49 protein-coding genes and 1 pseudogene (1 of these 50 running past the window's edge) are annotated in these 56000 nt (G+C 68.2%); 28 read left to right on the top strand and 22 right to left on the bottom strand.

Going from position 1 to position 56000, the window contains the following annotated elements:
• The 5 genes in view from ACCC97_RS13180 to ACCC97_RS13160 are tightly spaced (at most 46 nt apart) and all read right to left on the bottom strand, a layout consistent with a single transcriptional unit that may run on beyond the window.
• Positions 1 to 208, bottom strand: the start of a protein-coding gene (locus ACCC97_RS13180; protein WP_413316247.1) for a histidine phosphatase family protein. The gene continues 437 nt to the left of window position 1, outside the view; the window shows 208 of its 645 coding nt (coding positions 1-208); its start codon is at positions 206 to 208; the stop codon falls past the left edge of the window.
• A gap of 20 nt (positions 209 to 228) precedes the next feature.
• Complete coding sequence (locus ACCC97_RS13175) at positions 229 to 852, bottom strand: DUF4136 domain-containing protein (RefSeq protein ID WP_413316249.1); 624 nt, start codon at positions 850 to 852, stop codon at positions 229 to 231.
• A gap of 46 nt (positions 853 to 898) precedes the next feature.
• Positions 899 to 1831 (bottom strand): tRNA 2-thiocytidine(32) synthetase TtcA, encoded by a 933-nt coding sequence (ttcA, locus tag ACCC97_RS13170; RefSeq protein WP_413333227.1) that lies wholly within the window; start codon positions 1829 to 1831, stop codon positions 899 to 901.
• 43 nt (positions 1832 to 1874) lie between these two features.
• On the bottom strand, positions 1875 to 2255 hold the full coding sequence (locus ACCC97_RS13165; RefSeq protein ID WP_007831468.1) for a dihydroneopterin aldolase: 381 nt from the start codon (positions 2253 to 2255) through the stop codon (positions 1875 to 1877).
• Between the two features lie 8 nt (positions 2256 to 2263).
• A complete protein-coding gene (locus tag ACCC97_RS13160; RefSeq protein WP_413333225.1) occupies positions 2264 to 3046 on the bottom strand; it encodes an SDR family oxidoreductase in 783 nt (260 codons plus the stop codon).
• Between ACCC97_RS13160 and ACCC97_RS13155 the strand changes: the two genes are divergently transcribed.
• The 5 genes from ACCC97_RS13155 to ACCC97_RS13135 all read left to right on the top strand — a co-directional run bounded on the left by ACCC97_RS13155 (position 3045) and on the right by ACCC97_RS13135 (position 8038).
• Positions 3045 to 4184, top strand: a complete 1140-nt coding sequence (locus tag ACCC97_RS13155) for a class I SAM-dependent methyltransferase (RefSeq protein WP_413333223.1) — start codon at positions 3045 to 3047, stop codon at positions 4182 to 4184. The two genes, ACCC97_RS13160 and ACCC97_RS13155, sit on opposite strands and share 2 nt — an antisense overlap.
• A gap of 213 nt (positions 4185 to 4397) precedes the next feature.
• Positions 4398 to 5288: a TauD/TfdA dioxygenase family protein gene (locus tag ACCC97_RS13150; RefSeq protein WP_413315340.1), complete on the top strand. Its 891-nt coding sequence runs from the start codon at positions 4398 to 4400 to the stop codon at positions 5286 to 5288.
• A 25-nt stretch (positions 5289 to 5313) separates the two neighbouring features.
• Positions 5314 to 6324 (top strand): ABC transporter substrate-binding protein, encoded by a 1011-nt coding sequence (locus tag ACCC97_RS13145; RefSeq protein ID WP_413315339.1) that lies wholly within the window; start codon positions 5314 to 5316, stop codon positions 6322 to 6324.
• Positions 6324 to 7172 carry an ABC transporter ATP-binding protein gene (locus ACCC97_RS13140; protein WP_413333221.1) on the top strand — a complete coding sequence of 283 codons (849 nt, stop codon included), beginning with the start codon at positions 6324 to 6326 and terminating at the stop codon, positions 7170 to 7172. Before ACCC97_RS13145 ends, ACCC97_RS13140 begins: the two co-directional genes overlap by 1 nt.
• The gene (locus tag ACCC97_RS13135; protein WP_413333219.1) at positions 7169 to 8038 is read left to right on the top strand and encodes an ABC transporter permease; all 870 of its coding nucleotides are present in this window, start codon (positions 7169 to 7171) and stop codon (positions 8036 to 8038) included. Before ACCC97_RS13140 ends, ACCC97_RS13135 begins: the two co-directional genes overlap by 4 nt.
• An 18-nt stretch (positions 8039 to 8056) precedes the next feature.
• Here ACCC97_RS13135 and ACCC97_RS13130 read toward each other — a convergent pair whose 3' ends face one another.
• A complete protein-coding gene (locus tag ACCC97_RS13130) occupies positions 8057 to 8449 on the bottom strand; it encodes a DUF5329 family protein (protein ID WP_413333217.1) in 393 nt (130 codons plus the stop codon).
• A 113-nt stretch (positions 8450 to 8562) separates the two neighbouring features.
• Here ACCC97_RS13130 and hisN point away from each other — a divergent pair, with 113 nt between their 5' ends.
• Genes hisN through ACCC97_RS13105 form a run of 5 tightly spaced genes read left to right on the top strand, consistent with a single transcriptional unit; the run spans position 8563 to position 12494 of the window.
• Positions 8563 to 9351, top strand: coding sequence for a histidinol-phosphatase (hisN, locus tag ACCC97_RS13125; protein ID WP_007831476.1), 789 nt, complete (start codon positions 8563 to 8565; stop codon positions 9349 to 9351).
• A gap of 12 nt (positions 9352 to 9363) precedes the next feature.
• Complete coding sequence (locus tag ACCC97_RS13120) at positions 9364 to 9558, top strand: DUF2905 domain-containing protein (protein WP_007831478.1); 195 nt, start codon at positions 9364 to 9366, stop codon at positions 9556 to 9558.
• A gap of 17 nt (positions 9559 to 9575) precedes the next feature.
• A complete protein-coding gene (locus ACCC97_RS13115; RefSeq protein ID WP_413333215.1) occupies positions 9576 to 10502 on the top strand; it encodes an ROK family protein in 927 nt (308 codons plus the stop codon).
• Between the two features lie 25 nt (positions 10503 to 10527).
• Positions 10528 to 12051 carry a tetratricopeptide repeat protein gene (locus ACCC97_RS13110; RefSeq protein ID WP_413333213.1) on the top strand — a complete coding sequence of 508 codons (1524 nt, stop codon included), beginning with the start codon at positions 10528 to 10530 and terminating at the stop codon, positions 12049 to 12051.
• Positions 12048 to 12494: a DUF1877 family protein gene (locus tag ACCC97_RS13105; protein WP_413333211.1), complete on the top strand. Its 447-nt coding sequence runs from the start codon at positions 12048 to 12050 to the stop codon at positions 12492 to 12494. Before ACCC97_RS13110 ends, ACCC97_RS13105 begins: the two co-directional genes overlap by 4 nt.
• Before the next feature lie 7 nt (positions 12495 to 12501).
• Here ACCC97_RS13105 and ACCC97_RS13100 read toward each other — a convergent pair whose 3' ends face one another.
• Entirely contained in the window at positions 12502 to 13947 is a 1446-nt protein-coding gene (locus ACCC97_RS13100) for a PLP-dependent aminotransferase family protein (RefSeq protein WP_042673126.1), read from the bottom strand.
• 179 nt (positions 13948 to 14126) lie between these two features.
• Here ACCC97_RS13100 and ACCC97_RS13095 point away from each other — a divergent pair, with 179 nt between their 5' ends.
• Entirely contained in the window at positions 14127 to 14459 is a 333-nt protein-coding gene (locus ACCC97_RS13095) for a hypothetical protein (RefSeq protein WP_413333208.1), read from the top strand.
• Between the two features lie 103 nt (positions 14460 to 14562).
• Here ACCC97_RS13095 and otsA read toward each other — a convergent pair whose 3' ends face one another.
• From otsA to ACCC97_RS13075, 4 genes are all read right to left on the bottom strand, one after another.
• Entirely contained in the window at positions 14563 to 15948 is a 1386-nt protein-coding gene (otsA, locus tag ACCC97_RS13090) for an alpha,alpha-trehalose-phosphate synthase (UDP-forming) (protein WP_007831489.1), read from the bottom strand.
• Positions 15945 to 17867 carry a glycoside hydrolase family 15 protein gene (locus tag ACCC97_RS13085; protein WP_413333206.1) on the bottom strand — a complete coding sequence of 641 codons (1923 nt, stop codon included), beginning with the start codon at positions 17865 to 17867 and terminating at the stop codon, positions 15945 to 15947. Before ACCC97_RS13085 ends, otsA begins: the two co-directional genes overlap by 4 nt.
• Entirely contained in the window at positions 17864 to 18655 is a 792-nt protein-coding gene (gene otsB, locus ACCC97_RS13080; RefSeq protein ID WP_413333204.1) for a trehalose-phosphatase, read from the bottom strand. The genes ACCC97_RS13085 and otsB overlap by 4 nt, the downstream gene beginning before the upstream one ends.
• Before the next feature lie 81 nt (positions 18656 to 18736).
• Positions 18737 to 19900, bottom strand: coding sequence for a multifunctional CCA addition/repair protein (locus ACCC97_RS13075; RefSeq protein WP_413333202.1), 1164 nt, complete (start codon positions 19898 to 19900; stop codon positions 18737 to 18739).
• 163 nt (positions 19901 to 20063) lie between these two features.
• Here ACCC97_RS13075 and ACCC97_RS13070 point away from each other — a divergent pair, with 163 nt between their 5' ends.
• Positions 20064 to 20789 carry an OmpW/AlkL family protein gene (locus ACCC97_RS13070; RefSeq protein ID WP_413315323.1) on the top strand — a complete coding sequence of 242 codons (726 nt, stop codon included), beginning with the start codon at positions 20064 to 20066 and terminating at the stop codon, positions 20787 to 20789.
• A gap of 22 nt (positions 20790 to 20811) precedes the next feature.
• Here ACCC97_RS13070 and ACCC97_RS13065 read toward each other — a convergent pair whose 3' ends face one another.
• The gene (locus ACCC97_RS13065; protein ID WP_007831497.1) at positions 20812 to 21498 is read right to left on the bottom strand and encodes a glutathione S-transferase family protein; all 687 of its coding nucleotides are present in this window, start codon (positions 21496 to 21498) and stop codon (positions 20812 to 20814) included.
• A gap of 114 nt (positions 21499 to 21612) precedes the next feature.
• The gene (locus tag ACCC97_RS13060; RefSeq protein ID WP_413333200.1) at positions 21613 to 23646 is read right to left on the bottom strand and encodes a transglycosylase SLT domain-containing protein; all 2034 of its coding nucleotides are present in this window, start codon (positions 23644 to 23646) and stop codon (positions 21613 to 21615) included.
• A gap of 9 nt (positions 23647 to 23655) precedes the next feature.
• Between ACCC97_RS13060 and ACCC97_RS13055 the strand changes: the two genes are divergently transcribed.
• Positions 23656 to 24273: a 5-formyltetrahydrofolate cyclo-ligase gene (locus ACCC97_RS13055; protein WP_007831500.1), complete on the top strand. Its 618-nt coding sequence runs from the start codon at positions 23656 to 23658 to the stop codon at positions 24271 to 24273.
• A 9-nt stretch (positions 24274 to 24282) separates the two neighbouring features.
• Here ACCC97_RS13055 and ACCC97_RS13050 read toward each other — a convergent pair whose 3' ends face one another.
• Positions 24283 to 25266 (bottom strand): LysR substrate-binding domain-containing protein, encoded by a 984-nt coding sequence (locus ACCC97_RS13050; protein ID WP_007831501.1) that lies wholly within the window; start codon positions 25264 to 25266, stop codon positions 24283 to 24285.
• Between the two features lie 173 nt (positions 25267 to 25439).
• Here ACCC97_RS13050 and ACCC97_RS13045 point away from each other — a divergent pair, with 173 nt between their 5' ends.
• Complete coding sequence (locus tag ACCC97_RS13045; protein WP_413333198.1) at positions 25440 to 25757, top strand: DUF2917 domain-containing protein; 318 nt, start codon at positions 25440 to 25442, stop codon at positions 25755 to 25757.
• 76 nt (positions 25758 to 25833) lie between these two features.
• Here the strand turns inward: ACCC97_RS13045 and ACCC97_RS13040 are convergent, their stop codons facing one another.
• Positions 25834 to 26250, bottom strand: coding sequence for a BLUF domain-containing protein (locus tag ACCC97_RS13040; RefSeq protein WP_007831506.1), 417 nt, complete (start codon positions 26248 to 26250; stop codon positions 25834 to 25836).
• Positions 26251 to 26341: 91 nt separating this feature from the next.
• Between ACCC97_RS13040 and ACCC97_RS13035 the strand changes: the two genes are divergently transcribed.
• Positions 26342 to 27112, top strand: a complete 771-nt coding sequence (locus ACCC97_RS13035) for a Crp/Fnr family transcriptional regulator (protein ID WP_413333196.1) — start codon at positions 26342 to 26344, stop codon at positions 27110 to 27112.
• Positions 27113 to 27125: 13 nt separating this feature from the next.
• Here the strand turns inward: ACCC97_RS13035 and ACCC97_RS13030 are convergent, their stop codons facing one another.
• A complete protein-coding gene (locus ACCC97_RS13030) occupies positions 27126 to 28013 on the bottom strand; it encodes a DUF6279 family lipoprotein (protein ID WP_413333194.1) in 888 nt (295 codons plus the stop codon).
• On the opposite strand from ACCC97_RS13030, the gene glmU reads away from it, so the two are divergent.
• The gene (gene glmU / locus ACCC97_RS13025) at positions 28012 to 29439 is read left to right on the top strand and encodes a bifunctional UDP-N-acetylglucosamine diphosphorylase/glucosamine-1-phosphate N-acetyltransferase GlmU (RefSeq protein WP_413333192.1); all 1428 of its coding nucleotides are present in this window, start codon (positions 28012 to 28014) and stop codon (positions 29437 to 29439) included. The genes ACCC97_RS13030 and glmU overlap by 2 nt on opposite strands.
• Before the next feature lie 12 nt (positions 29440 to 29451).
• Here glmU and ACCC97_RS13020 read toward each other — a convergent pair whose 3' ends face one another.
• A complete protein-coding gene (locus ACCC97_RS13020) occupies positions 29452 to 29943 on the bottom strand; it encodes an Lrp/AsnC family transcriptional regulator (RefSeq protein ID WP_007831511.1) in 492 nt (163 codons plus the stop codon).
• A gap of 139 nt (positions 29944 to 30082) precedes the next feature.
• On the opposite strand from ACCC97_RS13020, the gene glmS reads away from it, so the two are divergent.
• From glmS to ACCC97_RS12995, 5 genes are all read left to right on the top strand, one after another.
• A complete protein-coding gene (glmS, locus tag ACCC97_RS13015; RefSeq protein ID WP_413333189.1) occupies positions 30083 to 31963 on the top strand; it encodes a glutamine--fructose-6-phosphate transaminase (isomerizing) in 1881 nt (626 codons plus the stop codon).
• 244 nt (positions 31964 to 32207) lie between these two features.
• On the top strand, positions 32208 to 33359 hold the full coding sequence (locus tag ACCC97_RS13010; RefSeq protein ID WP_413333187.1) for a serine hydrolase domain-containing protein: 1152 nt from the start codon (positions 32208 to 32210) through the stop codon (positions 33357 to 33359).
• Positions 33360 to 33672: 313 nt separating this feature from the next.
• Positions 33673 to 34164 (top strand): hemerythrin domain-containing protein, encoded by a 492-nt coding sequence (locus ACCC97_RS13005; protein ID WP_413315344.1) that lies wholly within the window; start codon positions 33673 to 33675, stop codon positions 34162 to 34164.
• Positions 34165 to 34312: 148 nt separating this feature from the next.
• The gene (gene katG, locus ACCC97_RS13000; protein ID WP_413333185.1) at positions 34313 to 36511 is read left to right on the top strand and encodes a catalase/peroxidase HPI; all 2199 of its coding nucleotides are present in this window, start codon (positions 34313 to 34315) and stop codon (positions 36509 to 36511) included.
• A 120-nt stretch (positions 36512 to 36631) separates the two neighbouring features.
• The gene (locus ACCC97_RS12995; protein WP_007836531.1) at positions 36632 to 37024 is read left to right on the top strand and encodes a carboxymuconolactone decarboxylase family protein; all 393 of its coding nucleotides are present in this window, start codon (positions 36632 to 36634) and stop codon (positions 37022 to 37024) included.
• Positions 37025 to 37044: 20 nt separating this feature from the next.
• Here the strand turns inward: ACCC97_RS12995 and putA are convergent, their stop codons facing one another.
• A complete protein-coding gene (putA, locus tag ACCC97_RS12990) occupies positions 37045 to 40773 on the bottom strand; it encodes a trifunctional transcriptional regulator/proline dehydrogenase/L-glutamate gamma-semialdehyde dehydrogenase (protein ID WP_413333183.1) in 3729 nt (1242 codons plus the stop codon).
• 173 nt (positions 40774 to 40946) lie between these two features.
• Between putA and ACCC97_RS12985 the strand changes: the two genes are divergently transcribed.
• From ACCC97_RS12985 to ACCC97_RS12975, 3 genes are read left to right on the top strand one after another with little or no spacing between them, the layout of a single operon-like run.
• Complete coding sequence (locus tag ACCC97_RS12985) at positions 40947 to 42047, top strand: hypothetical protein (RefSeq protein ID WP_413333181.1); 1101 nt, start codon at positions 40947 to 40949, stop codon at positions 42045 to 42047.
• Between the two features lie 60 nt (positions 42048 to 42107).
• A complete protein-coding gene (locus ACCC97_RS12980; protein WP_413333179.1) occupies positions 42108 to 42719 on the top strand; it encodes a helix-turn-helix domain-containing protein in 612 nt (203 codons plus the stop codon).
• A complete protein-coding gene (locus tag ACCC97_RS12975; RefSeq protein ID WP_413333177.1) occupies positions 42716 to 43303 on the top strand; it encodes an N-acetyltransferase family protein in 588 nt (195 codons plus the stop codon). The genes ACCC97_RS12980 and ACCC97_RS12975 overlap by 4 nt, the downstream gene beginning before the upstream one ends.
• Here ACCC97_RS12975 and ACCC97_RS12970 read toward each other — a convergent pair.
• Complete coding sequence (locus ACCC97_RS12970) at positions 43273 to 44250, bottom strand: DMT family transporter (protein WP_007836540.1); 978 nt, start codon at positions 44248 to 44250, stop codon at positions 43273 to 43275. The two genes, ACCC97_RS12975 and ACCC97_RS12970, sit on opposite strands and share 31 nt — an antisense overlap.
• Positions 44251 to 44386: 136 nt before the next feature.
• On the opposite strand from ACCC97_RS12970, the gene ACCC97_RS12965 reads away from it, so the two are divergent.
• From ACCC97_RS12965 to ACCC97_RS12950, 4 genes are all read left to right on the top strand, one after another.
• Positions 44387 to 45265, top strand: coding sequence for a LysR family transcriptional regulator (locus ACCC97_RS12965; protein ID WP_413333175.1), 879 nt, complete (start codon positions 44387 to 44389; stop codon positions 45263 to 45265).
• 132 nt (positions 45266 to 45397) lie between these two features.
• Positions 45398 to 50149, top strand: a complete 4752-nt coding sequence (locus ACCC97_RS12960; protein ID WP_413333173.1) for a CapA family protein — start codon at positions 45398 to 45400, stop codon at positions 50147 to 50149.
• Positions 50146 to 51102: an alpha/beta hydrolase family protein gene (locus ACCC97_RS12955; protein WP_413315307.1), complete on the top strand. Its 957-nt coding sequence runs from the start codon at positions 50146 to 50148 to the stop codon at positions 51100 to 51102. The genes ACCC97_RS12960 and ACCC97_RS12955 overlap by 4 nt, the downstream gene beginning before the upstream one ends.
• Positions 51099 to 52178, top strand: coding sequence for an aldose epimerase family protein (locus ACCC97_RS12950; protein ID WP_413315306.1), 1080 nt, complete (start codon positions 51099 to 51101; stop codon positions 52176 to 52178). The genes ACCC97_RS12955 and ACCC97_RS12950 overlap by 4 nt, the downstream gene beginning before the upstream one ends.
• Before the next feature lie 31 nt (positions 52179 to 52209).
• Here ACCC97_RS12950 and ACCC97_RS12945 read toward each other — a convergent pair whose 3' ends face one another.
• From ACCC97_RS12945 to ACCC97_RS12935, 3 genes and pseudogenes are all read right to left on the bottom strand, one after another.
• Complete coding sequence (locus ACCC97_RS12945; RefSeq protein ID WP_413333171.1) at positions 52210 to 53250, bottom strand: tetratricopeptide repeat protein; 1041 nt, start codon at positions 53248 to 53250, stop codon at positions 52210 to 52212.
• Between the two features lie 129 nt (positions 53251 to 53379).
• Positions 53380 to 55455 (bottom strand): phospholipase D-like domain-containing protein, encoded by a 2076-nt coding sequence (locus tag ACCC97_RS12940; protein ID WP_413333169.1) that lies wholly within the window; start codon positions 55453 to 55455, stop codon positions 53380 to 53382.
• Positions 55456 to 55508: 53 nt separating this feature from the next.
• Positions 55509 to 56000 (bottom strand): annotated as a pseudogene (locus tag ACCC97_RS12935) (type VI secretion system tip protein VgrG); the annotation flags it as partial.

Below are 56000 nucleotides of genomic sequence, written 5' to 3'. Positions count from 1 at the left end.
CGATTTCCTCGGCGGTCTGCCAGGCGCGCGAGAGGTCGCTGGCATAGACGACGCCGATGGGCTCGTCGGCCAGCGCACTGCCGGCGCGCTGTGCCTGCCAGATGCCCGTGGCGTTGAGCCCGATGTCGAGCTGGCCCTGGATGCGGGTGTCGACGTTCCAGGCGGTTTCGCCGTGGCGAACGGCGATCAGGCGGGTGGCTTCTTCCATCCGGGGAATTCTAGAAGGCGCTACTTCCGGGCCTGCGCCGTCGGCAGCTCGATGTTGACCCGGCGCTCGCCCTGCGGCGGGTTCGGGAAGCCCTGCAGCGCGGCCTGGAACATCACCGGCAGGATCGCCGTGCTCGAGGTGTAAGGGCCGTCGTTCCGGGCGCGAGTTTCGTACACCACGCGGTTGGAGCCTGCCTCGCGCAGCACGATGCTGACCTCGCGCTCGTACCAGGGGTTGGCCGGCGGCGCGAACATCGGGCCGCCATACCAGCCGCCGCCGTACCAGCGCCGGCCGTAGTTGCCATAGCCGCCGTAACCGTAGCCCCAGGGACCGTTGTAGAGCCACGGATCGGCCCAGGGCGAGAGGCCTGCCGTCACGCGCGCGCCGATCTGCGCGGTGTACTGGGGCCTGGCATCGTCGCGGCGCAGGCCGACCTTGTCGAGCGCGGCGCCGGCCATGGCTTCGAGCGATTCCTGCCGCGCGCCGTCGGCCTGCTGCGAGGGCAGGCGGTCGAAGCGGTAGGTGGCGCCGGGGGCCACGGTGCCGATGGAGGAAAAGCTCTTCACGTCGCTGTCGACCACCCAGGAGGTGGCGCAGCCCGTCAGGCTTGCGGCAAGAAGAAGAGCCGAGAACGCAGATTTCATGAGGGTCTCCGGGCGCTGAAGCCCAAAATTCCCCTGGGTTGCCCGTTCAGCCCTGGACGATGCGCAGGGCGGCAGGTGCCTGGGAGAGCAAATCGAAGGAAGGCGGGTCGAAGGCCTTGTCGCCATCGTCGTTCGCCACGCCCGTTGCCTTCAGACCCTTGAAGTCATGCTGCGTTCCGTCGAGCAGGTGCGAAGGCACCACGTTCTGCAGCGCGGTGAACATGTTCTCCACGCGGCCGGGATACTTCTTGTCCCATTCGCGCAGCATTTCGCCTACCTGCTTGCGCTGCAGGTTTTCCTGGCTGCCGCACAGCGTGCACGGAATGATCGGGAACTCGCGGTGCTGGGCCCAGCGCACCGTGTCCTTCTCGGCCACGTAGGCCAGCGGGCGGATCACGACGTGCTTGCCGTCGTCGCTCACCAGCTTGGGCGGCATGCTCTTGAGCTTGCCGGCGAAGAACATGTTGAGGAAGAAGGTCTGCAGCATGTCGTCGCGGTGGTGGCCCAGCGCGACCTTGGTGGCGCCCAGCTCGTCGGCCACGCGGTACAGGATGCCGCGGCGCAGCCGGCTGCACAGGCCGCAGGTGGTCTTGCCCTCTGGAATGACGCGCTTGACGATGCTGTAGGTGTCCTGGTTCTCGATGTGGAAGTCCACGCCCAGGTCGCTCAAATACCTGGGCAGCACCTCTTCGGGAAAGCCGGGCTGCTTCTGGTCGAGATTGACCGCGACGATGTCGAAGTGAATCGGCGCGCGCGCCTTCAGCTTGAGCAGGATGTCGAGCAGCGCGTAGCTGTCCTTGCCGCCCGAGACGCACACCATGACCTTGTCGCCCTCTTCGATCATGTTGTAGTCGACGATGGCTTGCCCGACCTGGCGGCACAGGCGCTTTTCGAGCTTGTGCGTTTCGCGCTCGATCTTCAGGGAATTGGCAGTGGCGTCGGCGGCGGCGGGCGCCTCGTCGATCCAGACGGCGTTCATGGGCAGCAATGTCTTGGGGGGAAAGGGGGGATTTTGCCCCGGATCACCATTCCCCGGCTTCCATGCGGATCGCCACCTCGCAGTCGTCGAAGATTTCGAGCTTGGCGATCTTCACGCGCACGCCCAGCACGCCGGGCAGTTGCAGCAGGCGCTGCACCAGCTTGCCGATCAGGCTTTCGAGCAGGTTGACGTGCTCGGCGGTGCACTCCTCGATGATGATGCGGCGCACCTTGCGGTAGTCGAGCACGTGGAAGATGTCGTCGTCCTGCGGCAGCAGCGGCTGCGGGCCGAGGCTGAGCTCGGCATCGACCAGGATCGGCTGCGGCGCCGTCTTTTCCTGCTCGAGGATGCCCAGGTTGGCGTCGAAGCGCAGGCCCTGGAGGGTGAGTGTCTGGCGGCCTTGCACGGGCATGGGAATGGACATGGTGGTGCTCACATGAGCGAGAAATCGCGCTCGAATTTCATCAGGTGCTGGCCGCCGTCCACCAGCAGCGTGGTGCCGGTGATCGAGCGGTTCTCCAGCGCGAACCTCACCGTGGCGACCACGTCGTCCGGGGTGGAGGAGCGGCCCAGCGGCGACAGCTTGTGCAGCTGCGCGAACCTGTCGTCGTCCAGCATGTGGCTCGCCAGCGTAAGGCCGGGCGCCACGCCGACCACGCGCACGCGCGGTGCAAGGGCCAGCGCCAGCATCGGCGTGGCGGCTTCGAGCGCGGCCTTGGAAAGTGTGTAGCTCAGGAAGTCGGGGTTCGGGTTCCAGAGCTTCTGGTCGAGCAGATGGACCACCACGCCTTGCGCGTCGCGGGCCGCCAAGTGCTCGTGCAGGGCATGCGCCAGCAGGATTGCCGCGCCGGTGTTGCTGCGCGCATGGCGCTCCATGAGTGCGTAGCTGAAGGTGGCGGCCTCGTCGTGCTCGAACAGCGCGGCGCTGTGCACCACGGCATCGACGCCGCGAAAGCGCGCGACCACGCGCGGCAGCAGGGCGCGCGTGGCCTGTTCGTCCTCGAGGTCGGCCGCGAAGAGCGCCGAATCGCCCGAGAGCGCGGCGCAGTCGGCCACCGTCTGCTCGGCCTCGGTGCGCGAACTGCGGTAGTGCACCGCCACCTGCCAGCCGCCCGCGGCGAGCGCCAGCGCGATCTCGCGGCCCAGCCTGCGGCCCGCGCCGGTGACGAGGACGGTGCGGCGGGAAGCGGAGGAGGGAGGCGCGGCGGGGCTCATGCGAGGAGGGGAGAATGGCGCTGTGACGACAAAGACGACCCCCAGCAGTTTACCCACCGCCCTCGACCACCTCATCGCGCGCGCCGTCGAGCGCGCGGGCGGATGGATCGGGTTCGACCGCTTCATGGCGCTCGCGCTGTACGCGCCGGGCCTGGGCTATTACGCCAACACTTCGGCCAAGTTCGGCCACATGCCCTCGTCGGGCAGCGACTTCGTGACGGGGCCCGAGTTGACGCCGATGTTCGGGCAGACCCTGGCGGCGCAGGTGGCGCAGGCACTGGAGAAGACGGGCACCGACACGGTGTGGGAATTCGGCGCAGGCTCGGGGGCGCTCGCGGTTCAGCTGCTGCATGCGCTCGACGAGATGGGGCGCAGTGATGTGCGCTATCGCATCGTCGACCTGTCGGGCACGCTGCGCGAGCGGCAGCAGCAGGCGCTGGTGCGCTATGCGGACCGCGTTGAATGGCTCAACGAGCTGCCCGATTCGATGGAAGGCGTGGTGGTCGGCAACGAGGTGCTCGATGCGATGCCCGTGCAACTGCTGGCGCGTGTGGGTGGGCAGTGGTTCGAGCGCGGCGTGGTGCGCAACGCGCAAGGCGACGGCTGGGCCTGGGCCGATCGCGTCACCGAACTGCGGCCGCCGGTCGAGGTGCCCGGCGAGCACGACTACCTGACCGAGATCCATCCGCAGGCGCGGGCCTTCATCGCCACGCTGGCCGACCGGCTCGGCAAGGGCGCGGCCTTTCTCATCGACTACGGTTTTCCCGAGGCCGAGTACTACCACCCGCAGCGCCACATGGGCACCGTGATGTGCCACCGCGCGCACCAGGCCGATGGCGACCCGCTGGCCGACGTGGGCTACAAGGACATCACCGCGCACGTCGACTTCACCGGCATTGCGTTGGCGGGGCAGGACGCGGGGCTCGAAGTGCTGGGCTATACGAGCCAGGCGCGGTTTCTGCTGAACTGCGGGTTGCTGGCTCGGATGGAAGCGGGGTCCGTCGCGGAGCGGGCGATGGCGGCGCGGCTGATCCATGAGCACGAGATGGGGGAGTTGTTCAAGGTGATTGGCTTTGCCGTCGGCGAGGCTTGGGATGCGATGGGGTTTGCAGAAGGGGATCGCAGTCATACGCTTTGAGCGGTTGGCTTGGGTTGCTTTCCGGGGCCGGGACTCGCCCCGGCGGGCGACCTACTTTTCTTTGCTCACTTTCTTTTGGCGAAGCAAAAGAAAGTGAGTCGCCCGCCGGGGCGAGTCCCGGCCCCGGAAAGACATCAGCCCCTCAAAACAAAGTCATAAGCTAGCAACAAAGAGTTCGTTGGCGATCCAAACCCCGCCCCCTACATTCCCGGCATGACTGCCGCCCCCACCAGCGAGGTAAATGCCCCTTCGCAGCACTTCGAAGTGCGCCCTTTCGATGCCCCGGTCGGCGCCGAGGTGGTAGGCCTCGACATCTCGAAGCCCATCAACACCGAAGACTTCATCCGCCTTCACAAGGCCCACCTCGACCACCACGTCCTGGTCTTCCGCGACCAGCAGATCACCCCGCAGGAGCACATCGATTTCAGCCGCCGCTTCGGCCCGCTCGAAATCCACGTGCTGCACCAGTTCCAGCTGAAGAACCACCCCGAGATCCTCATCGTCTCCAACATCAAGGAGAACGGCGAGCCCATCGGCCTCGGCGATGCGGGCGTCTACTGGCATTCCGACATTTCGTACAAACCCAACCCCAGCCTGGGCTCCCTGCTGCACGCGCAGGAGCTGCCGAGCGAAGGCGGCGACACGCTGTTCGCCAACCAGCATCTTGCATGGGAATCGCTGAGCCCCGAGCTGCAGCAGCGCATCCTGCCGCTGAAGGCCGAGCACAGCTACCTCGCCAAGTACGAAGAGTTGCGCGCGAAGAATCCGTGGCGGCCCAAGCTCTCGCAGGCGCAGATCGACCAGGTTGCGCCCGCCGTGCAGCCGGTGGTGCGCACGCACCCTGAGACGGGCCGCAAGGCACTGTTCGTCAGCGAGCATTTCACGACGCGCATCGTCGGCCTGCCCGCGCAGGAAAGCGATGCCCTGCTCGCCGAGCTGTTCGCGCACAGCGTGAAGCCCGAGTTCGTGTACCGCCACAAATGGGCGCCGCACGACCTGGTGTTCTGGGACAACCGCTCGCTGATGCATCTCGCGGCGGGTACGCCCGACCACCTGCGCCGCCGCCTCAACCGCACCACGATCGTCGGCGATACCCCTTTCTGATCTTCTCGTTCCCGGACCGACTTCAATGAACCGCTTCACCCGCAAAGCCGCCGCGCTCGTCGCCGGCCTGGGCCTCCTGGCCGGCAGCCTCGCCGCACACGCCGAGGGCCGGATCCGCATCGCCGAGCAGTTCGGCATCGTCTACCTGCTGCTGAACGTGGCGCAGGAGCAGAAGCTCATCGAGAAGCACGCGAAAGCCGCGGGTGTCGATGCCAAGGTCGAATGGGTCAAGCTCTCCGGCGGCTCGGCGGTGAACGACGCGCTGCTCTCGGGCAACATCGAGATCGCGGGCGCCGGCGTGGGGCCGCTGCTCACGCTCTGGGACCGCACCAAGGGCCGGCAGAACGTGAAGGGCGTGGCCTCGCTGGGCAACTTCCCGTACTACCTGGTGAGCAACAACCCGAACGTGAAGACCATCGCCGACTTCACCGACAAGGACCGCATCGCACTTCCTGCCGTGGGTGTCTCGGTGCAGTCGCGCGTGCTGCAGTTCGCCTCGGCCAGGCTCTGGGGCGACAAGGAGTTCGACAGGCTCGACAGGATCAGCGTGGCGGTGCCGCACCCCGATGCTGCAGCGGCCATCATCAAGGGCGGCACGGAGATCACGGGGCACTTCGGCAATCCGCCGTTCCAGGAGCAGGAGCTCGCGGGCAATCCGAATGCGCACATCGTGCTCAACTCGTACCAGGTGCTGGGCGGTCCGTCGTCTGCAACGGTGCTGTACGCAACGGAGAAATTCCGCAGCGAGAACCCGAAGACGTACAAGGCCTTCGTCGATGCGCTCGACGAGGCGGCGAAGTTCGTCACCGCCAACCCTGAGAAGGCGGCCGACATCTACCTGAAGGTGAGCAACGCCAAGCTCGACCGCGATCTGCTGTTGAAGATCATCAGGAACCCCGAGGTGCAGTTCAAGACCACGCCGCAGAACACCTATCCGCTGGCGGAGTTCATGCACCGAGTGGGCGCGATCAGGAACAAGCCGGCTTCGGTGAAGGACTACTTCTTCGACGATGCGCAGAACGTGTCGGGCAACTGATGAGCGGCACGGCGGCGGTCCTTGATTCGCGGGGTGACTCCCTCTCCCGCGAGCGGGAGAGGGGGCAAGACACTGCCGCGGCACCGGCACTGCTGCGGGTCGACAACGTCAGCCTCGAATACCGCACCCCCCAGCGCCTCGTCCGCGCCACGCACCGCGTGAGCTTCGACGTGCATGCCGCCGACCGCTTCGTGCTGCTCGGTCCCTCGGGCTGCGGCAAGTCCACGCTGCTGAAGGCCGTGGCCGGCTTCATTCCCCCGGTCGAAGGTGAGATCCGCATCGACGGCCGGCGCGTGGCGCAGCCTGGTCCCGACCGCATCGTCGTGTTCCAGGAGTTCGACCAGTTGCCGCCGTGGAAGACCGTCAAGCAGAACGTGATGTTCCCGCTGCTCGCTTCGCGCACGCTGGGCCGGAAGGAGGCCGCGGAACGCGCGCTGCACTATCTAGGCAAGGTCGGCCTGGCGAAGTTCGCCGAGGTGCATCCGCACCAGCTTTCCGGCGGCATGAAGCAGCGCGTGGCCATTGCCCGCGCGCTCGCGATGCAGCCGCGCGTGCTGCTGATGGACGAACCCTTCGCCGCGCTCGATGCGCTCACGCGTCGCAGGATGCAGCAGGAACTGCTCGAGCTGTGGGACGAGGTGCGCTTCACGCTGCTGTTCGTCACCCACTCCATCGAGGAGGCGCTGGTGGTGGGCAACCGCATCGCGCTGCTGTCGCCGCACCCGGGGCGCATGCGCGCCGAGGTCAACAGCCATGGCTTCACACTGGCGAGTGTGGGCGGTGCCGAATTCCAGGGCACGGCGCAGCGGATCCACGACATGCTGTTCGAGGAAGAGGCCATCGCATGAGTGCCATCGTCCCGCCGGTCCGGCCCGAGTACGAGCGCACGCTGGAGCCCTTCACCGAAGTACCGGTGGAGCGTTCGCTGCCGATGGGCGAGCGCATCTGGTCGCAGGCATGGCTGCGCAAGGGCCTGATCCTCGCCGTCGTCGCCGTGCTCTGGGAGCTCGCGGCCCGCTGGCAGGACAACGACCTGCTGCTGCCCACCTTCACCGCCACGGCAACGGCGCTGTTCGGAGGCCTCGCGAGCGGTGAGCTGATCGAGAAGGTGCGCATCTCGCTGGCCGTTCTGTTGCAGGGCTACCTCGCCGGCGTGCTGCTGGCCTTCGCGCTCACCACGCTCGCGGTGTCGACGCGCGTCGGCCGCGACCTGCTGGACACGCTCACGTCCATGTTCAACCCGCTGCCCGCCATTGCGCTGCTGCCGCTGGCGCTGCTGTGGTTCGGGCTGGGCCGCGGCAGCCTCGTGTTCGTGCTGATCCATTCGGTGCTGTGGCCGTTGGCGCTCAACACCTATGCCGGCTTCCAGGGCGTGCCCGAGACGCTGCGCATGGCGGGGCGCAACTACGGCCTGAAGGGCCTGCCCTACGTGCTACAGATCCTGGTGCCGGCGGCGCTGCCGTCGATCCTGTCGGGGCTGAAGATCGGCTGGGCCTTTGCATGGCGCACGCTGATCGCGGCGGAGTTGGTGTTCGGTGCCTCGTCGGGCAAGGGCGGGCTGGGCTGGTACATCTTCCAGAACCGCAACGAGCTCTACACCGACCGCGTGTTCGCGGGCCTCGCCCTGGTGGTGCTGATCGGCCTGCTGGTCGAGAGCCTGGGCTTCAAGACGCTGGAGCGCCTGACCGTTCGCCGCTGGGGCCAGCAGCGCTAGGGAGCGCGGACGAGGCCCTCAGCCGCCGGTCTTCTTCGCGGCCTGCCGCAGCGCGCGCAGCTCGCTGTTGAGAAACTCGTTGGCGTCGCGCACCACGCCATCGGTCAGCTTCACCTTGTAGGCCTGCCCCGTCATCTCCGAGCGCGAGGCGCAGCGCTCGATGAAGTCTTCGGCCGTCACCAGTTCCTTTTTGAAGTGGTCGTACTTCGCCTGCATGTGCTTGGCAGCATCCGCGGCGTTGTATTCGCTGCCGTTGCGCATGAAGACCATGGCCGACATCTTCGAGACGCGCTGGATCAGCGTGTCGATCAGCTTTTCCTCCGTGGCGGAAGGGGTGGCGTGAGCCAGCAGGGCCGAAGCGCCGAGCAGGAGGGCGAGCCACGCGCTCCGCAGGAATCTGGATGAAGTCATTTGTCGTGTTCCCTGGCAATTTCCGGGCCATGCTAGGGCTGGCGCCACTGCCGTGTCAAACCCGGCCCGGCTCGGGTCTAATCGCAGTTTTGGCACGTGTACTCCTCTCTCCCATGAGCTCCTCGACCCCCGATCTCCCGTCGATTGCCCAGGCGCTGGCCGATGCCGCGGCCGCGCAGTCGATGCGCTACTTCCGTACGCCGCTGGACATCATCACCAAGGCCGACGAAAGCCCCGTCACGCTGGCCGACCGCGCGGCCGAGACGGCCATGCGCGACATCCTTGGCGCTCGCGTGCCGGCCGACGGCATCTACGGCGAGGAGCATGGCCCCGAGCGGCTCGACGCGGGGCGCATCTGGGTGCTCGACCCCATCGACGGCACGCGCAGCTTCATCACCGGCTCGCCGCTGTGGGGCACGCTGATCGGCGTGCTGGAGGGTGGGCGCGTGGTACTGGGCATGATCGACATGCCGGTGCTCGAGGAACGCTGGATCGGCCACAACCCCAAGGACGGGGGCAAGGGCGCCACGCGCGACGGCCAGCCCGTGCGCGCGAGCGGCTGCACCGACGTGGCCAAGGCCCGCATCGTCACCACCTCGCCCGACATCTTCGCGCCGGCCGACTGGGCCGCCTTCGACAGACTCAGCCGCCAGTGCGCGATGCGCCGCTTCGGTGGCGACTGCTACGGCTACGCCCAGCTGGCGGGCGGCACCATCGACCTCGTGGTCGAAACCGGCCTGCAGCCCTACGACTACCTCGGCCCGGCCGGGCTGATCGAGGCGGCGGGCGGCGTCATCACCGACTGGCAGGGCCAGCCGTTGGGGCTGAAGTCCGACGGGCGGGTGATCGCGGCGGCAACGCCCGAACTCCACCGGCAAGCCATGGCCATTCTCTCGGCCTAGACTGTTGTCCATATGTTCCGCTGGCTGATCGTCGTCGTCCTGGCACTGGTGCTCATGAGCGGGCTGGCCGCCTGGCTGCGCCGCTTCGGCTTCGGACGCCTGCCCGGCGATTTCGAGTTCCGCGCCTTCGGCCGCGAATGGCAACTGCCGATTGCGAGCACGGTGGTGCTCAGCATGATCGCGGCGCTGGTCGCGCGCCTTCTGTAGACAAGAGACAAACAGCAATGAGAGCCTGCGTAGACATCGGCGGCACCAAGGTGGCCGTGAGCCTTTCCGCCTCGAGCGACGCGCCGCTGATCGGCCGCCGCAGCGAGCCCACGGCCAAGACCGGCGACAACGATGCGGTGGCGGTGCAGATCATGCGGATGATCGACGAGGTCTGTGCGCAGCAGGGCATCGATGCGGCGAGCATCGATCGCGTGGGCGTGTCGTCGGCCGGGCCTTTCGAGCTGCGCGACGGCCAGGTCGAACTGGCCACGCCCAACATCTGCGGCGGCATCGCCGGCCCGGCGCGCGGCCTGCCCAACACCTGGATGACCGCGCTGATCGAGGCCCCGCTGGCAAGGCGCTTCGCCCGCGTGCGGGTCGAGAACGACGCCGTGGCCGCGCTGGAGGCGGAGCGCCATTGGGGTGCGCTCCAGGGCGTGGACGATTGCGCCTACGTCACCTGGAGCACCGGCGTCGGCGTCGGCCTGTGCGTGGACGGCCGCGCGTTGCGCGGCAAGAACGGCAACGCCGGCCATGCCGGCCACAGCTTCGTGGTGGACGACGCCAGCGGCGCGCTGTGCGGCTGCGGCAACGTCGGCGACGTCGAAGGGCTGATTGCCGGCAACTCCATCGCGCGGCGCTTCGGCCAGCCTGCGGCCGATCTTTTCAGTTCGGCTGCGGGTGGCGAGCGGCATTCGCTCGAGATCGTCGATGCGCTGTGCCGCGTGATGGGCCGCATGCTCTACAACCTGATCGCCACGCTCGACCTGCAGCGCATCAGCCTGGGCGGCAGCGTGTTCTGGCACCACCGCGACTTTCTGCTGCCGAGGCTGCAGGCGCAGGTCGACGGCAAGCTGCCGCCGCTCACGCACGGCGTGCGCCTCGTGCCTGCCGGCCTGGGCGACAAGGTCGGCGACTACGCGGCGCTGGCGCTGCTCGACTGAACGGCCACGCGCGCCGGCGAAACCAATGACTCAGCTGCCCCGCCGCCGCTCCTATGCCTACCTGCTGTGGCTGGTGGGCGGCTTCATCGGGGCGCATCGCTTCTATTTGGGGAGCTACCTGGGCGGCGCGGCGCAGCTGGCGCTGCTGCTGTACGGAATGGCGGGCCTGCCGGGATCGCGTTTCGGCCTGGTGCTCGTCCTGCCGTGGCTGCTGTTCGACCTCTACTGGATTCACCGGCAGCTGGCGCGGCAGGGTGCGGCCGGGGCCAGGAAGGAAGACGCCGCGGCCCGGCGCAACGTCCGCCGCGCCGCGGCGAGCGACGCCAAGGACTTCGACCTCGCCGCCCTCGCCGAAGCCAGCCGGCTGCAGGAGCGCTTCGTGGCCGCAGCCGAGGCCGATGACTGGGCCGGGGCCGTCGCCATCGGCGAGCAGGTCGTCGCCAGCGCGCGCCGCGTGTTCAAGGGCCCGCACCAGAACCTCGCGATGAGCCTGTGCATGCTGGGGCAGGCCTGCCACCAGCTCGGCGCCCTCGACAAGGCCCGGGCCTGCCTTGAGGAAAGCCTGTCCATCGGCCGCAAGATCGGCATGCCGGCGGAGGACATCGACATCGCCCGCAAGGCACTCGACCTGGCCCTGGCCGACATTGAGGAGCGCAAGGCCCGCGGCGCGGCATCCGACGAGCAGGGCGCATTGCTGAAGCTGCTCGAAGACCGCGAGGCGCGCTACCGCGACGCGCTGGCCCAGGGCGACCTGCCGAGTGCCGAGAAGCTCTGTGCCGAAACCGTCGCCGCCAGCCGCCGGCTGTACGGCGGCCCGCACAAGGCCGTGGTGCTCCACCTGTCCAGCCATGCGGAGCTGTGCCGCCGGCTGCACTGGAACGACGAGGCGCAGGCCGCGGCCGACGAGGCGCTGGCCATGGCCGGGCAGCTCGGCCTCGACGACAGCTGGCGGCGCGGGCCGACCAACACCCTTGCGCTGCTGCACGCCGCGGCCGGGCGCTCCGACGAGGCCGAGACGCTCTACAAGAAGACCATCGCCATGGCGGTTGCCGAGGCCCGGGGCGGCTCCAGCGACGGCGTGGTGCGCGCCTTCAACAACCTCGCGTTCCTTTACGCCGACTCTGGCCAGGACGAGAAGGCGGAGCTCTGCTACGCGCGCGCCCTCGTGCACCTCGACAAGCTCCCGCCGGGCGAAGGCGATGCCGAACTGCATTCCGACATGCTCAACAACTTCGCCGGCCTCTACATGGCGCGGCGCGACTTCGTCCGGGCCCGGGAACTGTTCGAGCGTTCGCTCGACATCCAGCAGCGCGACTGCCGCGGCATCTCCCCGGCAGCCGCCACCGCCCACAACGATCTGGGGCTGATCGCGCAGGAAGAGGGCGACCTGCGCCAGGCGCTGGTGCACTTCAAGCGCACGCTGCTGCTCAACCAGATCTGCTCGCCCGACCACTTCAGGAACATCGACAACGCGCAGCGCAACATCGACAGCGTGAGCATGGCGCTCGCGGCCGTCGCACGCGCCGCACGCATGGAGCCCAGCACTTGAGCATCGGCGCCGCCTTCTACGCCCTCGACCGCTACCGGCTGCGCGCGCTGGTGATCGATCCGTCCACCGTGTCGGACTTCCTGCACTCGCCTGCCGAGCAGGGCGGTCCGCACTATAGCCAGACGGTGGAACAGGCCTGGGACGTGGTACGCACGCTGATGCCCGAGGCGGTGGATGGCGAAGAGCTCGAAGGCACCGACGGCCTGGGCTGCATCTATCTCACGGCGGCCCACGTGGAGCGCGCGGCGGCGCGGCTCGCGCAGTGCGACGTGGCGGAACTGATGGGCCGTTTCATGGGCGAGCCGGCAAAGTTCGCCGAGCTCTACTGGGCCAGGGTCTGGCAGGACGGCACACAGGATCTCGCGGGCTTCATGGAAGGCGTGAAGCGATTCTTTGCAGCCGCGGCCGCGAGGCGCGACGCGGTCGTCTTCTACATCGTCTGAATCGCAGCTAGCCCGGCGGCCGCACGGCCGCCACGATCTCGCCCAGCCGCCTCAGCCCCGCATCCACCGCCTTCGAATACGGCCAGCCGCAGTTGAGGCGCAGGTAGTTGTCGAAGCGACCCGAGTTCGAGAACTGCGCGCCCGGCGCCACCAGCACGTGCTCGCGCAGCGCGGCTTCGAACACGTCCACCGACGAGCGCTGCGCCGGCAGCTCGACCCACAGCTGCAGCCCGCCGCGCGGCAGGTTCAGCCGCGTGCCGGCCGGAAAATACCTGGCGATGGCGTCCGCCGTCTGGTCGCGCTGCACGTGCAGCCGCTCGCGCAGCCGGCGCAGGTGGCGGTCGTAGGCACCGCTGGCGATGAACTCGCCCGCCGCGATCTGCGCCAGTGCCTCGTTGTTGCGGGTCTGCGCGTACTTGAGCATTTCCACCTGCGCATGCCAGCGTCCGGCGGTGATCCAGCCCAGCCGCAGCCCCGGCGCCAGTACCTTGTGCAGCGAGGCGCAATAGATCACGTTGCCCGTGCGGTCCCACGACTTCATGGCGCGCAGCGGCGTGTCGCTTTCCACAAGGTCGCTGTAGGTGTCGTCCTCGACCAGCGCAATGCCATGGCTCTCGCACAGGTGCACCAGCCGCTGCTTGTGGGCGTCGGGCATCACGCTGCCGATGGGGTTCTGCAGGTGCGGCACCACCACCACGGCCTTGATGTCGTCGTAGGTGTGGATGGCGAGGTCGAGCGCCTCGAGGGAGATGCCGGTCTGAGGGCTGGTCGGGATCTCCAGCGCGCGCAGCCCCAGGCTTTCGAGCACCTGCAGCAGTCCGTAGAAGGTGGGCGACTCCACGGCCACCGTATCGCCCGGCTTGGCGATCGCGCGCAGTGCGAGGTTCAGCGCCTCGATGCAGCCGTTGGTGACGAGCACTTCGTCGGGCGGCACCGTCATGCCGACGCGCAGGTTGCGCTGCGCCAGCGCCTCGCGGAACTGCTCGTGGCCTTTCTGCGACGAGGCGGTGGTCAGCAGCTCGGGCCGCTGGCGCAGCGCGCGCGTCATCGAGTTGCGCAGCGCCTCGGCCGGATAGAGCTCGGGGGCCGCGCGGGCGATGGCGAAGTTGAGCTTCACGCCCGTGTGCCGGCCGCGCGCCATGAAGTTGGCCATGCGCGCCCGCATGCTGACGAACTGCGCCGGGTCGGGCGGCACGCCAGCCACCGGCTCTTCCATCGGCGCGATGGCCAGCCGCTGCGGCCGCCGCACGAAATATCCCGAGCGGTCGCGTGCCTCGACCCAGCCGTCGCTCTCCATCGCGCGGCAGACCTGCAGCGCGGTCGACAGGCTGATGTCGTGCAGCCGCATCAGGCTGCGCAGCGACGGCATCTTGTCGCCCTGCTTGAGCGAACCAATGTGGATCGCGTCCACGTAGTGCGCGGAGAGCTGGCGGTAGAGCGGTAGCGAGTCCATGGCGTCGATGTTCCCCGCATCGGGCATCCGAAAACAGATGCAGTTGCTCGGGAAAACGACCATAACAGATGCGTTCACAGCCGGGCTGTTCCGGTCGCAATAGCCGTGGCGTGTGCCTGTTTTTTGAGTGGCCGGATTTCTACGATCGATACCCGAATCACCGCTTTTCAAGGCACGCCATGATCACCACGCTCACCTCCGCACCTGCCTCCGTCATCCTGGAGCCGGGCCAGTCCCTGCGTACCGCTGTCGATGCCGGCACGTGGCTGCAGGTGGCCGAGGGCCGGGTGCGCGTAGTGTCCCCGCCCGGGTGGTTCGGCGAGACGGTGTTCATGGCGCAGGCGGTGCTGAACGAGGGCGATGTGCATCACCTGGCGCATGGCGGCTGGATCGAGGTGTCTGCGCTGGCGACGGCGTATCTGCGGATTCATGCGCCGGCGGCGGGGCTGGTTTCAGGACCCGAACAGGGCCGGCCGGTGATGCGTTTCGTGCGCTTGCTCACTGGCTGGTGAGCGTCTCATTCCGTGGCGTGTGCGAAGGACACCGGGTGCTCCCTCCCGCGAATGTCCCCCGGTCGGTGTGAGCACGCCCCCGAACTGAACTGAACAGACAGTTTCAGCGCTCGCTCGCAGCCTCCCGCAGCGCATCCAGAAAGCTCCGGCGCCACCAATGGATGTCCTGCTCGCGAATGCGAGACAGCAGCTTCTGGTGCCGTTCGCGCCGCTCCTCCAACGGCATCTGCAGCGCCTGCTGCACCGTCTCGGCCGTGCCATGGGTGTCGTACGGATTCACCAGCAGCGCTTCCTTCAGCTGCTCGGCCGCGCCGGCAAAGCGCGACAGCACCAGCACGCCCGGGTCGGCCGGGTCCTGCGCCGCGATGTATTCCTTGGCCACGAGGTTCATGCCGTCGCGCAGCGGCGTCACCAGCCCGACGGCCGCCGCGCGGCACAGCCCCGGCACGCGCTTGCGCGCCACCATGCGGTGGATGTAGCGCACCGGCATCCAGTCGAGCTCGCCGTAGTCGCCGTTGATGGCGCCGCACAGCGATTCGAGCTCGCGCCGGATGTCGCCGTACGCATCGACCGTCTCGCGCGTGGGCGAGGCGATCTGGATCAGCGTCGCGCTGCGCCGGTTCTCGGGGTAGTTGGCCAGCAGCTCGCGGAATGCGCGCACGCGCTGCGGAATGCCCTTGGAGTAGTCGAGCCGGTCGATGCCCAGCAACAGCCGGCGGCTCGAGTACTCGCGCTTCATGGTCTCGTACATGTCGCGCGACTCCTTCGCGTGCGTGAGCGCCGCGAACTCGTCGACGTCGATGCCGATCGGGAAGGCGTTGCTGCGCACCGTCTGCCCGTAGGCGCGGTACATGTCGTTGCCCAGGTACTCGCCGTGGGCCTCGTTGCGCACGTAGTGCTCGAAGTGCTGCACGTCCTGCTGCGCCTGGAAGCCGATCAGGTCGTAGGAGAACAGCGAGCGCATCAGCCACGCGTGCTGCGGAATGGCCGCGGTGATGATCTGCGGGGGCAGCGGAATGTGCAGGAAGAATCCGATGCGCTGCCTGCAGCCCATGGCGCGCAGATCGGCCGCCAGCGGGATCAGGTGGTAGTCGTGCACCCAGATGATGTCGTCGTCCTTCAGCAGCGGCAGCAGCTTGCGCGCGAACAGCTGGTTCACGCGCCGATAGCCGCCGATGAAGCCGGCGTCGAAGTGAGCGAGGTCCAGGCGGTTGTGGAACACCGGCCACAGCACGTCGTTGCTGTAACCGAGGTAGTAGCTGTCGTGGTCCTCGCGGCTCAGGTCAATGGTGGCCAGCGTGACCTGGCCGGCCTGCTGCCTGTGCAGTTCGCCTTCGCCGGTCGGGCCACCCTCGACGATCTGTCCGCTCCAGCCGAACCACAGGCCGCCGCTTTGCTGCAGGCTCTCGCCGAGCGCCACGGCGAGGCCGCCGGCCGCCGGCTTGCGCGGGTCCGCCACGCGGTTGGAGACGACGACGAGTCGGCTCATATGCAGGAATCCCAGGGCGCCGACAGGCGCACGGCCGCATTGATGATGCCGACCATCGAATAGGTCTGCGGAAAGTTGCCCCACATCTCGCCCGTGACCGGGTGCGTGTCTTCCGACAGCAGGCCCAGCGGGTTGCGCGCCGCGAGCATGGTCTCGAAGATCTGGCGCGCCTCGGCCTTGCGGCCGATCTTGGCGAGCGCGTCGATGCGCCAGAAGGTGCAGATGTTGAACGCGGTCTCGGGCTTGCCGAAGTCGTCGGCCGCCTCGTAGCGGCGCATGTAGGGGCCGTCGCACAGCGACTTCTCCATGGCGTCGACGGTGGAGATGAAGCGCGGGTCGCGCGCGTCGATCAGGCCCACCTCCACCATCAGCAGGATGCTCGCGTCGAGCTCGTGGCCGCCGAAGCTTTCGGCGAAGGCCTGGCGCTCCTCGCACCACGACTTGGCGAGGATCTCTTCCTTCATGCGCGAGGCATGGCCGTGCCAGTAGGCCGCGCGCTCGGGCAGGTTCAGCGCGCGTGCGATCTTGGAGAGCCGGTCGCAGGCGGCCCAGCTCATCAGCGCCGAGCTGGTGTGCACGCGGGCGCGCGTGCGCAGCTCCCACATGCCGGCGTCGGGCGTGCCGTACACGCGCACCGCCTGCTCGCCCACCGCCTCCAGGTGCGGAAACTCCGCCACGCCCGCGCGGCTGAGCAGCCGATGGTCGTGGAAGGCCTGTGCCGCACCGAGCACGATGTTGCCGTACACGTCGTGCTGGAAGTGCTCCTGCGCCTGGTTGCCCACGCGCACCGGACCCATGCCGCGGTAGCCCGGCAGGCCTTCGACGAAGGACTCGGGCAGCTCGCGCTCCAGCCCGATGCCGTACAGCGGCTGGATGTGCTCGCCGTGCGAGCCGATCACCACGTTGCCGAGCCAGCGCAGGTAGTCTTCCATGGTGCCCACTTCGCTCAGCGAATTGAGCGCGCGCACCACGAAGAAGGCGTCGCGCAGCCAGCAGTAGCGGTAGTCCCAATTGCGCTGGCTGCCCGGCGCCTCGGGGATGCTGGTGGTCATGGCGGCCACGATGGCGCCAGTGTCCTCGTACAGCGAGAGCTTGAGCGTGATGGCCGCGCGGATCACCGCCTCCTGGTACTCGAAGGGAATGGCCAGGCGCTTGCTCCAGGTGCGCCAGTAGGAGATGGTTTCCTGCTCGAACTTGCGCGCGGTGTCGGCGATGCCGTCGAGCAGCGTCTCGTCCACGCCGAACATGAAGTTGTATTCGCGCGAGATCACGAAAGGCTGGCGCGCGAGGATGTGCGAGATCGAGGCGTCGGTGTTCAGCCGCAGCGTCACGTCGGGACCGACGTAGCGGATGTGGTTGCTGCCGCGCGTCACCTCCTCCGGCGCCACGGCGCCCCATTGGAAGCGCGGGTCGAGCGACACGCGCACGCGCGGCGCTCCGGCGATCGGCCGCACGCGGCGCACCATCATCAGCGGGCGGAAGTAGCGCGAGCGGCTGTAGAAGCGCGGCGCGAAGTCGGTGATCTCGATGCCCTGGCCCGCGCTGTCGAACAGCTGCGTGCGCAGCACCGCGGTATTGGGTTCGTACCACTGCTTGCTGGAGGCGAAGTCCTCGATCTCGATGGCCCAGGCGCCGGAGTCTTCGCCGGGATGCAGCAGGGCATTGAAGACCGGATCGCCGTCGAAGCGCGGCAGGCAGCACCACACGGCCCGGCCGCGCGCGTCGATGAGCGCGCTGTAGGCGCAGTTGCCGATCACGCCCACGTTCAGCGAAGGTTCGGCCGGCGGCGCGAAGCCGCGCGTTCCGGGCGCGGCGGCCGCCTTTGCATCGACGGGGGCCTTGTCGTCGGGACCGGCGGCACCGGCCAGCGCCTCGCCCGCGCGGTCTTCGGGAGCCTCCATCAGTTGTTGCTCGCTCATCGGGGGCTCCTCGGGGGTTCGGTGTTCTTGTTTTCGGGGGCTGTCAGCAGGTCGCGTGCCTGCACCAGCCATTCATAGACGTCGCGCGGCGATTCGAGGCGGTGCAGCGCCAGGCTCGGCCCGGAGCCGACCTTGACGGCGATGCCGCCGCGCGGCTGCACCACGGCAAAGCCGGTTTCGTCGGTGGTGTCGTCGCCGAGGAAAACCGGCATGCGGCCCGCGAAGGGCGCTTCGCTCATGAAGGCCTCGATGGCGATGCCCTTGTGCACGCCGGCAGGCTTCACCTCGAAGACGAACTTGCCGTGCATCAGCTCGAGCTGCGGTTCGTGCGCGATGGCGCGCGACATCGCGTCGCGGCACACCGCCTCGAGCTGCGGCGCGAGCCGGTAGTGCAGCGCGATGGCGGCGTGCTTGCGCTCCACCAGCAGGCCTTCGTGCACACGCGCGAGTTCGTTGGCGATGTCGAGGATGGACACGAGGTCGGGCGCGCGCTGCTCCTGCATATGGCCCTCGGCGTCGCGGCGCTGCACGCCATGCTCGCCGGCCGCGGGCAGGCGCAGCGGGGCCAGGAAGCGGTCGATGGAATCGATCTGGCGGCCCGACACCACGGCGAGCGCGCCGCCGAGCAGGTCGCGCAGATCGCCCAGCAGGGGCACGAGGGCAGGGGGAATCTCGATGGCTTCAGGCGTGGGCGCGAGTCCGACCAGCGTACCGTCGAAGTCGAGAAAGAGGGCTGCGTCCCGGCCTAACGGAGGAGGCAACTGCAAGTTGCTGGAGGACTTTGGCATTGGGAAAAACCATAACACGCGCCATCATGCGCGCGTGTCGGCAAATGCCGAATCTCCCTTTGGCGTCAGCGGGCGGCCGTTTCAGGTTCGTGCCGGCAGCGATGCCGCGACGGCTTCCACCCGCGCCCGGTGAATCGCCTCGCCGATCTTCGGGCCGGTGGCACCCGACTGCTGCGCAGCCTTCGCCACCGCATCGGTGGCCACTGCCGCCGCCGTTGCCAGCACCGCGAGCAGGCGCTCGCGCTGCGGGTAGGTCGCGTTGCCGAAGCCGGGCCGGCCGCGCGCATCGCACTCGCAGGCCAGCAGCGCCTCGGCGAAGCGTGCGGGCTTGCGGAAAGCATCGCAGCGCTCCAGCAGGCGCACCAGCCTCGTTGCATCGAGTGCGCCGCTGCCGTCGACGTGGCCATGCTCGCGCGCCACCACCTCGGCCAGCTCCCGGATGTCCACCGGCACGCGCCAGCGGTCGCACACCTGCTGCAGCTGCGGTTGTCCAACGCTGCGCATGAGGCAGGCGAAGCGCACCGCCAGCGAGACCTGCAGGCGCGCACCGGCATCGATGGCCGCCATGGCTTGCGTGCCGGTTTCGATCCCGGGCAGCAGCACGGCCAGCGCGCCGCAGTCGCGCAGCACCTCGAACATGCGCGAGGGACGCGCTTCCATCAGGCCGCGCGACAGCTCCTGCCACACGCGTTCGGGCACCAGCGCATCGGCCTCGCCGGCCGCGACCATCTCGCGCATCAGCGCCATCGTTTCCGGGGCGACGGAGAAGTCGTCGAAGCGGGCCGCGAAACGCGCCACGCGCAGGATGCGCACCGGGTCTTCGCGGAAGGCGTCCGTCACGTGGCGCAGCACCTTGTCGCGCAGGTCGCGCTGGCCGTGAAAAGGGTCGGCGAGCGCGGCGGGCGTGGGGTCGAAGCGGCCGTCGGCGCCCACCAGCTCGGCCGGCAGCGCGATGGCGTTGACGGTCAGGTCGCGGCGCGCGAGGTCTTGTTCCAGCGTGACGTCGGGCGCGGCATGCACGGTGAAGCCGCGGTAGCCCGGGGCGCTCTTGCGCTCGGTGCGGGCCAGCGCGTATTCCTCGCGCGTCTCGGGGTGCAGGAACACCGGAAAGTCGCGCCCCACCGGCAGGTAGCCCCGGGCCACCATTTCTTCGGGCGTGGCGCCGACCACCAGCCAGTCGTGGTCGGACACCGGGCGCTCCAGCAGGCGGTCGCGCAGTGCACCGCCAACGAGAAAAATCTTCATGGGTGCAGTGTAGGGATACTCCCGGGTTCAAAAAATAGAACGGTCGTTCGATAATTTTCGAAGCAAACCGGGTAATCGTTCGTCGACCGGACGAAATGAAGCGGCAGACACAAGCCAGCTCCCGAATCCGCGGAGGGATCTTTCAACCAAAGGAGCAATTCGCATGAAGAAGACGATGTTTGCGCTGGCGACTCTGGGGGCCTTGGCGTCCGGAAGTGCGATGGCGCAACAGGCCGGCAACTGGGTCCTCGGCACGGGCTGGTTCCATCTGTCACCGCAGGATTCCAGCAAGCCGCTGACCGTGACTTCGCCCATTCCGGCCGTGCTGCCCGGCTCCGGCGCGAGCGCCAGCGACTCCGACACCCTCGGCCTCAGCGCCATGTATTTCCTCGACAGCCACTGGGCGGTGGAAGGCGTGTTCGGCGTGCCGCCGAAGTTCAAGCTCGACGGCACCGGCACCCTGGGCCGCGTCGGCCAGCTTGGCGAGGCCCGCCAGTGGAGCCCGACCATCCTGGGCAAGTACTACTTCAACGAGGGCAACGACGCCTTTCGTCCCTATGTCGGCCTGGGCGCCACCTACGTCTGGTACAGCGGTGTCAAGCTGACCTCGAACCTGCAGGGCGCGCTGGCCAGCCAGTTCCACCAGTCGCCGTTTGCGGTCAACACCACGGCCAAGCTCGACAGCTCGTTCGCACCCGTGGTCAACGTCGGCGTGGCCTACCAGTTCGACAAGCACTGGGGCCTCTCGTTCTCGGTGTCGTACATCCCGCTGAAGACCAAGGCCAAGCTGACCACGACCTCGGTCACCGGCCTGCCGGTGGCCACCAGCGAGGCCAGCCTGAAGCTGAACCCCATCGTGACCTACCTCGCGGCCACCTACCGGTTCTGACCTGCCACCTGCCTCGAAGACCCTAGCGCCGGGTGCGGTAGGGCTCTTCGAATGGCAGGAAGTCCTTCTCCGCCAGTGCATCGTCGATCCAGGCCTTGACGCCCGGCAGCGCCTGCACGCGCTCGATGTAGGCCGTGATGTGCGGCGGCACCGGCAAGCCAAAGGTCTTGATGCGCGTGCCGACCGGTGCGAAGTAGGCGTCGGCGATGCCGAACTGGGCGCCGAACAGCATCGGGCCGCCGTGCGCCTCCAGCAGGCCGCTCCACATCTGCACGATGCGCGCGAGGTCGCTGGCGACTTCAGGCACCTCCTTCATCAGCCGCGCACCCACTTCGGGCAGCGAAGCCTCGATGTTCATGCCGCAATGGTTGCGCAGGCCGCCGAAGCCCGAATGCATTTCGGCGCAGACGCTGCGCGCGCGCGCACGGTCGGCCACCGACCGGGGCCAGAGCTGCTTCTCGGGGAAGGCTTCGGCGAGGTATTCGGCGATGGCCAGCGTGTCCCAGACGACGAGTTCGCCGTCCACCAGCACCGGCACCTTGGCCACCGGGTTGAGCGCGCCGATGGTGTGCTTGAACTGCGAGTCGGCATCGAACGAATCGAAGCGCAGCACGACTTCCTCGAATTCGATGCCGGCCTGCTTCATCAGCACCCAGGGCCGCATGGACCACGACGAGTAATTCTTGTTGCCGACATAGAGCTTGCGCATGGGGAGGCCTCCGTTCGTTGCGGTGATTCGGGGAAATGCCTTCGATGCTAGCCGGGCGCCGCGCCGCGATTGATGCCGAACGCGGCGCGAATTGATGCGGGGCCGTGTTCGGCCTCAGGGCAGGTCCTTGTTCGGTTCCGGCTCGGCCGCGTCGCGCGGCCCCACGCGGCCCAGGCGCTCCTTCAGCGACTGCGGCCGGCCGCTGATGATGGCGGCATAGTTGGTGGTGTTGGCCAGCACCTTCTTCACGTAGTCGCGCGTCTCGGTGAACGGCACGTTCTCGGCCCAGATGGCGGCGTCGAGTACCGGCCCGTTGCGCCAGTTGCGCGGTCGGCCGGGGCCGGCGTTGTAGGCGGCGGCGGCCAGCGCCATCGATCCGTCGAAGTCGTCGAGCGCGAGCTTCAGGTAGTTGGTGCCGATGGTGATGTTGGTCTCGCGGTCGTTGATCTGGCCGGGCGAAAAGTCCGACATGCCGATCTTGCGGGCCGTCCAGCGCGCGGTGGCGGGCATGACCTGCATCAGGCCCGAGGCGCCGACGCCGGAGCGTGCATCCATGATGAAGCGGCTTTCCTGGCGGATCAGGCCGTAGACGTAGGCCGGGTCGAGGCCGATGTCCTGGGCCTTGCGCAGCACCGTGTCGTGGAAGGGCATCGGGAAGCGCTGCTCCACGTCGACCACGCCCTTGGTGCGCTCACTGGTGTTGATGCAGCGGTCCCACACCTCGCGCTGGCAGGCGAAGTCGGCCGCGGCCAGCAGCGCGCGGTCGTCCATGCCGCCCTTGTCGTGCAGGTTGGTGGCGTAGTTCCACTCGCGCGTGCCTTCGGGGCGCAGGCCCATCGCGATGGCGTAGAGGCCGCGGGCGAGCGCCGGGTTGTTGCGCGCGGCGGCCTTTTCCTCGGGCGTGAGCGGGGCGGGGCGCGTGGGCACCATGGTGCGCTGGCCCAGCTCTTCGAGCGCCAGCATTTCGTAGAAGCCGCGCGAGCCGGCGATGCTCTGGTAGAGCTCGCGGGCCTGGGCGCGGCGTTCGTCGCCGCCGACGCTGGCCAGGGCGCGGGCTTTCCAGTAGACCCAGGTCGGGTCGAGCTGGGCGGTTTCGCTCATGGCGTCGATGGCGGGCGCCACCTCTTTCCACTGGCCCGCACGCAGGGCGGCGCGCACGCGCCAGCCGAGCATGTCGTCGGACAGGTCGCCGTTCTTCGTGACGTTGGCGAAATAGCTGCCGGCCTGCGGCCAGAGCTTGATGGCGGCGGCGCGGCCGATGGTTCCCCAGAGCCAGTTGCGCTCTTCGGCGGAGAGCATCGGGCCCCACTTGCTGTCGAGCTGCGACGCGGCCAGTTCGGGATCGGCAATGGCGACCTTGATGAGCGCCAGCACCACCAGCTCCTTGCGCGACTTGGCGGCCACGAAGGCGCGGCCGGTCAGAAACTTGGCCGAGCTGGCGTTGAGCTCGTCGAACAGCGGCAGCGCATCGGGCGCGGCGATGGTGACGGCGGCGCGCGCGGCCTGCGGGCGGTTGGCCTCGATGGCCAGGCGGGCCTTTTTCCAGACGTCGTTGGTCGACATCAGGCGGGCGGCGACCATGCGGTCTGCGGCGGTGAGGCAGCCGTCGTCCAGGTCTTTCTGGGCGAGCCAGCTGCGACGCACCTCGTCGGCCTGCGCCTGCGTGGCGGTGCCACTGCGCAGCGTGTCGACCAGGACCGCGTAGCAACGCACCTGTGCATCGTCGCCCATGCGGAAGCCGTCGAGCGATGCGGAGAAGTTGTCCCAGTCGCGGCGCTGGCCGGTGAGCAGCAGCCAGTCGTTGCGCAGGCGGTCTTCCTGGTAGGTGCCGGGGTAGCGCGCGAAGAAGTCCTGCACTTCGTTGGGGGCGGCTTCCTGCAGGCGTGCCTTGAGTTCCCAGTAGGCGGCCCAGGGTTCCAGCGCATGGCCTCGGGCTTGCGGCAGCAGGGCGGCCAGGCGGGCTTTGTCGCCGCGCTGGAAGGCCTGCTTCATCTGGATCAGCACGTCGTCGTTGGTGTTGCCGTTCTGTGCCGCGGCGGGCTGCTGCGAGAGCAACGCGGCGAGGGCCAGGACAGCGGAAAAAACGAGTGCGGGGGTTGTGTTGCGCGGGTAGGCGCGCTTGGGTGCCAAAATGCTTGGGAACTGCATCGGGGGATTATGGACAAGTCAAAGGATGCCGGCACTTCGGCGACGGCGAGTTTTCTGAAGGATCAGCTGCGCAAGGCATTGATCGCACAACGCCTGGCCATGCCGGACCGGCTGACACGCGCAGACCTGCTGCAGCGCGTGATGCGCATCTGGCTGGTCGGCCGGCCCGACACCGTGATCGGCGCCTACTGGCCGATCAAGGGCGAGTTCGATCCGCTGCCCGCGCTACATCGATGGAAGGAAGACGGCGAGCTGATGGAGGAGGCGCAGCGTCGCCGCATCGGACTGCCGGTGATCGACAAGGTCCACAAGACGCTGACCTTCCATGCCTGGTACCCGGGCTGCCAGATGGAAGAAGACGCCTACGGCATTCCCAAGCCCAAGGACACCGAGCTGATCGTGCCGACCCTGCTGTTCGTGCCCTGCGTGGGCTACAGCGCGGGCGGCTACCGGCTGGGCTATGGCGGCGGTTTCTACGACCGCACGCTGGCCGCGCTGGAGCCGCGGCCGTTCACGGTGGGGCTGGGGTTCACCCACGGCTTCCTTGAAGACTTCGAGCCAGAGGCGCACGACCTGCCGCTCGACGCGATCCTCAACGACAACGGCGTCGTCTGGCCAACGAGCTGAGCGGCTCGGTCAGTCGATGTTGTCGACGGTGTCCGGATCGGGCACCTCGCCGATGGTCTCGCGCGTGGTCACGGCCTGCAGCTGCAGCCAGTCGCAGAAGGCCCTGATCTCCGGGCGAAGCGCATTGCGCGGCCCGGCGATGAGCCAGTAGGACATCGGCGAGTCCATGCGGTGCTGCGGCAGCACCTCCACCAGGTCGCCGTTGGCCAGGCTCTCGGCAATCAGCGAACTGCGCGCCAGCGTCACGCCCTGGCCGGTGAGCGCGGCCTGCACCATCTGGTAGGCGTAGTTGAAATAGAGCCAGCGCTTGGGCTGTGCGCGCTCCAGCCCGTTCACCTCGAACCAGCGGCGCCAGGTCAGCCACTCCAGGTGCGTGCGGTGCGCGTCGCCGGCCTCGATCAGCGTGAACCGGGTGATGTCCGCGGGCGTCTTGATGGGCGGGTTGCTCTTCAGCAGCCAGGGGCTGGCCACGGGCGTCAGCGTTTCGCCGAACAGGCGCACGGCGCCGGCGGGCATGCTTTCACGCGGGCCGTAGCGCAGGGCGATGTCCACGTCTGCCACTTCGAGGTCGACCGCGACGTCGCTGGCGTCGATGCGGATGTCGATCTCGGGGTTGTCGCGCTGGAAGGCCTCCAGCCGCGGGATCAGCCACATCGAGGCGAACGAGGCAAAGGTGGTCAGCGACACGCTCTGGCGCCCCGCGCTCTGGCGGATCTGGCGCACGGCCATGTCGATGCGCGGCAGCGACTGCTGCACCGCCAGCAGCAGCAGGGCGCCGGCGCTCGTGAGCTCCACCGCGCGCGTATGGCGCAGGAACAGGGCCACGCCCACCTCTTCCTCGAGCGATTGGATCTGGCGGCTCACGGCCGACTGGGTCAGCGCCATTTCTTCCGCTGCGGCGCGGAAGTTCAGGTGCCGGGCCACCGCCTCGAAGGCGCGCAGGTGCCCGGCGGAGATCGGGCGGGAGCGCAAATGGGTCTGCGAATGTTGCATGGGTATGACTTTGGAGGGCGAGTCGGCGTCCAGGTCGATTGATGCTGAACACGCATCAGTAGGCTAACTCGTTTTCATTGGACCGCCAACGCCGTAGAAACGATCATTCATTCCCGAACTGCGCTATTGCCTCTTTCTGTCAAGCGCTTCGGCAAAGCCCAAGGAGTTACACCATGTCCACCGCTGTCTGCACCACCGAATCGTTCTCGCCCGTGTCCGTTCCTGCCCGCGCCGTCGCCGTTCCGCCGGCCGTGCGCCGTGGCGCCTGGCAGATCGCGCCCGGCGAGGCGATGAGCCTGAAGGCACGGTCGGCCAGCATCCTGCGGGTCAAGCAGGGCCGGGTGTGGATCACGCCCGACGCCACGCTGCGCAATCCCAGCGAAGACCTGGTGCTCGCACCCGGCGAATCGCTGACGGTGGCCGCCGGCCAGCGCATCGTGATGGAGGCGTGGGACGGCTACGGCGCGACCTACAGCTGGGACAACGCCTGATCGACCGCCCGCCTCCACGAGCTGAAAAAGCGGCCTTCCGGCCGCTTTTCTCTTTTTGGGGAACCGGCCGCTCCATTCAGCAGTTGATGTCGAAGCTGGGCCGCAGGTCCAGGAAGTGCCGAAGGGCCGCCTCGCCGTCCAGCACGTGCACGCCGGCCATCAGGTCGAGGCCCTCGCATTCGGCCAGCCCCATGCCGAAGCCGCTGTAGCGGCGGGCCTCCAGGGGGGCCTCGTAGAGCACCCTGACGTCGACATGGCGCGGATCCTTCTCGATCTGCCGCATCAGCATGTCGACGGCCTCGCGCGGGCCTTCCAGGTGCTGGCAGAAACGCAGGCCGTCGAACACCAGCAGCCCCGTGATGCCGCGCTCCGCGTTGCGCGCGCGTGCCTGGGAAGTGATCGACCCCACGGTGGCCGGGGACTGGTCCTGGGCCAGCGTGCTGCAGTAAAGGACCTCGTGGAGCGGGAGTTTCTGCGGTTGTTCGTCTGTCATGCGTCTGGTGAGGGGAGGACGTGCGCAGTGTAGGAAAGCCGGGGACGCCGCGAAATGTCAAAAGACACAGGCGAACGGCCTATAGTGAAGCGTGAAATTCGAGGACTACCCCGTTGCCGCGTCGCCTCCCCAGGGCATGAATCCGTGCGACCAATGCGCATTGCGCCGCCTCGATGCGTTCCTGCCGGTCTCGGGCGAAGAACTCGCGACCATCCAGGCGTTTCGCGTCGGCTCCCGGCGGGTGGAAGCCGGCAGCTCGATCATCGACGAGCACCGGCGCAGCCCGCAGCTCTTCACCCTCTATTCGGGCTGGGCCTTTCGCTACAAGACCTTGAGCGACGGCCGGCGGCAGATACTGAGCTTCCTGCTGCCCGGCGACTTCCTCGGTCTGCAGGACGAGTTCGCCGACGGCCACACGCACGGCGTGGAGGCGGTGACCGACGTCACGCTGTGCGCGTTCTCGCGCGAGCGGCTCTGGGAGCTGTTCCATGCCCAGCCCAAGCTCGGCTACGACATCACCTGGCTGGTGGCGGGCGAAGAAAAGATGGTCGACGACAGCCTCGTCACCTCGGGGCGGCGCAACGCCGCCGAGCGCGTGGCCATGCTGCTGATGCACCTGTACCGCCGCGCGGAACGCGTGGGCATGGTGCGCGACGGCTGGGTCGAGTTTCCGTTCAACCAGCAGCACATCGCCGACGCGCTCGGGCTCTCGCTGGTGCACACCAACAAGACGCTGCGGCGGCTGCAGCGCCTGGGGTTCTACAAGATCGACGCCGGCTGGCTGCGCATCATGGAGCCGCATGCGCTGGAAAAGCTGGGCGACTACTTCGAGCGCCCGATGCGTCCCACGCCCCTGATCTGAGGAGGCAGGCCCTTCAGCGCGTGGCCGCCAGCTGGCGCAGGTCTTCCTGGTAGGCCTGCAGCCGGCGCACCGCCTGCGCGCGCTGGCTGGCGGTGGTGCTGTTGTGCAGCGCCGCCGTGTTGCGGCAGCCTTCCTGCAGCAGCGCCTGCTGCTGGTCGCGCCAGGGTCCGGGCGGCGGCTCAGCGATGCGCTGGATGTAGTCGTGCAGCGCGGCGCGCGCCTCGGCGGGCGATGGCTTGCCGGCGACGAAGCCGCGCAGCACCGCCAGTGCGTCCTGCTGGCGCCTGCGGCGCTCGGCATCCGTCAGCCGCGGGTCGAACACCGACTGCGCCGCCTGCTGCTTGAGCAGGTCGCGCTGCTCGTCGGTGAGCCGGCCATAGAAATCCTCGGCCCGGTCGAGGGCCCGGTCGTAGCGCTTTTCCTGCACCTGCGCCGGGGTGCGCTCGAGCCAGCCCTTGCGGTATTCGGCGTTGATCTTCGCGTACTTGCGTTCCAGCTGCTGCAGCTGGGACTCGCTCAGGCTGAGCGCCAGTTCGGTACCAGCGGGCTCGGCGCGCTCGGTCACGGCCAGCAGGCGCTCGCGGATGCGGTCGGTCATGGCGCAGACCTGTGCCGGCGTCACCTCGCCCGGCGCCAGCGCCTGCGCCTCCTGCAGCAGCGAGGCGATGCGCGGCAGCTCGTTCTGCCGGTGCCAGGCCAGCAACTGCTCGAGTTCGTCGCGCACCTTCGGTGTCTGCGCACCGTTGAAGTCCAGGTAGGCGTCGAGCCGCCAGTAGCTCACCGTGGGCAGGTTGTTGTAGGCCAGCTTGATCGCGCTGCAGGCGCCCAGGGCGGCGGCGGCAAGCAGCACGCCGATAATCCGCGCCACTGCAGCGCAACGAAATCGGGAAGAAAAACGCATGAATCAAACTCCGCAACAAGACAACCAGGGGCCGGTCGACATCGTCATCATGGCCGCCGGCAAGGGCACGCGCATGAAAAGCAGGCTGCCCAAAGTGTTGCATCGGTTGGGTGGCCGCGCCCTGCTGGCGCATGTGGCGGGCACCGCCGCGCGCATCGGTGCGCGCAGCGTGGTGGTTGTCACCGGGCACGGCGCGGCCGAAGTCGAGGCTTCGCTGGACAGCGGCATCCCTGGTGCCACGCTGCGCTTCGCGCGCCAGGAGCCGCAGCTCGGCACCGGCCACGCGGTGCAGCAGGCCGCGCCGCTGCTGCCGGACGACGGCACGGTGGTCGTGCTGTCGGGCGACGTGCCGCTGATCGGCGAGGACACGCTGCGTGCGCTCATCGCGGCCAGCGGGGGGCAGCGGCTCGCGCTGTTGACCATCGAATTCGACGACCCGAGCGGCTACGGCCGCGTCATCCGCGCGGCGGGCGGTGGCGAGGTCATTGCCATCGTCGAGCACAAGGACGCAAGCGAAGCGCAGCGTGCCGTGCGCGAGATCTACAGCGGCGTGATGGCAGTGCCCGCGCGCCTGCTCAAGGGCTGGCTCGCGCGGCTGGACAACAGGAACGCGCAGGGCGAGTACTACCTGACCGACGTGGTGAAGTTCGCCGCCGACGACGGCGTGCCCGTGGTCGCGCACGTCACCGCCGACGCCCTTCAGGTGGCCGGCATCAACAGCCCCGCCCAGCTCGCGGCGCTCGAACGTGCCTGGCAGCTGCGCCAGGCCAACGCGCTGATGGAGCAGGGCGTGCGCCTGGCCGACCCGGCGCGCTTCGACCTGCGCGGCACGCTCGAATGCGCGGGCGACGTGGAGATCGACGTCAACTGCATCTTCGAAGGCATGGTGTCGCTGGGCGAGGGCGTGCGCATCGGTGCCAATTGCGTGATTGCCAATGCGCGCATCGAGGCCGGTGCAGTGATCCACCCGTTCACCCACGTCGACGGCGAGAAGGCTGGCGTGACGGTGGGTGCGGGCGCACTCGTCGGCCCCTTCGCGCGGCTGCGTCCCGGCGCGCAACTGGGCGCAGAGGTCCACATCGGCAACTTCGTCGAGGTCAAGAACTCGACGCTGGCCCCCGGCGCCAAGGCCAACCACCTGGCGTACCTGGGCGACGCCACCGTGGGCGAGCGCGTCAACTACGGCGCGGGCAGCATCACCGCCAACTATGACGGCGCCAACAAGCACCGCACCGTGATCGGCGACGACGTGCACGTGGGCAGCAACTGCGTGCTGGTGGCGCCGGTCACCATCGGCGCGGGCGGCACCATCGGCGGTGGGTCGACCATCAACAAGTCGACCGAGCCGGGCGCGCTGACCGTGGCGCGCGGCAAGCAGGTCAGTTTCCCGAACTGGAAGCGCCCGCAAAAAAAACCGAAGGCCTGATCGCCTTCTTCCTCATGCCCGGGGTGCCAGCGGCACCTGGGGCTCGAACTTGGCGCGCTTGAGGCTGAAGAAGGCCTTGACGTTGCGCACGTTCGCATCGGCCGTGAACAGGCGCTGCGTGAGCGCGCCGTAGTCCGGCATGTCGCGCGCGGCCACCACCAGCACGAAGTCCGGCCCCGGCGACACGCGCCAGCACTGCTGCACCGCGTCGTCTGCGATCACGCGGGCCTCGAAGGCGTCGAGCGACGCGGCGTCCTGCCGGTCGAGCGAAATCTCGATCACCGCCTGCAGGCCGTGGCCCAGCGCCGCGGCGAGCCGGTCGGGCGACAGCAGCGCGACCTGGCGTTCGATGAGCCCTTGCTCGTGCAACCGCTGCACCCGGCGCAGGCAGGTGGGCGGCGAGATGCCGGCATCGGCGGCCAGGCGCTGGTTGGTCTGCGAGGCGTCGCGCTGAAGGGCGTCGAGCAGGCGCAGGTCTATTGAATCTAGCGATATTGATTCCATATTCGGTGAAATTATGGAATAAAAATCCATACATGTAATAGCATGAAATAAAAAGTCAAAACTATCGGTATTAAGAAGACATATTTCTTTCTGGCGTGCCTACCATTCAGGCTCCTCTCCATTCAAAAGGCAGCTCACCATGTGCGGCATCGTCGGGGCAGCGTCCCATCGCAACATCGTTCCGGTCCTGGTCCAGGGCCTTCAGCGGCTCGAATACCGCGGCTATGACTCGTGCGGCGTGGCGGTGCACGCTGGTGGCCTGACGCGCGCGCGCACCACCTCGCGCGTGGCCGACCTCGTGGCGCAGGTGCGCGACGACAAGGTCGAAGGCCTCACCGGCATCGCCCACACGCGCTGGGCCACGCACGGTGCGCCGGCGGTGCACAACGCCCACCCGCATTTCAGCCATGGCCCCGGTGCCGATGCGCCGGCCGCGCGCCCAGGCCGCATCGCGCTCGTGCACAACGGCATCATCGAAAATCACGAAGCCCTGCGCGCCACGCTCGAAGCCAGGGGCTACGTGTTCGAGAGCCAGACCGACACCGAGGTCATCGCTCACCTCGTCGACAGCCTCTACGACGGCGACCTGTTCGAAGCCGTGAAGGCCGCCGTGCTGCAGCTGCACGGCGCTTATGCCATCGCCGTGATCTGCCGCGACGAACCGCAGCGCGTGGTCGGCGCACGCGCGGGTTCGCCGCTGATCCTCGGTGCGGGCAAGGACGGCGCAGAGAACTTCCTCGCCAGCGACGCGATGGCCTTGGCCGGCGTGACCGACCAGATCATCTACCTCGAAGAAGGCGATGTGGTCGACGTGCAGCCCGGCAAGTACTGGATCGTCGACAGGAACCACAAGCCCGTGACGCGCGTCGTGCGCACCGTGCAGGCCCACAGCGGCGCGGCCGAGCTCGGCCCCTACCGCCACTACATGCAGAAGGAAATCTTCGAGCAGCCGCGTGCCATCGGCGACACGCTCGAAGGCGTGGAAGGCATCGTGCCCGAGCTGTTCGACGGCGTCGGCCAGGATGGCGCCACGGGCGCCAGCGCCCACCGCGTGTTCCAGGACATCGACAAGATCCTCATCCTCGCCTGCGGCACCAGCTACTACAGCGGCTGCGCCGCCAAGTACTGGCTCGAAGGCATCGCGAAGATTTCCACGCAGGTCGAGATCGCGAGTGAATACCGCTACCGCGACTCCGTGCCCGATCCGAAGACGCTGGTCGTCACCATCAGCCAATCGGGCGAAACCGCCGACACGCTGGCCGCGTTGAAGCATGCGCGCTCATTGGGCATGGAGCAGACGCTGACCATCTGCAACGTGGCCACCAGCGCGATGGTGCGCGAGTGCAAGCTGGCGTACATCACGCGGGCGGGCGTGGAGATCGGCGTGGCGTCGACCAAGGCCTTCACCACGCAGCTCGCGGGCCTGTTCCTGCTCACGCTGGCCATCGCGCAGGCGAAGGGCCGGCTGAGCGAAGCCGACGAGGCGCGCTACCTGAAGGAGATGCGCCACCTGCCTGTCGCGCTGCAGTCGGTGCTGGCGCTGGAGCCGCAGATCATCGGCTGGGCCGAGGACTTCGCGCGCAAGGACAACGCGCTGTTCCTGGGCCGCGGGCTGCACTACCCGATCGCGCTCGAAGGCGCGCTCAAGCTCAAGGAAGTGACGTACATCCACGCCGAGGCCTACGCCGCCGGCGAGCTCAAGCACGGCCCGCTCGCGCTGGTGACGAGCGAGATGCCCGTGGTGGCCGTCGCACCGAACGATGCGCTGCTCGAGAAGCTCAAGAGCAACCTGCAGGAAGTGCGCGCGCGCGGCGGCGTGCTCTACGTGCTGGCCGACGGCGACACGAAGATCACGAGCAGCGAAGGGCTGCACGTGATCCGCATGCCGGAGCACTACGGCGCGCTCTCGCCGATCCTGCACGTCGTGCCGCTGCAGCTGCTGGCGTATCACACGGCGTGTGCGCGGGGGACGGACGTGGACAAGCCGCGCAACCTGGCGAAGAGCGTGACGGTGGAGTGAGTGCGGGCGAACGCCAGGTGCTTTGCCCAATCACAATAAAGTCAGTCAAGAACAATAGAGTCTGTCGCACTCACAACTCAAACTGAGTTCAAGGGCGCTTTTGCCCGCGGCAGGTTCTTTGCCATTAATGTCCGGGACAGTGCGTTGATGTCTGAGGCAACCCATCGGCGGGGGCAAGCGTTGGCGGTATGGGGTACCCGGATCGATCACCAGCGAGAGCACGCGACCGAATTAACTGAAGCCCATGCCCAGATACGTTTCCGGCCCCTTCCGCCGCTCGAGAGCCGCGCCACTCGCCGTGCTGTGGAGCGCGATCGCGGCGCTGTGCATCGGTTGCGCCGCCAGCCGCACCGAGCCTGATCCCTCGCCGCCGCACGACACGCTGCGGCAGATGGCCACCCGCTACGGCATCTGCAGCGTCGCCATCGCGGTGGTCAGGAATCGCCAGCTCCAGGCCGTCGATGCGGCGCCGGGATGCACGACCGACTCGCCAACGACGCCCGATAGCGTCTTCGAGGCCGCTTCGCTCAGCAAGCCCGTGTTTGCGTACGCAGTGCTGATGCTGGTGCAGCAAGGAAAGATGGACCTCGACGCGCCGGTGGCGAAGTACCTGCCGAACGGGTATTGGCACCGCTTTCGACCGCATCTCGCTGATTCGCAAGCCGATCTGGTGTCCGATGCGCGCCTGCAGGCGGTCACGGTGCGCATGGCGCTGAACCATACTTCCGGTCTGCCCAACTGGGCTGGCGGACCTCTGGGCTTCGATCGCAAGCCCGGCGAGCGGTGGCAATACTCGGGCGAAGGCTACGTGCTGCTGCAGCGCGCCGTCGAGGCGGTCACGAACGAGAAGCTCGACGACTTCATGGAGCGCCAGGTGTTCCAGCCGCTCGGCATGACCCGCAGCGGATACTCGAGCAAGCCGCGCCTGGAGAAATACATCGTCCCACGCGTGGGCAAGGATGGCGCACCGATGAAGCTGCGGCCTTTCCTCACGCCAGTGTCCGCGTTCACGCTCTACACCAGCGCGCACGACTACGGCCTCTTCCTCGCGGCGCTGCTCAACGATGAACGCTCGCTGCGACAGATCGTCGAGTCCCCAGTGCCGGTGAACCCGAAGCTGAATCTGAGCTGGGGACTGGGCTGGGGCCTCGAACAAGACAAGGCCGACACCCTCATCTGGCACTGGGGCAACAACCCCGGCTACCGAGCCTTCGTGATCGCATCGCCGCGAACTGGAGACGGCTTCATCATGTTCACCAACAGCGATGGCGGCCTGCGGCTGGCCGAGCCGCTGAGCAACAAGATCCTGCCGGGACCGCACAAGCTGTTCCGTTTCCATCTGCTGCGCGAAGGGCTCGACAACCTGCTTTGCGAGACGTTCGATGTCTGCCTCTAGCATCGGCCTGCGAGTCAACCAGCAGGCAGCTACCTTCGGCATCGGCATCGGCATCGGCATCGGCATCGGCATCGGCATCGGCATCGGCAGCGGGCAGTCATCGCGCGCTCCGTTCCGCTTGCTGCGCCTCCTTTTTGTGAATGTCCAGCCCGTACGAACCAGACTAGAAGCTTCGCAGCGAACTTTGCCCGGGCGATATCGATTTGTTGCAGCGGGTGATCGGCGCCGCTATGCGGACACGGAGTTTTCCTACGAATTTGCCGGCATCGCCGCTTCATCTTTCGGGCTCCCCACAACTCAACTGGAGCCCATGATGCCTACTTCCCGACGCGCGGAGCCCGACGCCTGCAGCCTCCTGGACACCGACCATCGCAACGTCAAGAAGCTGTTCAAGGAGTATGAGGAACTCGCTCACTCGCGCGCGGCTTCTGCGGAGAGCAAGAAGCGCGAACTCGCCAACCACATCTGCACGGAACTCACCGTCCATGCACAGATAGAGGAAGAGATCTTCTACCCCGCGGTGCGCGCGGCCATCAAGGAGACGGACCTGCTCGACGAAGCCGAGGTGGAGCATGCAAGCGCCAAGGACCTGATCGCGCAGATCCAGGAAGCCACGGAGATCGACGAAAAGTTCGATGCCAAGGTCATCGTCCTTGGCGAATACATCGACCATCATGTGAAGGAAGAGCGCAACGAGATCTTCGTGAAGGCGCGCGCCGCCCGCGGCCTGGACCTGGTCGCCATGCGCGGGCAACTGGCCGCGCGCAAGGAAGAGCTGATGGAGGAACTCGGCGCCATGGCCTGAGTTCGCGCGCAGGGGGTTCTCCGCAAGACCGAAGGCGATCTCATAGCAATGCGCTATGAGATCAATATGCTCAATCTGGTTGTTGAAGGGGCAGTCCAAACCTAGACTGGCTCCGATCGCGAGTGATCGACAACCAAAGGAGAACCCCTTGTCCGATGAAACGAAGTGCCCCTTCCCGGGCCATGCGCGCACGCACTCCATGACGGGTGCTTCGGCAAATGCAGGCTGGTGGCCCAACCAGCTGAACCTGAAGCTGCTGCACCAGCACACCGCCAAGTCCAATCCCATGGGCGAGGCGTTCGACTATGCCGAGGAGTTCAAAAGCCTCGACCTCGACGCGGTGATCAAGGACCTCCAAGCCCTGATGACCGATTCGCAGGATTGGTGGCCCGCCGACTACGGCCACTACGGCCCGCTGTTCATCCGCATGGCCTGGCACTCCGCGGGCACCTACCGCACCTCCGATGGCCGCGGCGGCGCGGGCAACGGCGCGCAGCGCTTCGCCCCCCTCAACAGCTGGCCCGACAACGGCAACCTCGACAAGGCGCGCCGGCTGCTGTGGCCGATCAAGCAGAAATACGGCCGCAAGATTTCCTGGGCCGACCTGATGATCCTCACCGGCAACGTCGCACTGGAGTCGATGGGCTTCAAGACCTTCGGTTTCGCCGGCGGCCGCCCGGACATCTGGGAGCCCGAAGAGGACATCTACTGGGGACCGGAAGGCAAGTGGCTGGCCGACGAGCGCTACAGCGGCGACCGCGAGCTCGCCAATCCGCTGGCCGCCGTGCAGATGGGCCTGATCTACGTGAACCCCGAAGGACCGAACGGCAACCCCGACCCGCTCGGCTCGGCGCGCGACATCCGCGAGACCTTCGCCCGCATGGCCATGAACGACGAGGAGACCGTGGCGCTGACCGCAGGCGGCCACACCTTCGGCAAGGCCCATGGCGCGGGCGACCCGGCCAAGGTCGGCGCGGAGCCTGAAGGCGCCGACATCGAGGAACTGGGCCTGGGCTGGAAGAACAGCTTCGAAAGCGGTATCGGCGTCCACACCACCACCAGCGGTATCGAAGGTGCCTGGACCCCCACGCCCACCAAGTGGGACAACAGCTACTTCGAGACGCTGTTCGGCTACGAATGGGAACTCACCAAGAGCCCCGCGGGCGCGCACCAGTGGAAGCCCAAGGGCAGCACCGGCGCGGACACCGTGCCCGATGCGCATGACCCGGCCAGGCGCCACGCCCCGATGATGACCACCGCCGACATGGCCATGCGCGTCGATCCGGCCTACGAGAAGATCTCGCGCCGCTACATGGCCAACCCGCAGGAATTCGCTGATGCGTTCGCCCGCGCCTGGTTCAAGCTGACGCACCGCGACATGGGGCCGCGTGCCCGCTACCTCGGCGCGCTGGTGCCGAAGGAAGAGCTGATCTGGCAGGACCCGATTCCCGCCGTGGACCATCCGCTGGTCGACGACAAGGACGTCGCGGCGCTGAAGGCCAAGGTCCTCGCCTCGGGCCTCACCGTATCGCAACTCGTGGGCACGGCCTGGGCCTCGGCCTCGACCTTCCGCGGCAGCGACAAGCGCGGCGGCGCCAACGGTGCGCGCATCCGCCTCGCGCCGCAGAAAGACTGGGAGGCGAACCAGCCGGCCCAGCTGTCGAAGGTGCTGTCGGTGCTGGAAGGCATCCAGAAGGAGTTCAACGGCGCGCAGTCCGGCGGCAAGAAGGTCTCGCTCGCCGACCTGATCGTGCTGGCCGGCAATGCGGCGGTCGAGGCCGCGGCGAAGAAGGCCGGGCAGGACGTGACGGTGCCCTTCTCGCCGGGACGCATGGACGCTTCGCAGGCGCAGACCGACGCTGTCTCCTTCGCTCCGCTGGAGCCGCAGGCCGACGGTTTTCGCAACTATCTCCGCAAGGGGATCGACGGGGCGTCCGCCGCGGGGCTGCTGCTCGACAAGGCGCAGCTGCTGACCCTCACCGCGCCCGAGATGACGGTGCTGGTCGGCGGCCTTCGCGTGCTGAATGCGAACGTCGGCCAGTCCGGCAACGGTGTCTTCACCAAGCGCCCGGAGACTCTGAGCAATGACTTCTTCGTGAACCTGCTCGACATGAACACCGGGTGGAAGAAGTCCGCGACGACCGACGGCGTGCTGGAGGGACGCGACCGCAAGACGGGCGCGCTCAAGTGGACGGGCACGGTGGCCGACCTCGTGTTCGGTTCCAACTCGCAGCTGCGCGCGGTCGCGGAAGTCTATGCGGCCGGCGATTCGCAACAGGTCTTCGTGCGGGACTTCGTGGCCGCCTGGACCAAGGTGATGAACCTCGATCGCTTCGACCTGCGGTGATTGCGGGCGGCCGGTCGCGGCCGCGCCGAGCAGCAATACAGCCCGAGCCTGGTTCCGGAGAGTCCCGAACCAGGCTCGGGCGTATTCAAGGACAACAGCCTTCGACACCAGGAGCCTTGCATGAAACCCCAGCCCATCGAATACGCCGCCGCTTCCGAGGAAGTCAGAGCGGTCTTCGACGACATCAGGACCACGCGCAACGTGCCGGACGTCAACAATTTCTGGAAGTACCTCGCCAACGACCCGGCCACGCTCAGGCGCACCTGGAGCAGCCTCAAGGAAGTGATGGCGCCCGGCGCGCTCGACCCGGTCGTGAAGGAGATGGTCTATCTCGCCGTGAGCGTCACCAACAGCTGCGGCTATTGCATCGCGAGCCATCACGCCGGTGCCGAGAAGGCCGGCATGACGCCCGCGATGTTCGCCGAGCTGATGGCCGTGGTCGGCATGGCCAACGAGACCAACCGGCTGGTGAACGGCTACCGCGTGCCCGTCGATCCGGCCTTCGACAAATAGCGGGTGTCGGCGGCGCGCGTTCAGCCGATCGTCATCAGGCTCGCGTTGCCTCCGGCCGCAGCCGTGTTGATGCTGAGTGCGCGCTCCACCACGAGGCTTTCGAGCGGTATGTCCGCGTCGCCGGGCGCGAAGGCGCGTACGCCGACGATCGGGCCCGGGCGCGCCGCGATGCGCTGCATCACGCCCGGCAGGCCTTGCGCGCTGCCGTGGCGTAGCGCGGCGTCGAACACCACGGTGTCGGACGCCCAGTCGTTCGCGATGGCCACGCACTGCTGCACTTCGGCCGGCAGCGAAGCGCGAAGGCCCTGCGCGGCGGCGTCGGCGGGCCAGATCGCGGTGCTGCCGACCGACAGCACGGCGGCCAGCTGCGCCAGCCGGTCCGCTTCTGCATCCGCACCCGGGTCGACCAGGCACAGCACCGCTTCGCGCGGCGCCAGCGTGTAGACGTTGCGCTCGCCGGTCGGGCCGGCCAGCGTGCGCGAACTGCCCGAGCGCGACTGCGCGGCAAAGCGCGCGCATTGCGCCGCCAGCGCGGGGCGGCCGGTGGCTTGCGCCCAGCGCGACAGCGCCGACAGTCCGGCCTGCGGCGCCGAAGCGGCATCCGCCACCGCGCGCGCCATCGCATCGTCGGGCCGCGCCGACAGCATGCGCAGCATGTACAGCGGCCCGCCGGCCTTCGGCCCGGTGCCCGACAGGCCCTCGCCGCCGAACGGCTGCACGCCCACCACCGCGCCGACGATGTTGCGGTTCACATAGACGTTGCCCGCCTTGGCGTTCTCCACGATCTGCGCGATGGTTTCGTCGATGCGCGTGTGCACGCCCAGCGTCAGCCCGTAGCCCGTGCCGTTGATCTGCCCGACCAGCGCACCCAGGTCGCGGCGGCGGTAGCGCACGAGGTGCAGCACCGGTCCGAACACCTCGCGCTGTAGCTCCGCGATGCTGTCGAGCTCGATCAGCGTGGGCACCACGTAGGTGCCGTTGCGCGTGTCGTGCGCGTATTCGCGGGCCTGGCGGAAGACCTTGCGGCCCTTCGAGCGCATGGCCGCGATGTGGCGCTCGATGCCGTCGCGCGCCTCGGCGTCGATCACCGGGCCGACGTCGACGGCCAGCCGCGCGGGGTTGCCGATGGAGGCCTCGGCCATCGCGCCCTTGAGCATCTCGACGAGCCGGTCGGCAGCTTCCTCCTGCACGCACAGCACGCGCAGCGCGGAGCAGCGTTGTCCGGCGCTGTCGAAGGCCGAGGCCATCACGTCCGCGACCACCTGCTCCACGAGCGCCGACGAGTCGACGATCATCGCGTTCTGCCCGCCGGTCTCCGCGATGAGCGGCACGGGTGCGCCATGCGCGCCCAGCCGCTGCGAGAGCGTCTTCTGCAGGATGCGCGCCACCTCCGTCGAGCCGGTGAACATCACGCCCTGCACGCGCGCGTCCGCCACCAGCGCGGCGCCGACGGTTTCGCCCCGGCCGGGCAGCAGCTGCACCGCGGCGCGCGGCACGCCGGCCTCCCACAGCACGCGCACCGCCTCGGCCGCGACGAGCGGTGTCTGCTCGGCTGGCTTGGCCAGCACCGGATTGCCCGCCGCGAGCGCGGCCGCCACCTGGCCGGTGAAGATCGCCAGTGGAAAGTTCCACGGGCTGATGCAGACCATCGGGCCGAGCGCGCGGTGGGTGTCGTTCGAGAAGTCGCTGCGCGCCTGCGCCGCGTAGTAGCGCAGGAAGTCGACAGCCTCGCGCACTTCGGCGATGGCGTTGGCGAACGTTTTTCCGGCCTCGCGCGCCAGCAGGCCGAGCAGCCGGGGCATGCCTTCCTCGAGCTTGCCGGCGGCGCGTTCGAGCAGGGCGGCGCGTTCGGCGGGTGGCGTGGCGGCCCATGCCGGAGCGATGCCATGGGCCTGGGCAATGGCCGATTCGACGTCGGCCAGCGTGGCTTCCTGCACCTGTCCGACGATGTCGCGATGGTCGGCGGGATTGGCGACGTCGGCCGCCTCGCCGTGCGGCACGGCTTGCGCGAGCATCGGCGCCGCGTGCCAGTTTTCAAGGGCGCTGCCGGCCAGCGCATGGCCCAGTGCGCGAAGGCTGTCGTCGTTTGCGAGGTCGAGCCCTTGCGAGTTGGCGCGCTGCTGGCCGTACAGCGCCGCGGGCAGCGCAATGGCCGGATGCGGCAGGCCCATCGTGCCTTCCTGCGCAGCCATGCGCTCGACCGTGGCGACCGGGTCTTCCACCAGCGCGTCGAGCGGGATCGCCGGGTCCGCGATGCGGTTCACGAACGAGGTGTTGGCACCGTTCTCCAGCAGGCGGCGCACCAGGTAGGCCAGCAGCGTCTCGTGCGTGCCCACCGGCGCGTAGATGCGGCACGGCCGCCCGAGCGGGCCGACCACCTGTTCGTACAGCGGCTCGCCCATGCCGTGCAGGCACTGGAACTCGTATTGCCCCGGCTGATAGCGCGACGGCTCCGCCATCGTGTAGATCGCGGCCAGCGTGTGGGCGTTGTGGGTCGCGAACTGCGGGTAGACGGCATCGGGCGCATCGAGCAGCTTGCGCGCGCAGGCGAGGTACGACACGTCGGTGTAGGCCTTGCGCGTGTAGACCGGGTAGCCGCCGAGCCCGTCGATCTGCGCGCGCTTGATCTCGCTGTCCCAGTAGGCGCCTTTCACCAGGCGCACCATCAGCCGGTGCCGGCTGCGGCGCGCGAGATCGACCACGAAGTCGATCACGAACGGGCAGCGCTTCTGGTACGCCTGGATCACGAAGCCGATCCCGTTCCAGCCCGCGAGCGCCGGCTCGAAGCACAGCCGCTCCAGCAGGTCGAGCGAGAGTTCGAGGCGGTCGGCTTCCTCGGCGTCGATGTTCAGGCCGATGTCGTACTGCTGCGCCAGCAGCGCGAGCTCGCGCAGCACCGGATACAGCTCGGCCATCACACGCGCGTACTGCGCGCGGCTGTAGCGCGGGTGCAGCGCAGAGAGCTTGATCGAGATGCCCGGCCCTTCATACGCGCCGCGGTGGTTCGAGGCCTTGCCGATCGCGTGGATCGCCTCTTCGTAGGCCATGCGGTAGCGCTTCGCGTCTTCCATGGTGAGCGCCGCTTCGCCGAGCATGTCGTACGAATAGCGAAAGCCCTTGGCCTCCAGCTCGCGCGCATTGCCGAGCGCCTGTGCGATGGTTTCGCCGGTGACGAACTGCTCGCCCATCATGCGCATCGCCATGTCCACGCCCTTGCGGATCAGCGGCTCGCCGCCCTTGCCGATCAGGCGCGTGAGCACGGCTGACAGGCTGGTTTCGCTGTGCGTGGCCACGAGCTTGCCCGTCAGCAGCAGGCCCCAGGTCGCGGCGTTGACGAACACCGAAGGGCTGCGGCCCGCATGCGATTGCCACTGGCCGTGCGCGATCTTGTCGCGGATCAGCGCGTTGCGCGTCTCGGCATCGGGAATGCGCAGCAGCGCCTCGGCCAGGCACATCAGCGCCACGCCTTCCTGCGACGACAGCGCGTATTCCTGCAGCAGGCCCTGCACGAGGCCGGCGCGGCCGCCTGCGTTCTTGCGGTCGCGCAATTGCTGCGCGACGCGGTGGGCGAGTTCCTGTGCTTCCTCTGCCTGGCCTTTGGGCAGCCGGGCCTGCGCGAGCAGCGGTGGCAGTGCCTGCGGTTCGGGGCGGCGACAGGCCGCTGTGATGAGGGCGCGCAGCGGCGAGGGATCGGGCGGCAGTCCGTCGGCGAATGCCGTGAAGGAAGAGGGCAGAGGGTCGGGGCTCATGGGAGGCTTGTGCTGGGGATTGTTGGATGATCCGCGTCCCGATGCCGAATTTGTGTTCAAAGAACGGCGCTTCGATAGCGTAAAACGCTATGTAAGGCAGCGGGCAAGTCAGGTTCGTCGCGGGCGGTGGGCAGAGAATCCGCGTTCCGTTCCATCCCGGGAGTCGCACGAACATGCTCAGCTACAGATGGTTCTTTTCCTTGGCCCTCGCGGCCGCGTGCATCGCGCCCTGGCCGACGCATGCGGCAACGGCCGATGCCTCCACCTGTTTGAATTCGGCCGCCGCTGGATGCTTCCGCAGCTTCACACCGCCAGGAGCCGGAGGCGCGCTGCACTACTACTCCTCGCTCGATCCCGATGCACCGGCGACAGGCACCACCGCCGGGCCGACGAAAGCGCTGATCGCCATGCACGGCCATTCGCGCGACGCCAACAAGACATTCGAGGCAGCGCTGAGCACCCTTCGCAACGCCGATGCGCTCGGCGACACGCTGGTGATCGCGCCGCTCTTCCAGGTCGCGGCCGACAAGGCGGTGGCCGGACGCTGCAACACGGTGGGCGTGCCCGTCGCGCAGCCCGGCGACCTGCTGTGGACCTGCGGCTCCTGGCTCGAAGGCGCGCGCTCGGCCTCGGGCAGCCGCATCGGGTCCTTCGCGGTGATGGACGCGCTGGTGGCCGACATCGCGCTACGCTGGCCCAGCCTGCGCACCATCACCGTCGCGGGTTTCTCGGCGGGCGGACAGTTCGTGCAGCGCTACATCGCCTTCACGCAGCACGACGGCACGGCGGCGGGCAATCCGGCGATGCGCTACGTGGTGGCCGATCCGAGCACCTGGCTCTACTTCGATCCGGTGCGTCCGCAGTTCTCGCCTGACGGCGCCTCCGTGACCGGCTTCTCCGTGCCTGACGCATCCGCGTGCCCGCAGATGAACCGCTGGAAATACGGCACCGACGGCCTGCCCGCCTACTTCGGGCGCACCGCCGCGCAGGCGCACCAGCAGTACGTGCAGGCCGACATCAGCTATCTCGAAGGCGCGCTGGACAGCAACGACGCGAAGGGCACGGCATACCGCGTGCTCGACAAGTCCTGCGCGGCGCTTGCGCAAGGCTCGTTTCGCATGCAGCGCGGCCTGGCCTATGCGCAGTACGACCGCAAGCTGCTTGCGCCGGACAAGCGCCGGGAGGTCGTGGTAGTGCCGGGCTGCGCGCACGACGTGGCCTGCGTGTTTCCCTCCGAGGCGGCACGCGCCGCGCTGGTCGGCCCTTCTCGCTGATCGGAGCAGCCTGCCGGCGGGCTTGACGCGATTTCCTTTATGGTGGACATTTGATCCAGTATGAAGGAAATCAAGGAATCGGCCGAAACGGAAGCCCCGTCCGGCCTCAATGACCGCATCGCCCAGCGCGTGCGCGACCTGCGCGCGGCCCGAGGCCTCTCGCTCGATGCGCTGGCCACGCACTGCGGGGTGAGCCGCTCGATGATCTCGCTGATCGAGCGCGGCGAAAGCAGCCCCACCGCCGTGCTGCTCGAGAAGCTCGCAACCGGTCTCGGCGTGTCGCTGGCTTCGCTGTTCGAGGCGCCCGCGCCCGCCGCCGATCCGGTGGCGCGCCTGGCCGGCCAACTGCAGTGGCGCGACCCGCACTCCGGCTATGTGCGGCGCAACGTGTCGCCCGACGGTTTCGCATCGCCCATCCAGATCGTCGAAGTGATGTTCCCGTCCAAGGCCCGCGTGGCCTATGAAACAGCGGCGCGCGAACCCCTGATTCACCAGCAGGTGTGGGTGCTCGACGGCGTCATCGAACTCACGCTGGGCGACGAGCGCCACCGGCTCGAAACCGGCGACTGCCTGGCGATGGTGCTCGACCGTCCCATGAGCTACTACAACCCCTCGCGCAAGACCACCCGCTACGCCGTCGTGATCGCTACCGCGCCCTTTTCCCGGAGATGAACATGCCGACCCTCACTGCCGATGCGCCGCGCATCCGCCTGCTGTCCACCGTCACCGGCACGCAGCTGCAGGGCCTTGCCGCCGTGCTGGCCGATTGCGTCGATGGCGGCGCATCGGTGAGCTTCATGCAGCCGCTGGCCGAAGAACGCGCCCGGGCCTTCTGGCGCCACGTGGCCGACGGCGTGGCGCGCGGCGAACGCGCGTTGCTGGTGGCCGAGGACGCCGAAGGCATCGTGGGCACGGTGCAGCTCGTGCTGGCCCAGCCCGAGAACCAGCCGCACCGCGCCGAGGTGTCCAAGATGCTCGTGCACCGCCGCGCACGCCGCAAGGGCATCGGCGCGCTGTTGATGCAGGCGGCCGAACAGGTGGCGCGCGAGCACGGCAAGACGCTGCTGGTGCTCGACACCTCCAGCGCCGAAGCCGAGCGGCTCTATGCGCGCGTGGGGTGGACGCGGGTGGGCGCGATTCCCGGCTTTGCCCTGTTGCCGCAGGGCGGGCTGTGCGCCACCACCTTCTTCTATCGCGAGCTGATCGAACAGGGCCCTGGCAGTGATCATGGCGCGGCGGCTCCGCAGGTGCGGTAGGTCTGCGGCGCCGGTGTGACCTGCGCCGCCTTTGCCGCGGAAGCCTTGCGGTTCGACGCCGTATGGAGCAGCAGCGCCACCACGACCATCGCCATGCCCACGGCCTCGTTCACCGTAGGCAGCCTGCCCAGCGCCGCGCTCATCAGCAGCGCCGACACCGGCACGAAGTTCAGGAACGCCGTGCCCGTGACGGCCCCGAGCGTGCGCACGCCGTAGTTGAAAGCCAGCACCGAGATGGCCGAAGGCACCACGCCCACGAAGAACAGGGCCTGCCAGGACAGGCGCAGGCCTTCCAGGCTGGGCACTGCCGACCAGCCCAGCACAGCGGCCCCGATTGCCGCGGCCAGCAGCACGGGCCACGAGGCCAGCACCGTGAGCGCGGTGTACTCGATCACGTCGAGTCCGGGAAAGCGCGTGGCGCCGCGCGTGTACCAGACCCAGCCCAGCGTGCCGGCGAACGCGATGGCGTCGCCGAAGAGCGTCGTCGACCCGGCGGACGCACCCGCGCCGAACAGCAGGCCCGACACGATCGCCACGCCCGCCAGCGCCAGCGCGCTGGTCAGCAAGGTCGCTCGCGACGGACGCACGCCGTCGAGCGCCCAGCGCACCAGCTGCGCGGTCATGGGCGTGGTGGCGATGATCACCGCGCCGTGCGAAGGCACCGAGTGCGCGAGGCCGACCAGCAGCATCACGCTGAACACGCCGAAGCCGGCCGCGCCGCGCAGCGCCAGCGGCCCCGCATGCAGCCGCAGCTTGCGCCAGGGCGCCGCGCCGCGCGGCAGGATCAGCAGTACGAACAGCAGCGCCGACAGGGTGTAGCGGATCAGCGTGAACCACACCGGTTCGACATGGTGCAGCACGCCCTTGCTCACAAGGAACAGGGAGCCCCACCCGGAGGTGGCGAGCAGCAGCGCGGCGATGCCGCCCAGGCGTTGGCGTTGGAACATGGGGGAGCCTCTTCTTGCAATGATCGATGCCCCAAGAATCGGTGCTGGAGGCCGCCATTGCCATTCGCTTCTTTGGACAGGGGGCTCCAGAAAAACGAACGGACCGATCCGGCCCTGAAGCTCACAATCCATCGCCATGGAGCTCTATCAACTCAAGACCTTCGTCGCCATCGCGAAGGAAGGCAGTCTGACCCGCGCCGCCGAGCGCGTGTTCACCAGCGCGCCGGCGGTCAGCGCGCAACTCAAGGCGCTGGAAGACGAACTCGGCGTGAAGCTGTTTGATCGCACGCCGCGCGGCATGTCACCCACCGAGGCCGGCCTCAGCCTGCTCGAAGAGGCCGAACGCACGCTGGCCTCCGCCACGCGCATGCGCTCGGCGGCCGATCAGCTGCGCGGCGCGGCGCAGGGCGTGGTGCGTTTCGGCACGGTGGTCGATCCGGTGGCGCTGCGGCTCGGCGAGGTGCTGGTGAAGCTGGCGGAACGCCATCCGCAGGTTGCGCTGCAGCTGAGGCAGGGGCTGTCGTACGAAACGCTTTCCGCCGTGCAGCGCGGCGACCTTGATTGCGCCTACGTGCTCAGCGACAGCGAGCAGATCGAAGGACTGGAACTGCGCCGCCTCGGTGCGGTCGATCTCGTCGTGGCCCTGCCGTTGCCCGTCGCCGAGGCGCACCCCGGCCTGTCGCTCGACCAGCTCACGAACATGCCGTGGGTGGGCACGCCGCCTTCATGCATCCTGCGCGTGCATCTGGAAAAACTGTTCGCCGGCGCGGGCCGCGAATACCGCCAGGGCCGCACGGCCGACGGCGAGAGCGCCATCCGCAGCATGGTAGCGAGCGGCATGGGCGCGGGGCTGATGCGGCTCGACCAGGCCGAGCAGGGCGAGCGCAACGGCGAGCTTGCGATATGGAACGGCTGGCGGTCGCATACGTGGCTGTGCTGGGTTGCACCGGGGGAGGGCAAACGTCCCGTGGCGGTGGAGGCGGTGCGCAGCGCGGTGATGGAGGCCTGGGGCTGAAACGATGCCTCTCGTTCGGGGTGCGCTCGCGCCGGCGGGGGTGTCCTGTGCACGCACCTCCGAAACGTACCCGACGCGGCGCAAAGCATTGCCGCGGGGTACCATCCCCGCCGCCGCAACGCTCCGCTCTCCATGAACGCTGAAATCGCTGCCCTGCCCGCCTCCAATCCTCTCGCCGATCTGCTGAGCCGCGCCCGGCAGGCCCTGGCGGATACGGCGGGCGCGCTGCCCGTGCCATCGACCGCCACCAACGAGGCGGGCTGCGTGGTGTTCCTGGCCGTCGGCGAAGACAGCAGCCGGGCCCGCGTGGCTTCGGGCCGGGGCGCTGACTTCGACGCCGCGTGGCGTGCCGCCGCCGAGCAAGCGGAGCGCACCGGCCAGGCAGCGCAGCGCCTGCGCGCCGAGGTGGTCGACAAGGTCGAGCCCATGAGCTGGGGCGCGCTGAAAGCGAAGTTGGCGCAGACCAAGCGCAACTACTTCAACGAGGGCATCGCCTTCGATGCGCGCTTCGAAGTCGCGCTGCTCGCGCAGGAAATGCTCGGCAGTGCGATCCTCTACAACGGCGACGTGGAGCATGCCGAACCCAATACGGGCAACCTGCGCCTGCACTGCAAGCGGCGCTTCGGCCGCGAGATCGACTTTCCCGCGGACGACGCGGCGCCCGTCTGGTGCTTCACCACGCGGGCCGTGTACGTGGACGCCGAGGGTGCCTGGCCCCTCGCCGCCGAAGGGCAGGCGGCCGGATTCCGCGAGCTGCGCGAATGGAACGCGCCGCAGGTCCACGCGCTGATCGACGCCGCCGGCAACTACCTGGCCGAGCAGGTCAAGCCCACAGGCGAGTTCCACTACGGCTGGTTTCCCTGCTTCGACCGCCCCATTCCCACCTACAACACGCTGCGCCATGCCAGCTCCACCTACGCAATGCTGGAGGCGTGGGAGCTCACGCGCAGCGACGCGCTCAAGGCGGCCATCGACCGCTCGCTGGCCTTCCTGACCGGCACGCTGATCCGCCAGGCCAAGTTGCCGGACGGCGCGCGCGCCGCCTACCTGCTGGACATCGGCAGCGAGATCAAGCTCGGCGGCAATGCCGTGTGCCTGCTCGCGCTGGTCAAGTACACCGAGCTCACGGGCGACCCGCAATACCTGCCGCTGCTGGAGCAGCTCGCGCTCGGCATCCGCCACATGCAGGACCCGCAGACCGGCAGCTTCGTGCACGTGCTCAACGCGCCCGCGCTCGACGTCAAGGACCGGTTCCGCGTCATCTACTACGACGGCGAAGCCGCCTTCGGCCTGATGCGCCTGTACGGCCTCACGCGCGACACGCGCTGGCTCGCGGTCGTCGAGAAAGCCTTCGAGCATTTCATTGCCGCCGAGCACTGGCGCGCGCACGACCACTGGCTGAGCTACTGCGTCAACGAACTCACGCGCTACAGGCCCGAGACGCGCTACTACCGGTTCGGCCTGCAGAACGTGGCGGGGTACCTCGACTTCGTGCTGGAGCGCATCACCACCTTTCCCACGCTGCTCGAACTGATGATGGCCGCGCGCGACATGGTGCTGCGGCTGGAGGCCGACCCCGCATTGCGCCCGCTGCTGGTGGAGCTCGACCGCGACAAGTTCGACCGCGCGCTGGCGTACCGCGCGCGCTATCTCGCCAACGGCCATTTCTGGCCCGAGCTGGCGATGTTCTTCCGCAATCCGGCGCGCATCGCGGGCTCGTTCTTCATCAAGCACCACAGCTTCCGCGTGCGCATCGACGACGTGGAGCACTACCTCTCGGGCTATGTGGCGTACCACCGGATGCTGAAGGCGGGCGAGGCGCTGCAGCAGGCAAAGGCGGCGACCGGCGTCGTCGCCTGGGGCGGCGACGTCAACCTCGCGCGCCGCCAGCACTACCGGCTGCACGAACTCGGCGGCGCGCACAGGATGCTCGGCGGCATCGCCGCGCTGCGCGAGGCCGACCTGCGCATCGTGAACCTCGAATGCGTGGTCGCCGCCAGCGGCGAGCAGGGCGTCGACAAGGGCGAGTCCGCTCCCTACTACTACCGCGCCCGCCCCGAAATGCTCGCGGTGCTGACCGAGGCCGGCATCGGCATGGTCGCCACCGCCAACAACCACAGCGGCGATTACGGCCCCGATGCGCTCATGGAGCAGCACGGCCTGCTGGATGCTGCGGGCATCGCCCATGCCGGCACCGGCCGCACGCCGGAGGCCGCGCTGCGGCCCGCGTTCCGGCGCGCGGGTGGCGTACGCGTGGCGCTGTTCTCGCTCGACGCCACGCAGTCCCGCTTTGCTGCCACTGCCGCACGCGCGGGCGCTGCCTGGCTGCCGCTGGGCGACCCGGCCGCCTGGACCGCCACGCTCGCACCGCGCATCGAGGCCGCGCGCCGCGAGGCCGACGTGGTGCTCGTGGCGGTGCACTGGGGCGACAACCTGGAGACCCAACCGACGCAGGCCGAGATCGCCGTCGGCCATGCCATCGTCGATGCCGGGGCGGACGCGATCCTCGGCACCTCGGCGCATGTGCTGCAGGGCATCGAGATCTACCGCGGCCGGCCGATCCTGCACGACGCCGGCGACCTGCTGTTCGATTCGGTGCGCAACGACTTCGGGGATTCGGGCGTGTTCTCGCTGACGCTGGGCCCGCGCGGCGTCGAGGAAGTGATGTTCACGCCCATCGGCGTCGGCTTCGGCTTCTCGCGGCAGCTCGCGGGCGACGAGGCGCAGGCACTGAGCGAACGCTTCGCCGCGCAATGCCGCGCGCTCGGCACCGAGATGGTCCCGGCGGCCGGAGGCCGTTGCGCGGTGCGGCTGTCGCCGCCCGAGCGGCCCGCCTTCCGGCCCGAACCGGCTTCCGCGGTTGCGCCGGTTGCGCGGCCGGCGCCCCTCGTCGGTGCTGTGCCTGCACCGCGGCCCGAGTGGCTGGCCGACGCGGTGCCTGGCGACGCGCGCATCACGCCGCTGCAGATCGGCCCGCTGCGCCTGGTGGGCGTTCGCTGCGCGCCTCGGCAGATCGTCGGGCGACGGCTGCTGTGGGTCGAATCGTTCTGGACCGTCGATGCGCCCCTCGCGGCCGACCTGCGCGTGCAATTTCGCGCGTTGCCGATGCGCAGCACCCGCATGCCGCCATGGGGCGAGGGCATGGAGCACGACCCCTGCGACTGGATGTGGCCCACCAGCCGCTGGGAGCCCGGCCGCATCTACCGCGACCGCTACGGCCTGCGTGCGCCGCGCGCCGGCCTGCTGGAAAGCGACGTGCTGCAGCTCGAAGTGCGCGTGCGCGGCGACGCGCCCGAGCTGCCGCCAGCGCGCCGGCTCCCGCTGTGGTGCGGCCTGCGCGTGCCTGATTTTCCGACGCCCTTGCCCGAGCGCGCCGCGCCCGTGCTCGCGGCCGACCGCCCCGGCGCGGGCTTCGAGCTCGAGCCTGTGTGGACCGCCGCGCAGCTGCAGCAGATCACCGGCGGACACTGGCTGGTCGAGCCGCCGCCCGGATGGTCCGTCAACTCGGTGGTGCGCGGGCCGGTCCACATGGGGCTGCTGCCGAAGCCCTCTCTCTTCATCGCTTCCGACTACCGCACGCTCGCCGCGCACGAGAACTACAGCAAGCCGCGCACCGACAACTGGGACCGTCACCTCGAACTGCCCGGCCTGCACCCTGCGCTGGCCGGCGCCGTGGTCGCGCACCCGGTCGACGGACTCGACCCGGCCTTTCCGCTGCTGCAGGTGAACGACCCGATCGCCGCGATGCTGGCCATGGGCGCTGCCGCACGGGCGCGCTACAAGGGCTTCGTGGTGGGCGTGACCGGCACGGTCGGCAAGTCGTCCACCATCGCGATGCTGCGCGACCTGCTGCCCGAGCGTGCGCGCGTGCACACCACCATCGACAACTACAACTCGCGCGTCGGCGTGCCGGCCATGCTGGCCAACCTCGGGCCCGACGTGGACGTGTGCATTCTCGAAATGGCGCAGAGCGGGCTCTGGATGGACCGCGGCCCGATCTCGCTGGTGGCGCGGCCGCACGTGGCCCTCATCACCGAGATCGGCCTGTCGCAGACCCGGCAGGCCTCGACGCTGGAGCTCACGGCCGCCTACAAGTCGCGCATCTTCCTGGGCCTGGAGCCCGGCGGCGTGGCGATCGTGCCCGACCACATTCCCTGCCTGCGGCAGGTGGTGGATGCCGCCGCGTGCACGGCCGGTGCGATCTGGGTGGTGGGCAGCGGGCCCGACGCGAACGTGCGCCTGCTCGATACCCGGCCCGAAGCGCGCGGCGGCTGCCGCGTGCGCATCGCGATCCCGGGGCGCACGCTGGAATACCTGTTCCCGGTCGAGAGCGCGGGGCTGGTGCGCAATTCGGCGCTTGCGCTCGCGGCCCTACTCGCCATGGGCTTCGACGGCGAGGCCGCCTGCGCGCGCATGCCCCAAGTGCGCCTGCCGGCCTCGGTGATGCAGGTGCGCGCACTGCGTACGCAGGCCGGCGTGCAGGCCACGCTGATCGACGACAGCTGGAACGCGGAGATCATGTCGATGCGCAACGCCATGGAGTTCGTGCGCAACTGGCAGCGTGCGGAGAGCGGCCCGGTGGCGCGCAAGATCGGCGTGCTGGGGCGCATCGTCAATCTCGACGGGGAAGCCGAGGCCATGCACCGCGGCCTGGCCGCACCGCTGCTGGCATCCGGCATCGAGCACCTCGTGACGCACGGCGACGAGATGCGCTGGCTGCGCGAGGAGGTGCCAGCCGAACTGCTCGGCCCGCACTTCGACGACGCCGCGCAGCTCGCGGGCTACCTCGGCGGTTTCCTGCGCGACGGCGACCTCGTGCTGGTGAAGGGCGACCGCGTCGGCTCCGACTTCGGCCGCGTGCCCGGGCTGCTGCAACGGCTATGAAGACGCCGGGCCTCTTGCTGCGGTACATGCGCGGTGTCCTGGTGCTGCTCGCGCTGGTGCAGGCGGCCTGCGCGCAGCGCACCGGCCCCGACGTACCCCGGCCCTTCGTCGCGAGCAACGACGAGGTGCTGCACTGGAACCAGCCCGCCGACCGCGCGAGCTGCCCCGACCGGCCCGGCTACCTGTGGGTGCGGCCTGCCGAGGGGCCGGCCTGCATCCGCTACTTTGCGAGCGACGACATCGACGGTGCGCGCATGGCCATCGTGCAGTTCTCGGGCGACCGCGACGGCGTGATGGACCAGGCGCCCGAGCGCATCCCCGGCAACACCGAACCCCTGCGTACGCTCGACGCGCAGCGCAGCCGCGACCGCGCCGGCGTGCCGTGGATCTTCATGGCGCGGCCCGGCACGTACGGCTCATCGGGCGATCACCGCAAACGCCGCCAGCTGGTGGAGTTCCACGCGCTCGATGCCGCGCTCGATGCGCTCATGCAGCGCCACAAGCTGCAGCGCATCGTCATCGTCGGCCACAGCGGCGGCGCCACCGCGGGCGCCGCGCTGCTCACGCTCGGCCGCACGCGCGTGGCCTGCGCGGTGCTCACGTCGGGCGCCTACGGGCTGCTTGAGCGCGCACGCATGCTGGGCCGCTCCAGAGACGGCCGCACCGACACCACCGGCAGCGCGCAGTTCTACGACCCGCTCGACCACGTGGGCGGCATCGCGCGCGACCCGGCGCGGCGCATCGTGCTGATCGGCAGCCGCGACGACAGGAACACGCCCTTCGCGCTGCAGGAGCGCTTCGCCGACGCCGTGGCCAAGGCCGGCCACCGCATCGAGCTGCGCACGCACGCGGGGGAGCCGCCCGACTACCACGATCTCAAGGACCTCATCGCGCTGCGCACCGCCTCGCAGTGCGCGCGCGAGGCGATGCTTCAGCAAGCAGGAAATACATGAGCAAAAGCAACATCACGTCGCGCGAGTTCGGCCGCATGCCCGACGGCCGGCCGGTCACCGAATACACCCTGGACAACGGCCGCGGCCTGAGCCTGAGTGCCATCAATCATGGCGGCATCGTCACCGCGTTGCGCGCCCCCGACCGCCATGGGCGCAGCGGGAACATCGTGCTGGGCCTGCCCACGCTCGCCGACTACCTCAAGCCGCATCCGCATTTCGGCACCATCGTCGGACGCTTCGCCAACCGCATCGCGGCGGGGCGCTTCACGCTCGACGGCACGTCGCATCAACTGGGGCTGAACGACGGCGTCAACTCGCTGCACGGCGGCGCGAAAGGCTTGGGCACGCGCTTCTGGGAGATCGTGCCGGTGACGGTGCAGGAGGCCGGCGGCGACATCGCCATCGAGCTGCGCTACACCAGCGCCGATGGCGAAGAGGGCTACCCCGGCGAACTGCGGCTGACAGTGCGCTACACGCTGTCGGCAACCGCCAACACATGGCGCATCGACTACAGCGCCACGACCGACAAGCCCACGGTTCTGAACCTGAGCCATCACGACTACTTCAATCTTGGGGGCAGCGGCTCGGTGATGGACCACCGCCTGACGATTCCCGCGAGTCGCTACTGCCCGGTGGACGCGACGCTGATCCCGACCGGCGTGGCCGACGTGGCTTCGACGCCGTTCGACTTCCGCACCGCGACCCGCATCGGCGAGCGCATCCGCGAAGGCCACGATCAGCTGCTGCTTGCGCATGGCTACGACCACAACTGGGTGCTCGACAGGGCTCAAGCCGAGCACGGCCTTGCGCTCGCGGCGCGACTGGAGCACGAGGCCACGGGCCGCGTCATGGAAGTGCACACCAGCGAGCCCGGCGTGCAGTTCTATTCGGGCAATTTCCTCGATGGCAGCCTCTTCGGCAGCGCGGGCGCGAGCCTGCGGCAGGGGGACGGGCTGTGCCTGGAGACCCAGCATTACCCCGACTCGCCGAACCGGCCGGAATTTCCGTCGACGGTGCTGCGGCCGGGGGAGCGCTTCCACAGCGCGACCGAGCATCGGTTCGGGGTGCTTGGCTGAGCCTTCGTGCATCCGGTGCGGCGTGGGGACTTCAGTTCCATCGCCGACCCGGTGCAGTCAAGTCCCGCGCGTCCACGCGCGTGTGAGCGGACAGCAGGCCGCGCTTGGCACCTTCGAGCTGGCTGGTGCGCTGGGATGATGGTGCCGGCGCCTGCGGCGGCGAAGAGATGCCAGGCACCACGGCCTTGGCGGCATCGATGAGCGTCTTGGGCTCGCTCATGTCCCACTGGGGCAACGGTGCCGGGGGAAGCGGCAGCACCTTGTCGAGGTTGGGGAAGCGCAGGTCGGGGTTGTGGTAGAGCGCGTCGCCAAGAGCGTTGTAGCGGTCTGCGCGCGACTTGTCGACGGTACCGCTGACCAATGGAGTACCTCTACTGAATGCGCCTCGTAAGTAGTTGGCACTTCTCTCGCTACCCAATCTTGTCCCTTGATGAAGCGCACGCAGGGCGCGCGGATAGTCCTCGTCTATGACACTTAGAGTAACGCCCAATTCAAAGGCTGCCTGCCCAGACCCCTGAGCAAACGCACATTCGAGCATCTTCAATCCGATCGCACGGTTTCCCCAAAACGAAGGAGGTTCATCGTGATTCCCAAGCAGTTTTTTTCCAATGTATGTTTGCGACGCCATGCTCCCCATATCCGCCGCCTTCTGCCAGAACGCATACGCCACCGTCGCATCCTGCTTGAGCGATCCAATGCCGCCCATGTACATCGTGCCCATGTTGTCCCAGGCTGCGGGCACACCCTTGCGCATCAGGTCTTCGGTCAGCTCGATGGCCTTCTCGGGGTCCTGTTCGACGCCCAGACCTTGCAAATAGAGTCCCGCCAGATTGAACTGCGCCTTCCAGTGGCCCAGCTTCCTCGCCTGCTCGTAAAGCTGGGCCGCCTTGGCGTAGTTGCGATCTTCCGACCACTTCTCGTAGCTCACGAGCGCCAGCGCCTGCTGAAACAGTGCTTCGGCTTCTGCCGTGATGGGCGGATTGGCGGCGGCCTCGTGCTGGCAGACGAAGTCCTTGCGGTGTGGATCGAACTTGTCGAGCCTGGTGAAGCGCGGCAGCTTGCTGTCCGACATGAAGGGTTGGTGAGGTTGGGCTTTGGAGTCATCTTGCATGGGACATCCGGTCAGAAGAAGCACTGTGGCGAACAATGCACCCGCTGCGCGGATGCATTGCGTCATCCAGGTTGTAGAGGTGTGCATGAACTAAGCAAACTTGACGAACGGCACCCCGCGAGGGTCCTCGAAGAGGTGGATGAAGCTATTGTTTTCCGGAACGTGCTCTTTGGCCTTGTTTCCGCTGTTCGCCTTCATCCGCTTCAACCACTTCTCATGCGTATCTGCGGTCTCTGCCCTCGTGCAATCCTTCCCATCCAAATCATCCCCCGCCAGATTCCCCCACACCCGCTTCCTCGCCGCCTTGGTGAACGCATACTCCTCCGTGCACAGATTCAGTTCGCTGTCAGCCGCCATGCTGCGCGCGTTCAGGTTTGCGCTGCCCAGCGTCAGGTACACGTCGTCCACGATCATCAGCTTGCTGTGGATGTAGATCTCCCGGTAGCGCCTGGGCGTGATGTTGAAGTCGCTCAGGTTCTCGGGGTTCACGTCGTCGGCGTGGCCCCTGGCTTTCTCTTCCACGCCCGCCTGCGCGTCCTGAGCCTCGCTGTCGCGCGCCTTGATGCGGATGTTCTTCGCCTGGTTCGCGCTGTCGAAGGTCAGCAGCATCGCCACCAGCGGCTTGATGCCCAGTTCCTGCAGCTGCGCCTGTGCATCCACCGGCACCGCATTGGCCGAGGCACCCACCAGCCCGCCGCCGCTCCTGGCCCCCGCCTCCCGGCGCTTGCGTTCCCCCTGCACCTTCTTGTCGTACTCGCCCATCTGCGCGCCGGCACCCAGCGTGCCGACCGTGTCGTAGGTGCTGGGCACCATCTGACCGCGCTCGGGCTGCGGGATCACGACGAACAGGTGCAGCGGCGCCATGTCGGTGGGCGCCGCACCTGCCTCCTGCATGGCGCGGCGGTAGCGCTTGCGCACGTCCTTGAGCAGCCTGGGCCACTCGCTCAGCTGGAAGTACTGGTTCTCCACATAGATGTAGTTCAGCGCGTTGGCGCTGGCCAGCGTGTAGCCCTTGAGGATGGTGCCGTCGTCGGATTCCGGCTGGGTGCGCTGGATCTGGACGCGGCAGCGCGAGCCTGACGGGCGCGGGATGTCTCGGGCCTGGATCGACTGGCGCCGGTCGCCCAGCTTTTTGCTGAACGCTCCCGCCCCGTTGGCAGGAAAGAGGCTGCCCGCAGGTCCTGGGATCACCTGCACACCGGCCGCGCTGTCCCAGCCCTGCACGAAGTTCCGGTTCAGGCAGTGCAGCGCCTCGCCCTGCACCCGGATGGCGTAGTCCCGGTACGGCTTGCGGTGCCAGCGCGCCTCGTCGTAGTTGGTGTAGCTGTTGGGGCTGAGCTCGCGCCGGGGGTCGTTGAAGGCGTGCGCGGTGGTGTCCCAGTAGTCGGTCACGCTGTTCAGACCCATCACGTAGCCGCAGACGTTGCGCGGCCTGCCGCCGGCGGCAGGCTCGTAGTCGATCAGGATCGGCTTCTGGTGGTGGGTGCCCACCGCGATCATGCTGGCGGCCTCGCTCAGGTCGCGCTTCGAGTCGGGCAGGTAGCGCGCCAGGTTGGAGTGGATTTCGAGCGGGCTGCCGCGGCGCAGCCGCACTTCCAGGTTCTTGAAGCGCCCGGCCAGCGCGTCTTCCCACCACTGCTTGCAGTAATTGGAGCGGTCAGTCAGCACCCAGGCGGAATTGGAACGGTTGTCGTAGGAATCGGCGCCCTCGGGCCAGGTGGTCCGGCTGGTCTTGGAGAAGGAGGTGGGCGCCCAGAACGCGGGAAAGTCCGGCACGTTGCCCGCCGCCTTGTTGATCACCAGGCTGTCGAACCACAGCAGCATGCGCACCTTCACGCCCTCGCCGGCCTTGCGCACCAGCAGGTCACCGTAGGTGGTGCCGTGCGGCCAGGTGGTTCGGCTGCGGGTCAGCTCCATGCCGGGGTCGAAGCCCCACAGCACCAGGTCGATGCTGCTGCCGGCCGCGAGGATGTCTTTCTCGATGGCGGCGAAGCCTTCCTGCCCGCACATGAAGAATTGCAGCGCGTTGTTGTCGTGGATCGGGTGCGTCCTGTGGTCCTTCTCCAGAAACCATTGCAGCGTGCCCTTGCTGCGCCGCTTGATCATGTCGACGTGGCTGACTTCGGGCTTTTGGATTTCGTCGAGGAGCTTGTTCAGATCAGCCATGTCGGTTGTCGGCTCGAGAGAGGTTCATCATAGGGCGGCGTCGATGAGGGCCATCAAGTGGACGCCTGGCCGGCATCCGAGCCGCGCTCGCGCTGCGACCGGCGCTTCGAGCTGTCTTGCCCATCGCCGCGGTACCCCTTGTTGGACAGCTGATGCTCGTTGTACCGGGACTGCCCGGGATCGGGTTCCATCCGGTCCGGCGCCACCGGAACATCGTGGACGGTTCCGTTGAAGAGCCGGACCTGGTAGCGTGCGCCTTTCTCGGCGTGCTCGATGGTCAGCCGTCCGTGTTCATCGAACAAGCCTTTGCGGATTTCGGCGCCATTCTTCAGCAGGGTGTAGGACTGGCCTGAGAAAAGCAGGGGCGAGGGACCGGGGACGTGCTGTACGGAGAACGCGATCTGCGGATCAGGAGGTGTCTCCTTCAAAGCCGCAGCCGTCGATCGGATCGGGGGCACCGGCTTGTTCGCAGGCCCGACCAGGCTGTGCGTTGCCGCATGCTCGCGCCAGATGCCCATCGTGCCGTGCTCGATGCCATTCGCATT

It is taken from the genome of Variovorax sp. Varisp85 (assembly GCF_047304045.1).
Lineage (GTDB): Bacteria > Pseudomonadota > Gammaproteobacteria > Burkholderiales > Burkholderiaceae_C > Variovorax.
Note: the sequence above shows the minus strand (reverse complement) of the source record. Positions and strands in the feature narration are given on the sequence as shown.

Excerpts from the sequence above, each read along its gene's own strand:
- ACCC97_RS12960 (WP_413333173.1), top strand. The coding sequence starts at position 45,398 with ATGAACGCTGAAATCGCTGCCCTGCCCGCCTCCAATCCTCTCGCCGAT.
- ACCC97_RS13010 (WP_413333187.1), top strand. The coding sequence starts at position 32,208 with ATGCCCAGATACGTTTCCGGCCCCTTCCGCCGCTCGAGAGCCGCGCCA.
- ACCC97_RS13020 (WP_007831511.1), bottom strand. The coding sequence starts at position 29,943 with ATGGAATCAATATCGCTAGATTCAATAGACCTGCGCCTGCTCGACGCC.
- ACCC97_RS13130 (WP_413333217.1), bottom strand. The coding sequence starts at position 8,449 with ATGACTTCATCCAGATTCCTGCGGAGCGCGTGGCTCGCCCTCCTGCTC.
- ACCC97_RS13030 (WP_413333194.1), bottom strand. The coding sequence starts at position 28,013 with ATGCGTTTTTCTTCCCGATTTCGTTGCGCTGCAGTGGCGCGGATTATC.
- ACCC97_RS13155 (WP_413333223.1), top strand. The coding sequence starts at position 3,045 with ATGCGAGGAGGGGAGAATGGCGCTGTGACGACAAAGACGACCCCCAGC.
- ACCC97_RS13085 (WP_413333206.1), bottom strand. The coding sequence starts at position 17,867 with ATGAGCGAGCAACAACTGATGGAGGCTCCCGAAGACCGCGCGGGCGAG.
- ACCC97_RS13145 (WP_413315339.1), top strand. The coding sequence starts at position 5,314 with ATGAACCGCTTCACCCGCAAAGCCGCCGCGCTCGTCGCCGGCCTGGGC.
- ACCC97_RS13040 (WP_007831506.1), bottom strand. The coding sequence starts at position 26,250 with ATGACAGACGAACAACCGCAGAAACTCCCGCTCCACGAGGTCCTTTAC.
- putA (WP_413333183.1), bottom strand. The coding sequence starts at position 40,773 with ATGAGCCCCGACCCTCTGCCCTCTTCCTTCACGGCATTCGCCGACGGA.
- otsB (WP_413333204.1), bottom strand. The coding sequence starts at position 18,655 with ATGCCAAAGTCCTCCAGCAACTTGCAGTTGCCTCCTCCGTTAGGCCGG.
- ACCC97_RS12950 (WP_413315306.1), top strand. The coding sequence starts at position 51,099 with ATGAGCAAAAGCAACATCACGTCGCGCGAGTTCGGCCGCATGCCCGAC.
- glmU (WP_413333192.1), top strand. The coding sequence starts at position 28,012 with ATGAATCAAACTCCGCAACAAGACAACCAGGGGCCGGTCGACATCGTC.
- ACCC97_RS13055 (WP_007831500.1), top strand. The coding sequence starts at position 23,656 with ATGGACAAGTCAAAGGATGCCGGCACTTCGGCGACGGCGAGTTTTCTG.
- ACCC97_RS13005 (WP_413315344.1), top strand. The coding sequence starts at position 33,673 with ATGCCTACTTCCCGACGCGCGGAGCCCGACGCCTGCAGCCTCCTGGAC.
- ACCC97_RS12980 (WP_413333179.1), top strand. The coding sequence starts at position 42,108 with ATGAAGGAAATCAAGGAATCGGCCGAAACGGAAGCCCCGTCCGGCCTC.
- ACCC97_RS13050 (WP_007831501.1), bottom strand. The coding sequence starts at position 25,266 with ATGCAACATTCGCAGACCCATTTGCGCTCCCGCCCGATCTCCGCCGGG.
- ACCC97_RS13110 (WP_413333213.1), top strand. The coding sequence starts at position 10,528 with ATGACTCAGCTGCCCCGCCGCCGCTCCTATGCCTACCTGCTGTGGCTG.
- ACCC97_RS13060 (WP_413333200.1), bottom strand. The coding sequence starts at position 23,646 with ATGCAGTTCCCAAGCATTTTGGCACCCAAGCGCGCCTACCCGCGCAAC.
- ACCC97_RS12955 (WP_413315307.1), top strand. The coding sequence starts at position 50,146 with ATGAAGACGCCGGGCCTCTTGCTGCGGTACATGCGCGGTGTCCTGGTG.
- ACCC97_RS12970 (WP_007836540.1), bottom strand. The coding sequence starts at position 44,250 with ATGTTCCAACGCCAACGCCTGGGCGGCATCGCCGCGCTGCTGCTCGCC.
- ACCC97_RS13045 (WP_413333198.1), top strand. The coding sequence starts at position 25,440 with ATGTCCACCGCTGTCTGCACCACCGAATCGTTCTCGCCCGTGTCCGTT.
- ACCC97_RS12975 (WP_413333177.1), top strand. The coding sequence starts at position 42,716 with ATGAACATGCCGACCCTCACTGCCGATGCGCCGCGCATCCGCCTGCTG.
- ACCC97_RS13150 (WP_413315340.1), top strand. The coding sequence starts at position 4,398 with ATGACTGCCGCCCCCACCAGCGAGGTAAATGCCCCTTCGCAGCACTTC.
- ACCC97_RS13140 (WP_413333221.1), top strand. The coding sequence starts at position 6,324 with ATGAGCGGCACGGCGGCGGTCCTTGATTCGCGGGGTGACTCCCTCTCC.
- ACCC97_RS13100 (WP_042673126.1), bottom strand. The coding sequence starts at position 13,947 with ATGGACTCGCTACCGCTCTACCGCCAGCTCTCCGCGCACTACGTGGAC.
- ACCC97_RS13070 (WP_413315323.1), top strand. The coding sequence starts at position 20,064 with ATGAAGAAGACGATGTTTGCGCTGGCGACTCTGGGGGCCTTGGCGTCC.
- ACCC97_RS13135 (WP_413333219.1), top strand. The coding sequence starts at position 7,169 with ATGAGTGCCATCGTCCCGCCGGTCCGGCCCGAGTACGAGCGCACGCTG.
- ACCC97_RS12940 (WP_413333169.1), bottom strand. The coding sequence starts at position 55,455 with ATGGCTGATCTGAACAAGCTCCTCGACGAAATCCAAAAGCCCGAAGTC.
- ACCC97_RS13065 (WP_007831497.1), bottom strand. The coding sequence starts at position 21,498 with ATGCGCAAGCTCTATGTCGGCAACAAGAATTACTCGTCGTGGTCCATG.
- ACCC97_RS12965 (WP_413333175.1), top strand. The coding sequence starts at position 44,387 with ATGGAGCTCTATCAACTCAAGACCTTCGTCGCCATCGCGAAGGAAGGC.
- ACCC97_RS13075 (WP_413333202.1), bottom strand. The coding sequence starts at position 19,900 with ATGAAGATTTTTCTCGTTGGCGGTGCACTGCGCGACCGCCTGCTGGAG.
- ACCC97_RS12945 (WP_413333171.1), bottom strand. The coding sequence starts at position 53,250 with ATGTCGGACAGCAAGCTGCCGCGCTTCACCAGGCTCGACAAGTTCGAT.
- ACCC97_RS13160 (WP_413333225.1), bottom strand. The coding sequence starts at position 3,046 with ATGAGCCCCGCCGCGCCTCCCTCCTCCGCTTCCCGCCGCACCGTCCTC.
- ttcA (WP_413333227.1), bottom strand. The coding sequence starts at position 1,831 with ATGAACGCCGTCTGGATCGACGAGGCGCCCGCCGCCGCCGACGCCACT.
- ACCC97_RS13115 (WP_413333215.1), top strand. The coding sequence starts at position 9,576 with ATGAGAGCCTGCGTAGACATCGGCGGCACCAAGGTGGCCGTGAGCCTT.
- ACCC97_RS12985 (WP_413333181.1), top strand. The coding sequence starts at position 40,947 with ATGCTCAGCTACAGATGGTTCTTTTCCTTGGCCCTCGCGGCCGCGTGC.
- otsA (WP_007831489.1), bottom strand. The coding sequence starts at position 15,948 with ATGAGCCGACTCGTCGTCGTCTCCAACCGCGTGGCGGACCCGCGCAAG.
- hisN (WP_007831476.1), top strand. The coding sequence starts at position 8,563 with ATGAGCTCCTCGACCCCCGATCTCCCGTCGATTGCCCAGGCGCTGGCC.
- ACCC97_RS12995 (WP_007836531.1), top strand. The coding sequence starts at position 36,632 with ATGAAACCCCAGCCCATCGAATACGCCGCCGCTTCCGAGGAAGTCAGA.
- ACCC97_RS13175 (WP_413316249.1), bottom strand. The coding sequence starts at position 852 with ATGAAATCTGCGTTCTCGGCTCTTCTTCTTGCCGCAAGCCTGACGGGC.
- ACCC97_RS13095 (WP_413333208.1), top strand. The coding sequence starts at position 14,127 with ATGATCACCACGCTCACCTCCGCACCTGCCTCCGTCATCCTGGAGCCG.
- ACCC97_RS13165 (WP_007831468.1), bottom strand. The coding sequence starts at position 2,255 with ATGTCCATTCCCATGCCCGTGCAAGGCCGCCAGACACTCACCCTCCAG.
- glmS (WP_413333189.1), top strand. The coding sequence starts at position 30,083 with ATGTGCGGCATCGTCGGGGCAGCGTCCCATCGCAACATCGTTCCGGTC.
- ACCC97_RS13120 (WP_007831478.1), top strand. The coding sequence starts at position 9,364 with ATGTTCCGCTGGCTGATCGTCGTCGTCCTGGCACTGGTGCTCATGAGC.